Raw genomic sequence first — 54,673 nt, forward strand, 5'->3', positions numbered from 1 at the left:
GCGAGCCTGACCCTCTCCAGTCCGGAGGACTGGCGCGAGGTCTACGGCATCCCGATCTACGCCTTCCTGTGCATCATCCTCGCCGTCGGCGTCGGCGTGCTGGTGCGGCAGTCCGCCGCCGCGATCTCGTTGATCGTGCTGTGGCCGCTGCTCATCGAGGGCCTGCTCGGTGCGTTCGGCAGCTTCGGCCGCAATGTCACCCCGTTCCTGCCGTTCGCGAACGCGAACCACTTCTTCAGCACGGCCCCGTCCACCGCCAACTGGCACTGGGGGCCCTGGGCGAGCTTGCTCTACTTCGCCACTTTCGTCGCGATCGTCTTCGGCGCGGCCCTGATTTCGGCGAACCAGCGCGACGCATAGCTACCCGAGTCGCTTTCCCTCGCCACTCGGGTAGGGGAGCGCCGACCTTGTCGGGAGGTCCGGCGCTCCGTCCACCGTCTGCCACTGCCCGGCGGACGGTGCGGCGATCGGCCTGGTGCGAATCTTTGCGCTGGGCCGATCGCCTTGTGTACGGCGCGTGTGAACATCCCGGAAACTATGCCGCCTGCCGCTTCCGAGACCCATTCTCGGCCGAGTAGCCTCGATTCAGCAACCAGCTCGTTATCCATCGCGGGGCCCGACGACGTGCTCGCTGACGTTCACCGCGGAGGTGAGAGATGGCGATGATTGCTAACCGGCCGACGCCGGATCGGCTGAGATACTCTCGGGGCGTGAGCGAAACTCCTTCCGGCGGCGCCGAGTCGGCGCCAGGCCCGGAGGCTGATGGCGACATACCGCCCGAAATGGTCATTCCGTTGGAGCCGGCCGACGAGTTCGACTCTTCCCGCTCTTCCGGCGGATCGCGGCGTGGCCAGCTGTCCGCCCTGATGAACGCCGCCAATCAGCGGGCCGACCTGATCGGTGTGCTGCGCAAGGCCCGTGAGCAGCTGCCCGGCGATCCTGCTTTCGGTGACCCCCTGTCGGTTTCCGGTCCTGGCGGTGCGCGGGCGGTCGCGCGGGCGGCCGACAAACTGGTGGGCGACGCCCCCAGCGCAGCCAGGGAAATAGGCTTCGGCGCCTTGCAGGTCTGGCAGGCGATGCTGGAGCGCGTGGGTCGCGGCAAAGGTAGCCAAGAGATAACTGTGATGTTCACCGATCTGGTGGCGTTCTCCCGGTGGTCGCTGTCGGCGGGTGACGAGGCCACCCTCGAACTGCTGCGCGAGGTTGCCAAGGCCATCGAGCCGCCGATCGGCGAGCGCGGCGGCCAGGTGGTCAAGCGCATGGGCGACGGCGTGATGGCGGTCTTTCCCTCGGCGGACCGGGCCGTGCGTGCCGCGGTGACCGCTAAGCGCAATCTTGCCGACGTGCAGGTCCGGGGCTATAGCCCGCGGATGCGAATCGGTTTGCACACCGGTTCTCCGCGCGAGATCGGCGGCGACTGGCTAGGTGTGGACGTGACGATCGCGGCCCGGGTGATGGAGGCGGGCGGCAACGGGCACACCATGCTGTCCGAAGCGACGCTGCAAGCACTGCGGCCCGAGACGCTGGACGATCTCGGTCTCGCGGTCAAGCCGTATCGCCGCAGCTTCTTCGCGGCGCCGCTCAATGGCGTTCCGGACGACCTGCGGATCTTCCGCCTGTCCAGGAACTAACCGAGCCACCACGCCAGGGCGCCACCCGCCGCGAGAACTGCGCAGACGGCCAGCGCGATGGACAGTGGACGGGCGGTCTTCCAAGTGGTGTAGGCGCCACCGGCGAGGAACCCGGCCAGGGCGAACAGAACGATCACGGTGACGTCGCTGGGCACCGTGCTCATCTTGCTCCATGTGGACAGGTCACCCCGTCGCGGGTGGTGCGGACGCCGGGAGGTGGTTCAGTGTGCAATTAACAAGCACGCATGCTTGCTTTTTTCCGGCCCGAGTGTGATGCTGGTCGCGGAACGCGGATTCCACGGATGCGGCATGCGGCCCATCCTGACGGTCCGCCGCACAGGAGGCATTCCCGCTGATGAGTATGCTGGCCGCCGACCCGGACGTGCTCCGGATCGGCAACTGTTCCGGCTTCTACGGTGATCGGCTCGGTGCCATGCGCGAGATGCTCGAAGGCGGGCAGCTCGATGTGCTCACCGGCGACTATCTCGCCGAGCTGACCATGCTGATCCTCGGCCGCGACCGGATGAAGGACCCGAGCCTCGGCTACGCGAAGACCTTCGTCAAGCAGATCGAGGACTGCCTCGGGCTCGCGCTGGAACGCAAGGTGCGCATCGTCGCGAACGCGGGCGGCCTCAACCCGGCCGGTCTCGCGGAGAAACTGCGCAAGGTCGCCGCCGATCTCGGACTGGACGCGAAGATCGCGCACGTCGAGGGCGACGACTTGGTCGCGCGCGCCGGTGACCTCGGTTTCGGGGCACCGCTCACCGCCAACGCCTACCTCGGCGCGTGGGGCATCGTGGAATGCCTGAACGCGGGCGCGGACATCGTCGTCACCGGACGGGTCACCGACGCGTCGGTCATAGTCGGCCCGGCCGCCGCGCACTTCGGTTGGGGCCGAACCGATTACGACCAGCTGGCGGGCGCGGTGGTGGCCGGGCACGTCATCGAGTGCGGCACCCAGGCCACCGGCGGCAACTATGCCTTCTTCACCGAACTCGCCGACCTGGGCAGGCCGGGCTTCCCCATCGCCGAAATCCGCGCCGACGGAAGCAGCGTGATCACCAAGCACCAAGGCACGGGCGGCGCGGTCACCGTAGACACGGTCGAAGCGCAGTTGATGTACGAGATCCAGGGCGCCCGCTACGCCGGACCCGACGTGACCTCCCGCCTGGACACCATCCGGCTCGACCAAGACGGCCCGGACCGGGTGCTGATCAGCGGCGTCACCGGCGAGGCCCCGCCGCCCCGGCTCAAGGTCTCGCTGAACACCCTCGGCGGTTTCCGCAACGAGATGGAGTTCGTGCTCACCGGTTTGGACATCGAGGCGAAGGCCGAACTGGCGCGACGTCAGCTGGAATCCTGGCTGCCGACCCGTCCCGCGGAGCTGACCTGGACGCTGGCCCGCCTGGACCGGCCGGACGCCGCGACCGAAGAGCAGGCGAGTGCGCTGCTGCGCTGCGTTGTCCGCGACCCCGATCCGAACAAGGTCGGCCGCGCGTTCTCCAACGTGGCGGTGGAGCTGGCATTGGCCAGCTATCCGGGATGCAGCTTTACGACCCTGCCGGGCAACGGGTCTCCGTACGGCGTGTTCACCCCCGGGTTCGTCGACGCCGCTGAGGTGCCACACACGGCGGTGCTTCCGGACGGCACCCGTGTCGATATCGCGCCGTCCACCGACACAGCCGAACTCGCCGAGATCGCCGAGCCGCCCGCGCCCGAGCCGCTGTCTGCCGGGGCGACCCGCCGTGTTCCGCTGGGCACGATCGCCCTGGCGCGGAGCGGGGACAAAGGCGGAGACGCGAACGTCGGTGTGTGGGTGCGCACCGACGAGCAATGGCGCTGGCTGGTGCACACACTCACCGTGGCGCGCGTCAAAGAGCTGCTTCCGGAGGCGGCTCCGCTCACCGTCACCCGGCACGTCCTGCCCAACCTGCGGGCCCTGAACTTCATCATCGAAGGCCTGCTCGGTCGAGGGGTGGCCTACCATGCCCGCTTCGACCCGCAGGCCAAGGGACTCGGCGAATGGCTGCGGTCCCGTCACCTCGACATTCCCGTGGAGCTATTCGCATGACCGGTCAGGCCCGGAGGCAGCAGCTCGCGTCACCACGCAGGGCCCCCGGTCATGCGAGAAAGGACACCGCATGGCCAAACCCTGGGACACGCCGGAACGACGCGAATTGCGTTCCACGGTCCGTGGATTCGTGGAACGCGAGATTCTGCCGTACCTGGACGGATGGGAGCGCGCCGGAGAGATCCCGCGCGGATTGCACGAGAAGGCGGGGGCGCTCGGCCTGCTCGGCGTGCAGTTCCCGGAATCCGCGGGCGGTTCCGGTGGCGACGGCGTGGACGCGATGATCGTCTGCGAGGAGATGCACCAGTCCGGAGCGTCCGGCGGGCTGTTCGCGTCGCTGTTCACCTGCGGTATCTCCGTGCCGCACATCATCGCCTCGGGCAATGCCGAGCAGATCGAGCGCTGGGTGAAGCCGACCCTCGCGGGCGAGAAGATCGGCTCGCTCGCGATCACCGAGCCCGGTGGCGGCTCCGACGTCGGGCACCTCACCACCACCGCCCGCCGCGACGGTGACCACTACATCGTCAACGGCGCCAAGACCTACATCACCTCCGGCGTCCGCGCCGACTTCGTGGTCACCGCGGTGCGCACCGGAGGCCCTGGCGCCGCGGGCATCTCGCTGCTCGTCATCGACAAAGACACGCCGGGCTTCACGGTCAGCCGCAAGCTGGACAAGATGGGCTGGCTCGCCTCCGACACTGCCGAGCTGTCCTACGTGGACGTCCGGGTGCCGGCGGAGAACCTGGTCGGCCCGGAGAACTCCGGCTTCCAGCAGATCGCGGGCGCGTTCGTCAGCGAACGCGTCGGCCTCGCGGTGCAGGCGTATTCGAGCGCGCAGCGCTGCCTGAACCTCACCCTGGAGTGGGTGCGCAACCGCGAGACCTTCGGCCGCCCGCTGATCAGCAGGCAGGCGGTGCAGAACACGGTCACCGAGATGGCGCGGCGCATCGACGTCGCCCGGGTCTACACCCGAGACGTGGTGCAGCGCAGCGCCGAAGGCGAGACCGACCTGATCGCCGAGGTGTGCTTCGCCAAGAACACCGCGGTCGATGCGGGCGAGTGGGTGGCCAACCAGGCCGTCCAGCTCTTCGGTGGCCTTGGCTACATGCGCGAATCCGAGATCGAGCGTCAGTACCGGGACATGCGCATCCTGGGGATCGGCGGCGGAACGACGGAAATACTCACCGGACTGGCGGCGAAGCGATTGGGGTACCAGTCATGACCATCTTGCGAAGCACCCTGGATACCGGGTCGCCCGAGTACGCCGCGGCCGCGGAAGCCATGAGCGCCAAGCTCGTCGAAGTCGAGGCCGAGTTCGCCAAGGCGATCGCGGGCGGCGGGCCGGACAAGCTGGCCCGGCACCGCAAGCGCGGCAAGCTGACCGCCCGCGAGCGCGTCGAACTGCTCGTCGACGAGGACTCGCCGTTCCTGGAGCTGTGCCCGCTGGCGGGCTGGGGCAGCGAATTCCACGTCGGCGCGAGCACCATCGCGGGCATCGGGGTCGTGGAGGGCGTCGAGTGCATGATCGTCGCGCCGGACCCGACCGTGCGCGGCGGCACCTCGAACCCGTGGACGCTGCGCAAGACCCTGCGCATCAACGACATCGTGCGGGAGAACCGGCTCCCGGTGATCTCGCTGGTGGAATCCGGCGGCGCGGATCTGCCCACGCAGAAAGAGGTCTTCGTCCCTGGCGGGCGGATGTTCCGCGATCTCACCCAGGCGTCGGCGGCGGGCATTCCGACCATCGCGCTGGTGTTCGGCAACTCCACCGCGGGCGGCGCCTACATCCCCGGCATGTCCGATCACGTGGTGATGATCAAGGAGCGCTCCAAGGTGTTCCTCGGTGGACCGCCGCTGGTCAAGATGGCCACCGGTGAGGAGTCCGACGACGAATCCCTCGGCGGCGCGGACATGCACGCGCGGATCTCCGGCCTCGCCGACTACTACGCGGTGGACGAGCAGGACGCGATCCGCATCGGCCGTTCCATCGTCAAGCGGCTGAACTGGCGCAAGCACGGGCCCGTGCCGCGGGCCGAAGTGATCGAGCCGCTGTACGACCCCGAGGACCTGCTCGGCATCGTGCCGTCGGACCTGAAGATCCCGTTCGACCCGCGCGAGGTGATCGCGCGCATCGTGGACGGCTCGGATTTCGACGAGTTCAAACCGCTCTACGGCAGCAGCCTGGTCACCGGTTGGGCCGAGCTGCACGGGTATCCGATCGGCATCCTGGCGAACGCGCGCGGCGTGCTGTTCTCCGAGGAGTCGCAGAAGGCCACCCAGTTCATCCAGCTGGCCAACAAGTCCGACACCCCGCTGCTGTTCCTGCACAACACCACCGGCTACATGGTCGGCAAGGAGTACGAGCAGAAAGGCATCATCAAGCACGGCGCGATGATGATCAACGCGGTGTCCAACTCGAAGGTGCCGCATATCTCGGTGCTGATGGGCGCGTCCTACGGCGCGGGCCACTACGGCATGTGCGGCCGGGCCTATGACCCGCGTTTCGTCTTCGCATGGCCCAGTGCGAAATCCGCGGTCATGGGCGGGGCACAGCTGGCGGGCGTCATCTCGATCGTCAGCCGGGCCGCCGCCGAGGCGAAGGGCTTGCCGTTCGACGAGGAGGCCGACGCCGGGATGCGTGCCATGGTCGAGGCGCAGATCGAGGCCGAGTCGCTGGCGATGTTCATGTCCGGGCGGCTCTACGACGACGGTGTCATCGACCCGCGCGATACCCGGACGGTATTGGGAATGTCCTTGTCGGCCATTCACAATGCCCCGATCAAGGGCGCCGAAGGCTTCGGCGTCTTCCGAATGTGAGGCCGAAAATGACAGTATCGCGTAGCGATTCGGTGTGGGGCGGCGGCCGGGCGACGGGTGGGCTCACGAACGTCCTCGTCGCCAACCGCGGCGAAATCGCGCGCCGGGTCTTCGCTACCTGCCGCCGCATGGGATTGAGCACCGTCGCGGTGTACTCCGACGCGGATGCCGCCGCGCCGCACGTCACCGAGGCGGACGCCGCCGTGCGACTGCCCGGCAATACGCCCGCGGAGACCTACCTGCGCGGTGAGCTGATCATCGAGGCCGCGCTCGCCACCGGCGCCGACGCCATCCACCCCGGATACGGATTCCTCTCCGAGAACGCCGAATTCGCCAAAGCGGTGCTCGACGCCGGGCTGGCCTGGATCGGACCACCCGTCGAGGCGATCGAGCAGATGGGCTCGAAGGTCGCCGCGAAGAAGATGATGGACGCCGCCGGTGTCCCCGTGCTCGCGGAGCTGGACCCGGCCGAGGTCACCGAGGACCATCTGCCGGTGCTGATCAAGGCGTCCGCGGGCGGCGGCGGCCGCGGCATGCGGGTGGTGCGCGAGCTCGCCGACTTGGCGCCGCAGATCGACGCCGCCCGCCGGGAGGCGGAATCCGCGTTCGGTGATCCGACGGTGTTCTGCGAGCGTTACCTGGAGACCGGCCGGCACATCGAAGTCCAGGTCATGGCCGACACCCACGGCACGATCTGGGCGGTGGGCGAGCGCGAGTGCTCCATCCAGCGCCGCCACCAGAAGGTGATCGAGGAGGCGCCCTCGCCGCTGGTGGAGCGCACCGAGGGCATGCGGGCGCGGCTGTTCGAGGCGGCCCGTCTGGCGGCGGGCGCGATCGGCTACACCGGCGCGGGCACCGTCGAATTCCTCGCCGACGAGCAGGGCGAGTTCTTCTTTCTGGAGATGAACACCCGGCTGCAAGTGGAGCACCCGGTCACCGAATGCACCACCGGACTGGATCTGGTCCGGTTGCAGCTGGATATCGCCGCTGGTGGCGCCTTGGCCGCCGAACCGCCCGCAATGCACGGGCATTCGATCGAGGTCCGGCTCTATGCCGAGGACCCGGCGCACGACTGGCAGCCGCAGAGCGGAACCGTGCACCGAATCGAGATTCCTTCGGTGTCAGCAGAATTCGATCTGCTCGGCCGCCCCGGCGTCCGCCTCGATACGGGTGTGGTGAACGGTTCGGTGGTCGGCGTGCACTACGACCCGATGCTGGCCAAGGTCATCTCGTACGCTGAAACTCGGAGTGCGGCAGCGCGATTGCTGGCCGCGGCGCTGCACCGGGCGAAGATCCACGGTCTGGTCACCAACCGGGACTTGCTGGTGCGGGTGCTGCGTCATCCGGCGTTCCTGGCCGGTGACACCGACACCGCGTTCTTCGAGACGCACGGCTTGGCCGCCCTCGCCGCGCCGCTGGCGTCGGAATCCTACGAGTCGTTGTCGATCGTGGCCGCCGCACTCGCCGACGCCGCGGCGAACCGCGGCGGCGCGCGCGTGGGCGGTGGGCTGCCCAGCGGATGGCGGAACCTGCCATCGCAGTCGCAGCGCAAGTCGTACGAGAGCCGCACTACCGGGACGCATGAGGTGGGCTACCGATTCAGCCGGGCCGGTGTCACGGTGGACGGTCACGACGGGCTCGGCCTCGTCGAATCGGCACCGGATCACGTCGTGCTGTCGATTCCGGGCGAGCGCGGTCCCGTGCGCAGGCAGTTCGAGGTCGCGCGCTACGGCGACCAGGTCTACGTCGACTCGCCGCTCGGCCCGGTAGCGGTGCGCAGGCTGCCCCGGTTCAGCGATCCGGCCGACCAGGTGGCCACCGGGTCGCTGCTGGCCCCCATGCCGGGCAACGTGATCCGGCTCGGGGCCGCAGCCGGCAGCCACGTCGAACAAGGTCAGCCGATCCTGTGGCTGGAGGCGATGAAGATGGAGCACACCATCGCCGCGCCCACCGCGGGCGTGCTCAGCGCCGTCAACGTCACCGTCGGCCAGCAGGTGGACGTCGGCGCTGTGCTCGCGGTCGTCGAGCCCGCCTCGAACGACGAAACCACCGGAACGCAGGAGCCTCGATGAGACGCGATCGCGCAGTGTTCATCGCGCCGACGGGGTGCGAGAGCGCCCACGAAGTACAGGAGAAGCTATGACTACAGCATCGCGCAGCGATTCGATGAGGGGCGGCGGCCGGGCGACGGGCGGGCGTTTCATCGAAACCGACGAGCAGAAGGCGCTGCGGGCCGCCGTAGCGGCGCTGGCCGCGAAATACAATTACCGCGACTACGTGCTGCCGAAGGCGCGCAACAACGAGCCGCTCGACGAACTGTGGAACGAGGCGGGCAAACTCGGGTTTCTCGGGGTGAACCTGCCGGAGGAATACGGTGGCGGCGGCGCGGGCATGTACGAGCTGTCGCTGGTGATGGAGGAGTTGTCCGCGCAGGGCGCGGGACTGCTGCTCATGGTGGTGTCCCCGGCGATCTGCGGCACCATCATCACCAAGTACGGCACCGACGAGCAGAAGCAGGAATGGCTGCCCAAACTCGCCGACGGCTCCGGCAAAATGGTCTTCGGCATCACCGAGCCGGACGCAGGCTCCAACTCCCACCAGATCACCACCACCGCACGCCGCGACGGCGACGACTGGATCCTCAACGGCCGCAAGATCTTCATCTCGGGGGTGGACCAGGCCGAGGCGGTGCTGATTGTGTCCCGCACCGAGGACCACAAGACCGGCAAGCTGAAGCCCGCCCTGTTCATCGTGCCGACCGACGCCGAAGGCTTCACCAAGACGGCGCAGGAGATGGACATCATCGAGCCGGACCACCAGTACAGCTTGTTCCTCGACGACGTCCGTCTGCCCTCGACCGCACTGGTCGGCAAGGAGGACGCGGCGCTGATGCAGCTGTTCGCCGGTCTGAATCCGGAGCGCATCATGGGCGCCGCCATGGCGATCGGGCTCGGCCGCTACGCCATCGACCGCGCCGTGGAATACGCCAGGGAACGCACGGTGTGGAAGACGCCGATCGGTGCGCACCAGGGTATTTCGCATCCGCTCGCGCAGGTGAAGGTCGAACTGGAACTGGCCAAGCTGATGATGCAGAAGGCCGCGACCCTCTACGACGCCGGCGACGAGATGGGCGCCGCCGAGGCCGCCAACATGGCCAAATACGCGGCGGCGGAGGTCAGCATCAAGGCACTCGACCAGGCCATCCAGACGCACGGCGGCTCCGGCCTGACCAGGGACGTGGGGCTGGCCGCCATGCTGGCCGCCGCGCGGATCGGTCGCATCGCGCCGGTCAGCCGGGAAATGGTGTTGAACTTCGTCGCGCAGCACTCGCTGGGCCTGCCGAAGTCGTACTGAAAGGACACGCATGACCGAGACGGGTCCGTTCGTCCGCTACGAGGTGGGCGGCGGTGTGGCGACGCTCACGCTGGACTCGCCGCACAACCGCAACGCGCTGTCGTCCAGGCTGGTCGCCGAGCTGCTGCGCGGCTTGGACGACGCGGCGGCCGACGACAAGGTGCGCGTCATCGTGCTCGCGCACACCGGCAACACCTTCTGCGCGGGCGCGGATCTCAGTGAGGCGAGCGACGCCGATCCGGCCGTGGCCGCCGACGAGCGCACCCGGGTGATGATCGGCGTGCTGCGCAGGCTGGTGGAGACGCCGAAGCCGGTGATCGCCCGGGTCGACGGCAACGTGCGTGCCGGTGGCATGGGCATCGTGGCCGCCTGCGACATCGTCGTGGCCGGGCCGGGCAGCAGCTTCGCGCTCACCGAGGTGCGGATCGGATTGGCGCCGTTCATGATCTCGCTGACCCTGCTGCCGAGGCTCAGCCCGCGCGCGGCCAGCCGGTACTACCTGACCGGCGAGAAGTTCGGGGCCGCCGCAGCGCAGGAGATCGGTCTGGTCACGGTCACCGCCGAGGACCCGGCGGCCGAGGTGGCGCGGCTGTGCGGGGAGGTGCGCAAGGGGTCGCCGCAGGGGCTCGCCGAGGCCAAGCGGCTGGTCAACGCGGACATCCTCGCTCGGTTCGACTCCTCCGCCGAAGAACTCGCGCGGCGTTCGGCGAGCTTCTTCGGTACCCCCGAAGTGCATGAGGGCATGCTGTCCTTTTTGCAGCGTCGCCCGCCGACCTGGGCAGGATAGCCACCATGGCGACACCCCACGAACCGAAGCAGGATCGCAGCCGAGCCACCCGGCAGCGCCTGCTCGAGGCGACCATCGACTGTCTGGCCGAAATGGGCTGGGCGGCCGCGACGGTCTCCGTGGTCGCCGAGCGCGCCGGGGTGTCCCGTGGCGCGGCCCAGCATCACTTCCCGACCAGGGAGGACCTGATCACCGCCGCGCTGGAGTACATGTTCGACACGCGCAGCGGGCATGCCGTGCAGGAGGCGGCGACGCTGGCGGAGCTGGGCGACGGACCGGCCCGCACCGAGGCGGTGGTGGCGGGGCTGGTCGAGTCCTACACCAGTCCGCTGTTCAAGGCGGCCCTGCAGGTGTGGACGCACGCCGCCGCCGATCCGGCGCTGCGCGAACGCATCGTCCCGCTGGAGGCCCGCTTCGGTCGCGCGTCACACCGCCGCGCCGTCGCCGCCCTCGGCGTGGACGACTCCGACCCGGTTGCCCATCACTTGGTCCAGGCGACCCTGGACATGGCCCGCGGCCTCGGATTGGCCGACGTACTCACCGACGACTCGGCCCGCCGCAAACGAATCGTGCAGCAGTGGGCGGCGACGCTGCACGCCGCCTTGCACGCGCCGCGCTGAGACCATCGCCGTTCGACGGGTATTACTGCACCGCAGCGTCTTCCGGTTGTCGGTCCGAGCAGGGACACTGCACTCATGGTGTGGGTTCCGGTGGCGGCACTGGTGGCGACGGTCGTTGGCGTCTTCGCCGGGTTCTACTACTTCTTGGCCAATCGCCGCCGCAATGTAGTGCGGTTCGATTTCGATTCACGGCGCATGATCTCGGGAGTCCCGGGACCGCAGGCACTGCGGGTCTCCTATGGCGCAGCGGTGATCGGCGACCCACACCTCGTGGTGGCGACGCTCGTCAATCGCGGCCAGAAAGACGTGCGGCCGGATGACTTCGTTCTCGGTACTTCGTTGCCGATCGACGTGAGTACTCCGGTGGTCGCGCTGATTCCGGACGAGGGCGGCACCCGGCTGCCCATCTCCATCACCGCGTTCGGCCTAGAGCTCGCACCCGTTTTGCTGCGCAGGAACCGCAGGTACACCATCACCGCGATCACCGACGGCCCGCCGGCTTTCACGGTGCGTGACGAGGTGGTGGCCGACACCGACATCTCTTGGAAGGAGAGCGACGCCGAGTCGGCGTCCGTACGATTCGGCGTCCGCCTGCTGATCGCGGGCGCGGCGCTCCTGACGCTCAACGTCGTCACTGCGTCCGTGTTCGCCTCGTACTACTCGAAATCCCAAGAGGTGCTGCATGAGCAGCAACGGATGATCGCGGAAATGTACGGCAGGAATATCGCCCTCACCGAGGCCGTTCGCCGACTCCTCGAATCCCAACCACCTCGTTAGCGCGGCGATAAGGCGCCCGCGATGGACGCCGACCGAGCGGCTGTCGGCTCCCGATTCGGGCAGAAGATGGCGACGGCCTCGCTTCCGCCGCCGCGGCGGTAGCGAGGCCGGTCCAAAGGATCAGCTGATCAGCACAATCCCTGCTGCTCGAGCCGCCCGGAATCGATGGCGTAGGACGAGGCTCCGATGGCGGCCCCGATGAGTCCGACGATGATCGCGCCGGGGATCGCGCCGACGAAGAAGACCGGCAGACCCACCAGCGCACCGATCATGGCTCCGACGGCCGCGCCGATTCCCGTGCGGAGTTCGATCGTGTCACCGGGCGGCAGGCACGCCTTGATGTAGGTCACCTGCGGAGGTTCGCTGGTCGCCGCCGCTATCGGTGCGGCGTTGTCCACCGGCGCCGCCGACGCGGTGGAGGCGAATCCCACGGCGAGCGCGGTTGCGACGAGTGCGCTGACCACCGTCACGGCCAGCTTCGTAAAAGCATTCAACTGTTTCCCTGAGTGTTCGCGGTGTACGCGTGACCTGATGGTGGCCGGGGCCCCGGCTCCCGACCCGAAGCCGTCACGTACCGAACATCATCGCTGGCGTTTTGCCGGGTGCCAAGAGCCTGCCGCTGAATGACCCACCGTGGTAACGAACGGCGCCGTTTCGCGGCTAGGTCACACTGGCGAACCCCAGCACTGCGGTGATTGTCCTGATGTCGAATAGGTCCGCCGAGAATGCCTGCCGCCGACGATCACACCGCCAAGACGTCGACCTCGTATTTCTGGCAATACGGATCCCGGGTGACAAGGGTGAGGTTCGCGCATCGTGCTTGGGCGATCAGTATGCGGTCGAAGGGATCCCGGTGGATCAAGGGAAGCCGTCCAGCAATGACCGCATGCTCATGGTCGATCGGTAGCGGAATGAATCCGCTGTCGCAAATGCGTTCGGGCAGGTCGTCCGGCCCCTCGAGCTTGCCGATGGCCTGCTTGATGGCGACCTCCCAGACAGTGGCCGCACTCAGATACACATCCGGATCGTGATCGAGCGAGTTTTTGATCTCGTCGGATAGTGCGGGGTCGTCGGTCAGCCACCACAGCACGACATGGGTGTCCAGCAAGAGGCTCATGGCAACAGGCCGAAGTCGCGGGCGATGGATGCATTGGTCTCCTCGGTGTCCCAATCCGGACCGAGGACCAGTTTTCCGCGCAGTGATCCGCGACCACCGCGATTCGCCCGGCGGACCAGCGGCACCACCTTGGCGACGGGATGGCCTGCGCGGCTGATCACGATCTCCTCGCCGTGCTCCACTCGCTCGATAATCCGCGACAGGTGCGTCTTCGCGTCGTGGATGTTGAATTGCTCAGCTGCGTTCCCCACTGCACACCTCCTTAGCTAAGAGGTTAGTCCACAAGGAGGCCGGAGCCAATGGTCGGCATACAGGGCGTAGTCGAGTGGTGCGGAGACGAGCAGGGCATCGGGGTATCGCGGTGATGCGTCGATCGACCGCGCGCGGCGTCCATCGCGCGGTTCTGCGCATGCCATGCTGGGCGGCGATGCGGCCCGGGTATGCAGGGCGGCGGGGGCCGCATCGCGTGATCTCAGCGGGGGGAGGTCAGGTCGTACAGGGTGACGCCGTCCACCTGCATGGCGGTGAAGTTCTCCTGGACCCACTGCGTGATCTGCGCGCTGGGCGAGGAACTCGAGGAACCCGGCCCGCCACGGCCGCCGCCGACGAAATAGTGGATCTTCCCTTCGGCAACATACTGTTTGAACTGTTCCAGCGTCGGCGACTGGTCGCTGCCGTTGAAGCCGCCGATCGGCATCACGGGGAGTTCGGTGGCCAGTTGCAAGCCCGCGGCGCTGTTGGATCCGATGGCCGCGGCTACCCACGTGTAGTCGCCGCCGTTCTGTTCGAGCAGGGACACGACCTGCGCGCTCGGCTCACCGGCTCCGAGGAGCCCGCCCATTCCGCCGCCATCGGGGCCTGGACCACCGTCTCCGGTCACGCCGCCGGGCATGCCTTGGTTCGGTCCGGTGCTGGGCGTCCGACTACCGGGCGCGGCTTGTGGCCCTGTGCCCGGCATTTGATTGCCCGGCAGCGAAATCCCACCGGGCGTCGCACCCTGCGGACCCGTTCCAGGCATCGGCGCGGACCCGGGCGACCGCCCATCCGGCGCTTGCCGGGCACCGGCGCGGCCATCCGTTGCCAGCCCGACCTGCGGTCGACCGCCCATACCGTTCATGCCCTCGCTCCACGGAGGTCGGTTGCCGTGCATCGCGACGTTCGGCCCGGCCGACGGGATCGAACCGGCGTGCGGGGTGGCGATCGTGTCAACCGCATAGGCCACCGGCCCGGCCAAGCCGGTGAACGCCACCGCCAGCGCCGAGACCATGGCCAGCTTTCGCGGCGCGGGGAAGGCGACGGCGAGTGTCGCGAGTACGCCGACGACCAGTACGGTCCAGCGCAGCCACGGCTGCCATTCGGCGCTGCGGGACAACAGCATCCACGCGGTCGCCGCGGTGAGACCCACCGCGAGCGCCGCCGCCAGCCGTACTGCCAGCCGACGGCGCTCCCGCCACAGCAGCACCACACCCGCGCCGACCAGCGCGGCGACCGCCGGGGCCAACGCCACGGTGTAGTACTGATGGAAGATGCCCGCCATGAAGCTGAACACCAGCCCGGTCACCAGCAGCCATCCGCCCCAGAGGATCAGCGAAGCACGCTGCTGATCGGTCCGAACTCTCTTGCCGCACAAGATGATCCCGACGAAAAGCGCGATGAGTGCCGCGGGGATCAGCCACGCGATCTGGCCGCCCTGGGCAGGTTCGAACAGCCGCGTGATGCCGGTGTCGCCCCACATACCGTTGCCGCCGGGCGGCAGTTCGCCGCCAGGTCCGACGCTGCCGCGTTCGTTGCCGTTGAGCCGTCCCAGCCCGTTGTAGCCGAGGGTCAGCTCCAGGATCGAGTTCTCGTGCGAGCCGCCGATCCACGGACGCGACGAGGCGGGCCACAACTCCACCGCCAGCAGCCACCAACCGGCGGCCAGCACCATCGCGGCGCCCGCCGCGAAGAGTTGCACAATACGTTTGCCGAGCTTCGGCGGACCCGCGATCAGGTAGGTCAGCGCCAATGCCGGCACTACCAGCAGCACCTGCAATTGCTTGGTGAGGAAGCCGAATCCGATCAGCGCGCCGGTCAGCACGAGCCAGCGCCAGCGGCCGTCCTCCACCGCGCGCGTCATCGCCCAAGCCGCGGCGACCATCAAGAACACCAGCAGCGCCTCGGGATTGTTGAACCGGAACATCAGCGCCGCGACGGGGGTCACCGCCAGGGCCGATCCCGCGATCAATCCGGCGGCGGGTCCGAACGGCCTGCGCACCGTAGCCCACACCAGCGCGACGGTGGCCACGCCGAGCAGTACCTCCGGCACCAGGATGCTCCAGCTGTTCAGCCCGAACGCCCGCACGGACAATTCCATCAACCACAGCGAGGCGGGCGGTTTGTCCACGGTGATCGAGTTCGCCGCGTCGGATGATCCGAAGAAGAACGCCTTCCACGACACCGAACCTGCTTGCACCGCAGCGGAATAGAACGAGTTCGCCCACCCGTTCGCGCTCAGATTGCACAGATACGCCACCGTCGTGCCGATCAGCAGTACCGCCAGCGCCGGGTATTCCCAGCGGAGTTCGGACTTCGGCCGCGGTTCGGCCGCGATCGGCGTTGCCGTGAGTGTCGCCGTCACAGGTGGTCTCCTTTACCGTCGAGCGCGATGCGAGCAGGCTCGGCGGCGAGCCGCCGGGGAGTCGTCCGAGGCGATTCGGCGAGCGCAGAGGATGCGGGGCGTTGTTCGCCCGCGCCCGCACCATTGCGGAACACCCATCGCAGACCGACGAACCGCAACAACGTCGCCACTAGGTTCGCCAGTATCAGCACGGAGAGCTCCAGATGCACCGCGGCGCCCGGCGCCCACTGATGCAGCGCCAAAAGCGACCCACTGGTGAGCGCCAACCCGATCCCGAAAATCACCAGACCTTGGAATTGCTGCGCGACGACCCCGGTCGAGCCGCGCACCCCGAAGGTGAACGCCCGGTTGGCCGCGGTGTTGGCCACCGCCGTGATCAGCAGCGCCGCGAAGTTCGCCACCTGCGCACCGGTGACCGGTTGCAGCACGACATACAGCAACAGATAGGCCAGCGTGCTCAGCACGCCGACGATCGCGAACCGCACCAGCTGTCCCACCATGCCCAGAGGCACGCCGGGCACCAGTGGTTCCCGGCCCACTGCTCGGCGCAGTTCCTCCAGTGGCAGCGCGCCGGTGGCCAACGCCCGTCCGAGCCGCCAGATGCCGCGCAGATCTTTGCGCGCGGTGTCGATGATGTCGACCCGGCTGTCCGGGTCGTCGATCCAGTCCACCGGCACCTCGTGGATGCGTAGCCCGACCCGTTCGGCGAGCACCAGCAACTCGGTGTCGAAGAACCACTCCCCGTCGCGGACCAGCGGCAGCAGGCGCCGCGCCACGTCGGCGCGTATCGCCTTGAACCCGCACTGTGCATCCGAGAAGTGCGCTCGCAGTGAGGCTTTCAGTAGCAGGTTGTAGCAGCGCGAGATGATCTCACGCTTCGGCCCGCGCACCACGCGGGAGGCGGAGTCGAGCCGGGTACCGATGGCCAGGTCGGAATGGCCGGTGATCAGCGGTGCGACCAGGGGGAGCAGCGCGTTCAGGTCGGTGGACAGGTCGACGTCCATATAGGCGACCACCTGCGCGTCGGAGCGTTCCCAGACTGCCCGCAGCGCCCTGCCGCGCCCTTTGGCGGCGAGGTGCACTACGCGCACGTCGGACAGATCCTCGGCGAGCAACTGGGCCACCTGGAGCGTGTCGTCGGTGCTCGCGTTGTCGGCGATGGTGATGCGCGCCGGGAACGGGAACCCGTCGCGCAGGTAGGCGTGCAACCTGCGCACGCACACGCCCAGGTCGGTCTCTTCGTTGTAGGCGGGTATCACCACGTCCAGCACGGGCGACCCCGTGGTCTCGGTTCGTTCCGTCGCCGCGACGGTCACAGTCTCGGTCATGCGCACCACAGTCGACGCTGACGCTGGCGCCGAGCTGGGGTCGAGCTGTGAGGTTGCTGGGGGGTGGGGCGCGCTGGTGATGCGCCTCTGGCAGGCCGACATAGCGTACGGTCGACGCGGAAAAGCGAGCGGAGAAGAAGGCGAAGGCCGCGGACGATAGCGGCGCCGACGCCAGGAAGCGCTGAGCGAGGCCGACCACACCGGCCGACGGCCGGGTATCGGTACCGGTGGTAGCGGTAGCATCCGGATTCGTGATGCGCAGCGGCCCGAGAACAGACGAGGTGCCGCGTAAGCGTGTCGACGCTCGCACCGAGCGATGGCGCGAGCACCGGCGGAAGGTCCGCGAGGAGTTCGTCGACGCGGCATTCCGTGCGCTGGACAAGTTCGGCCCCGAAGTCAGCATGGGCGATATCGCCAAGGAGGCCGGCGCGGCGAAGCCGAAGCTGTATCGCCATTTCGAAGACAAGGCCGACCTCTACAACGCGATAGTCGACCGGGTCCGCGACATGCTGTGGGATCGAATAACGGCCAGCTTCGACCTCACCAGCGATTCGGCGGGCGAACTAGTCCGCCGCGGAACGTCCGAATACGTGCTGGTGGTGTCACAGCACCCGAACGTCTTCCGGTTCATCCTGCACAGCCACTTCGCGCAACGATCCGACGACTCCGGCCGTGCGTTGCAATCGGCCAGGCAGTCGGCGAAACGCGCCGCCGAACTGTTCGCTGGGGCATCGGGCGATGAGTCGGTACCGATTGCGAGCGCAGAACTGGTCATCTATTCGATTTTCGGCGCGGTGGCCTCGGCCACCGACTGGTGGCTCGGCGCGAACCGGCTGGAGACACCGACCATGCCGATCGAGCAGTTCGTCGCCTACCTCGCCGAGATCATCTCCGCGCTGGTGGCGGCGAACGCACGGCTGAACGGCATCGTCATCGATGCCGACCGTCCGCTGCACCTTGCCGTTTCCCGTAGGTGACCGTGGCGCCGCCCGGGCGGACGCCGAGGCCGGTTGTCGCACGCACACCGAACGTCGTTGTTCTGATTGCCTTCACCATTGAAGCCACCTGTGCTTGCGACGACCTCAGTATCGCAGCGCCCACCGACAAGAAATGGTGCCGCGCCGTGCGGTGATGCCGGAAGTCGCCGGCTCGCTGAGTGGTTGCCCGGTCACTTCTCGTGCAGCCGCCACAGCGGGGATACCGGCCCGTGGCCCGCGCCGAGATCGTAGGACGCGGCCAGGCAGCGGTAGGTCCACTCCTTGGCGAACTCCACCGCGTCGGGAACCGGATAGCCGTGCGCCAGCGCGCAGGCGATCGCGGCGGCCAGCGTGTCGCCGCCGCCGTGGTCGTTGCCCGTCGCGATGCGCGGCGCGGTGAACTCGAGGAACTGCTCGCCGTCGAACAGCAGGTCGGTGCTGGATTCGGAGGAGCGCAGGTGCCCGCCCTTGACGATCGCCCATCGTGGCCCGAGCTTGTGCAGCGCCTCCGCCGCACGCCGCGCCGAATCCTCGTCGTCGACTTCGATACCCGTGAGCAGCCTGACCTCGTCCAAGTTCGGCGTGACCACGGTCGCGAGCGGAATCAGGGTGTGGCGCAGCGCGTCCAGCGCCTCGATGTGCAGCAGTGGGTCGCCGTGCATCGAGGCCGCGACCGGATCGACGACCAGCGGAATGTGGCCGTCGCGGCCGATACCGACCTCCTGGCACACCGCCGCGACCGCCTCGATGATCGCGGTGGAGGCCAGCATGCCGGTCTTGGCCGCGCCGACGCCGATGTCACCGACGACCGCGCGCACCTGATCGGCCACGATCTGCGGCGGGATCTCGTGGAACCCGCTGACGCCCACCGAGTTCTGCACGGTCACCGCAGCCACCGCCACCAGCGCGTGCACTCCGCACAGCGCCATGGTGCGGGTATCGGCCTGGATTCCGGCCCCTCCGCCGGAATCGGTACCGGCAATGGTGAGCGCCCGGACTGGGGTCTGCCCCTCGGCGGGCAATGGCAGCAGTTTCACGCCACAAACCCTACGGCGGTCCGGCCGCGTCACCACCGGCAACCAGTCGCCGTCGCCGCACACTTCAGCCGGAGCATGTGATCGCGCTGGCCGATGGTCGCAGCCAGGTACTCGGCGCACGATGGGCCCGCGGACCGAGTCTGTCGAGTGATCTGCGTCACGTGATGTCAGGATTTTCGTCGATGCGGTGTCTTGTGTTCGAGCCTCTCAGAGCGAAGGTAAGGACACCATGAGCAACAACACCGATGTGGTCGTGATCGGCGGCGGATATGCCGGTGTGATGGCGGCCAATCGTTTGACGCAGCGCGACGACGTGACGGTGACCGTGATCAATCCGCGCCCGGTCTTCGTCCCGCGGCTGCGTCTGCACCAGTTGGTGGGTGGGACCCATGATGCGGTCGTCGACTTCCAGGAGGTTCTGGCCGAGAGTGTTCGGCTGGTCGTCGACAGCGTGACGCGGATCGACGCGGCCGCGCGCAGCGTGACGCTGGCCGAGGGCGGCACGATCGGATACGACTATCTGATCTACGCGGTGGGCAGCGCCAGCGCCGGGCCCCGGGTGCCGGGTGCGGCCGAGTTCGCTTACCCGGTCGCCACGTTGGAGGCGGCGCAGCGGTTGCGGTCGGTGTTGTGGGACATGCCCGCGCGGGCGGCGGTGACGGTTGTCGGGGGTGGTCCGGCCGGGATCGAGACCGCCGCGGAGCTGGGGGAGCAGGGTCGTGCCGTCACGTTGGTCTGTGGCGGTGTCCTCGGTCCGTACCTGCACCCGCGGGCTCGCCGCACGGCCCGCAGGTATCTCGCCGAGCTGGGGGTGAGCGTCATCGAAGGCCCGGATGCGGTGGTCACGGCGGTAGCACGGGATGCTGTGGTACTCGGTGACGGCCGCAGGTTGGCGAGTCAGGTCACTGTCTGGGCGGTGGGTTTCGGTGTGCCCGATCTGGCCGACCGCAGTGGGCTGCGCACCGACGCCGCCGGGCGTCTGCTCACCGACGAAACATTGACCAGCGTCGATGACGAGCGCATCGTCGCGGCGGGTGACTCGTCGGCTCCGTCGGATCTGCCGTTCCGGATGAGCGCCTACACCGCGTACGGCCTGGGAGCGCACGCTGCCGATACGGTGCTGAACCGGATCGCGGGTGAGCAGCCGGCGCCGATCGATCTGTCGTTCCCCGCGATGTGCCTCAGCTTCGGGCGGGACGCCGGGATCTACCAGCTCGGTCACAAGGACGAGACCGCGATGCGGCTCTACTTCAGCGGGTTCGCGGGCAAGAAGCTCAAGGAGTTCGCCTGCGAAGCCGGCATCAAGCACTTGGCGACCGAGGCGCGTAAGCCCGGCTCGCACTCCTGGTTCAAGGACGGCAAGTACCGTCCGCAGCTGCTGGCGGCCCAGCGCGGCGACGCGCCCGCATCGATCGCCTGAGGCACCGACGCCGTTGTCGCATCGGCCGCCGGTGATCTCGGCGGCACGATGTGCGGCAGTGCCCGAATCGCGGACGCCGCAGCTCATCGTGTGTCATCGGCGAACCGGCGCGGACCCAACGGCCACTGAGAGGAGAGGACTCCGTGAACACAACAGGTGAACCCGACGGGCAACCGCGGGCCGACAGCGCTGCAGCGGGTCGCGACAGCGGCGACCACGCCACCGTCGAGGCGACGGAAACGTTCGTCGCCCACCGCAACCTGCTGTTCACCGTCGCCTACGAGATGCTCGGATCGGCTGCCGACGCCGACGACGTGTTGCAGGAGACCTGGTTGCGCTGGGTCGGAGTCGACGCGGCGCAGGTCGACGATCCCCGCGCCTATCTGGTGCGGATCACCACCCGCCAGGCGCTCAACCGGCTGCGGTCGGTGAAACGCCGCCGAGAGTCATACGTAGGCTCCTGGCTCCCGGAGCCACTGCTCACCACTGCGGATGTGGCCGCCGATGTCGAACTCGCCGAAAGCGTGTCGATGGCGCTGATGCTCGTCCTCGAGACGCTGACCCCGACCGAACGGGCGGTGTTCGTGCTGCGCGAAGCATTCGGATTCGGCTACGACGAGATCGCGGCCGCGGTCGACAAGACCCCCGCCGCCGTGCACCAGATCGCCCACCGCGCCCGCCGCCACGTCGAAGCCCGCCGCCCGCGCCGCATGGTCACCGCGCGCCAGGCCGAGGCGGCTGTCGAGGCGTTCCACCGTGCGCTCGAGACCCGGGACCTGCATGGCCTGCTCGACGTGCTCGCCCCCGACGTCGTAGCGATCAGCGACGGAGGCGGCATCAAGCAGGCCGCGCCGCGGCCGGTCATCGGCGCCGGCAAGGTGGCCCGTTTCATCGTCGGCGGCCTCACCAAGCACAACATCACGCTCACCGTCGAGCCGACCACGGTCAACGGCAGCCCCGCGCTGGCTCTGCACGTCGACGGGGAACTCGACGGCGTCATCGCGATGCATGTCGAGGACACCCACATCACCGGCGTCTACTACGTCCGCAACCCGCAGAAACTGACCCACATCGACTCCGCGACCCCACTCACCTTGCGATGAACACCGGTCACGGCCCCACGCTCGGTCAGCGTCTGCCCCCCGGGGCCGGTGGCCGGCTGCTGCGATCGACCGCCTTCTTCGACGGCCGCGGCGCCACCCACGCCATCATTTCCTGGTGGCCTGGATCGCGCTCGGTGCAGTGCTCTGCCTGGCCGGCAGCCTGCACGCACGCCGGGCCGCCAACACCGCAGCCGGACTTCGGCTGACCCGCACATCACCGGCCGACGCCACGTCAGCACCCCTCAGGAGCTGACCCACGTGGCCGTGGTCAACCGGTCGGTCGCGTTCGTCCACGCCCACCCGCTCGCCGGCACGCGGGCGTCTTGCAGATCCGCCAGCCGGGCATCGTGGCTGTCCTGACGGACTTCTTCGGCATCCTGTGGGATCGCGGCCGCGAACTCGACGACCAGCCGCTCGGGCGTGTCGGCCGGCCGCATCGCCACGGCAACCGGTACCCAGACGCCCACAGTAAATGAAAATCGTTATCATTTATGCCATGGACTCCGATCTGCTTCCCGTCACCGTGCTGTCCGGCTTCCTCGGTGCGGGCAAGACGACGCTGCTCAACCACATCCTCGCCAACCGGGAGGGCCATCGGGTAGCGGTCATCGTCAACGACATGAGCGAGGTGAACATCGACGCCGCGCTGGTCGCGGGACAGGGCCACCTCGACCGCACCGAGGAGAAACTCGTCGAGCTGACCAACGGCTGCATCTGCTGCACGCTGCGTGAGGACCTGATCGAGGCCGTCGCCAGGCTCGCCCGCGAGGGGCGGTTCGACCAACTGGTGATCGAGTCGACCGGTATCTCCGAACCGATGCCGGTGGCCGCGACCTTCGACTGGGAATTCGAAGACGGATTCCGGCTCGGCGATATCGCGCGGCTGGACACCATGGTGACCGTGGTCGACGCTTCGACTTTCCTCGCCGAAGTGGCGCGCGGGCAGGCTCTGGCCGAGCGCAACCTGCAAGCGGGCGACGGTGACGCCCGCACCATCGCCGATCTATTGGTGGACCAGGTGGAATTCGCCGACGTCCTGCTGATCAACAAGACCGACCTGGTCGGCGCCGCGGCGGCGGGCGCGGTGGAAGCGACGGTGCGCAGGCTCAATCCGCGCGCCCGGGTACTGCGCACCAGCAACGGCGTTGTGGATTTGGCGGAAGTGCTGGATACCGGCCGCTACAACCCGTTGGTCGCGGCCGAGGCCGAGGGATGGGCGGAGGAACTCGCCGGTGGGCACACGCCCGAGACCGAGGAGTACGGCATTCGCAGCCTCACCTACACCGCAGACCGCCCGTTCCATCCGCTGCGCTTGTCCGAAGCGTTGGACCAGCTGCGCGGTCTGCTGCGCAGCAAGGGTTTCTGCTGGATCGCGAGCCGGTCGACGCTGGCCGCGGTCTGGTCGCAGGCCGGTCCGAACCTGGTCTTCGAACCCGCCGCGTGGTGGTCGTCGTTGGAGGTACCGCCCGGGCAGGAGATCGTCTTCATCGGGATCAAGCTGGATTGCGACGGGGTGCGCGCACTGCTGGACGCGGCCTTGCTCACCGATGCGGAGTTCGCCGAGGGGCCGGGCGCGTGGGCCGAGTACCCCGACCCGTTCCCGGCTTGGGGCGAACTGCATGAGCACGCCTGAAAGGCATTGCGCTGCACCGAGTGCGGCCCACGTCCGGATTCGGAGGCGTGGGCCGCTTCGTCCTTTTCAGTATGAGCGGCCGCTCCGTGGTCGCGCATGGTGCGCCGTTCTCAGTTGGAGATGCCGGGCGCCTGATGGAGGTAGGTCGTGTCGGTCAGTTGCTCGATCATGAAGTCCGCGATGTCGGCGCGGGCGATCTTCAGAGTGAGGCCACGCTCGTCTGCCGGGAACCCGCGCTGGTAGCTGCCGGTGCGCGGTCCATCGGTGAAGGCGCTCGGCCGCACGATGGTCCAGTCCAGGTCGCTGGCCCGGACGTATTCCTCCTGCAGGACATGGTCGGCGTAGGCCGGACGCAGCAGCAGCCCGAACATGACGTACTTCCACAGGAAGTTCAAGTTGCCCTTGCTGTCGCCGACGCCGAGGGTGGTCTGGCAGATCAACCGTTTGACGCCGGTGCGGTTCATCGCCTCGATGATCGCTTTGGTGCCGCCCGCCCGCACGACGCCCTTGCGGCCGTTGCCGAGCGAGATCAGCACCGCGTCTCGGCCCTCCACCGCACGCTGCACCGAGTTCGTGTCGAGCACGTCGCCTTCCACCACGCGCAGCCGCGCGTGCCGCTGCCCCACGCTCGCCGCGTTGCGGGTGAACGCCGTGACCTCGTGCCCCTCCTGCAGGGCCTGCTCGACGACGACACGTCCGACGGTGCTGGTGGCTCCGAAGACCGCGATTTTCATGGTGTCCATCTCCTTGTTCGAAAGCTGTTGTGCTTTTGCTGAATCCAGTACATCAGCGGGAAACGAGACGAACCATGGCCGTGAGTCTCGATGACATAAGAGACTGTCTCGAGCGAGGAAATGGGCAGCCTCAGCCGAGACGGGCGAAGAACCGCCGGATGTCACTTGGAAGTCACCCTTGAACATGGCCAATCCGATCGGGACGGTGGTCGGGCCCGCCGGCTGATCGGTGGCGTGAGCGTCCTCGTAGTAGAACCGGATGGATGACGCGGCGGTGCCGGTCAACCAGTAGATTGCCACATTGCCGATCACGAACTCCTCGTCCAAGCTCTCGCCCATCAGCTGTGCGTTCCAGCCGAGCAACCCCACCGGAGAGTCGGCCAGCGCGTATGCCAGCGTCTGCGGCTGCTGGCTGTGCAGAGTGTTGAACGCCATCTTGTTGTCGTGGAACCACTGCAGGTGGTGCAGCGCCGCCATGTCCTCATGCGAGATTCCCTCGAACTCCGCCGGGTCTCCGGACGGGAACGAGTAGAGCTGCGTCACATGCACGCCGATCATCCGGTCGGGTGCGATCTTGGCCATCTCCGGCGCGACCATCGAGCCGGCGTCATTGCCGATCGTGCCGTAGCGCTGGTAGCCGAGCCGGTTCATCAGCTCGACCCACGCCTTCGCCGTCCGGTAGCGGTTCCAGCCGGTCCTGCGCGTGGGGCCGGAGAACCCGAAGCCGGGCAGCGAGGGGATGACCAGGTGGAAGGCGGGAGCATCGGCCGACTCCGGTGCGGTCAGCGGCGCGATGACGTCCAGGAATTCCAGGACGGTGCCCGGCCAGCCATGGGTGAGGATCACCGGGACGGCATCCGGCCGTGCGGACTCGATATGCAGGAAGTGGATGTCTTCGCCGTCGATCTCGGTGGTGAACTGCGGGTAGGCGTTGAGCCTCGTTTCCAGCGCCCGCCAGTCGAACCGCTGCGCCCAGTACTCGGCGAGGGCTCGAACGCGGTCTCCCGGAACGCCGTAGGCATCGCCGACGCCGGGCAGCTCGCTCGGCCACAGGGCGCGGCGGAGTCGGTCGGCCAGGTCGTCGAGCTGGGCTTGCGGGACGTCGATCCGGAAGGGCTTGATGGCGGTCATGATTGCTCCTCTTGCATCGGAATTGTGCACAGCGCGGCCCGCACCGATCGGGTGCAGGCCGCGGCCTCGGGACGAATGGTCAGCGGTACTTCGCGAAGAACTCCGTGATTTCCTGCGCCATGAGTGCGGGCGCCACATGGTGCAGGTAGTGGGTGAAGACGTCGTGCGTCCGCCACGACACGATGTTGTGGTCGCGCTCGGCGAAGCGCCGGATACCGTGGAAATCGCCGGTGGAGCCCGAGAGCGCGAGCGGCACCGTGGTCGGTGTGGTGGGACGCTCGGCCTTGTCCTTCTCGAAGTAGTGCCGGATCGCCGAACCCGCGGTGCCGGTCAGCCAGTGGATCGCGATGTTGGTGAGCACGAAGTCGTCGTCCAGATCCGGGCCGAGCAGCTGGCCGTTCCAGCCGACCAGTCCGGCGGGCGAGTCCATGATCGCGTGCGCCAGCGTCTGCGGCTGCTGGGATTGCAGCACGTTGAAGCCCATCTTGTTCTTGACGAACCAGTCCAAGGTGGCCAGCGCCTGCTGCTCGTCCTCGGTGAGGTCGGCCAGCTCGGCCGGATCGCCGGACGGGAACGAGTACACCTGCGCGACATGCACGCCCACCACGTTGTCCGGCGCGATCCGGCCGAGCTCCGGCGAGATCGAGGCCCCGCCGTCGTTGCCCACCGCGCCGTAGCGGGTGTAGCCCAGTCGTCGCATCAACTCCGCCCAGGCGCGAGCGATCCGGGTGTCGTTCCAGCCCGCCTCGGTGGTGGGGCCGGAGAATCCATACCCCGGCACGGACGGGATCACCAGATCGAATCCGGCCGCGGTGAGCGGCTCGATCAGGCCGACGAACTCGACGAAGGTGCCCGGCCAGCCGTGCGTGAGGACCAGCGGAAAGGCGTTGTCCTGCTCGGCTTTCACGTGCAGGAAGTGGATGTTCTGGTCATCGATCTCGGTGGTGAACTGCGGGTAGGCGTTGAGCGACGCCTCGACCGCGCGCCAGTCGAATCCATCGCGCCAGTAGTCGACCAGGTGGCGGACGCGCTCCACGCTCACCCCGTAGGTGTCGCCCGATCCGGGGACCTGCTCGGCCCAGCGGGTGCGGGCCAGCCGATCGCGCAGGTCCTCCAGGTCGGCCTGGTCGACGTCGATGCGGAAGGGGGTGATCGCGGTCATGTCGTGCTCCTATTTGAAACGGAATGCTCTGTTCTGTTTGAACAGTATCAGAACGGACCATTCCGTTTCAAGTGCTACCCTGGATTCATGCCGAAGACATCCGACGCCCCAGCTCAGAAGGGTCTGCCCGGCCGCAAGGCCCAGGCGGCCCGCAACGACGGCCTGATCCTGGAGGCCGCCCGTGCGGTGTTCCTCGCCGACGCCTCGGCCCCGATCTCCGCCGTTGCCGACCGCGCCGGCGTGGGGATCAGCGCGCTGTACCGGCGCTACCCGAGCAAGGAAGCGTTGCTGCGCACGCTCTGTCACGACGGACTGCGCCGGTACAACGCGGAAGCAGATGCGGCGCTGGAGGATTCGGATGGCTGGCACGGCCTGGTCGGCTTCCTGGAGCGCGTGGTCGACGCGGACGTGCACTCGCTCACCGTGCATCTGGCGGGCACTTTCACCCCGGACGAATCCATCCTGCCGGACGTCCAGCACTCCGGCCAGGTAACCGAGGAGCTCGTGCGCCGCGCCTACGCCACCGGCAAACTACGTCCAGACGTCACCCCGCAGGATCTAGGGCTGATCCTGGAGTCCTGCGCGGCCATCGCGCTGCCGAGCCGGGAACGCACTGTCCAGCTACGCCGTCGCGTGCTCGCCATGCTGGTCGCCGGGCTCAGCGCGGACGGTGACCTGCCCGGCCCGCCTCCCGCGCCGGACGAGTTCGCCTGGCGCTGGACGCGGCGATGAATTTCGCCGCCTGAGGCGGTCTGCATTGGTACGAATACCGCTGTCCGCCCCCGAAAGGATGCACCTTGAACTGGACACTCGAAGTTGTGATCGTGCCCGTGTCGGATATCGACCGAGCCAAAGAGTTCTACGCGGAAAAGCTGGGCTTCGCCGTCGACCACGACACCAAAATCGGCGACGGCGTCCGCATCGTGCAGCTCACCCCGCCCGGTTCGGGCTGCTCTATCGTCATCGGCGCGGGCGCCGTGCCGGACATGACGCCCGGATCGCAGCAGGGCCTGCAACTGGTGGTCAACGATCTGCTCAGGGCGCACAAGGAATTGGTCTCCCGCGGCGTCGAGGTAACCGAGATCCAGGTCCTCGGCGAGAATCCGACCCCCGTGCCCGACCCGCTGGACAACGTCGGTTTCTTCTTCTTCACCGATCCCGACGGAAACGGCTGGGCCGTCCAGCAGATCTCCACCCGTCCCTGAGTAGTCCGGCGCGGCCAATGGCCGGTCTGGCAAATCAAGTCCTCGCTGTGCCGTTGATCAGCGGATCGATGTGTTGATCAAAGTCATGAGTTCGTCGGCGACGGCAGGGGATGCGGCGATCGTGTCAGGGGAGTCGAGGCTGTGCCGACGGGAGGTCGAGTCGACGACGATAGCGCCCGCTTCGCGGGCGATGACCACTCCAGCGGCCGTATCCCAGGGCTTATTGGACAGCATGACGCAGGCATCGGTCCGACCCTCGGCGACCCACACGAGATCGAGGGCGGCCGATCCGAACATTCGTACGCGCTCGACTGTCGCCGCCAGCGTGGCGGTGAGGGCAATGCGGCGCTTGTTCTCGAGCTCTGCCTCCGCTCCCACCGCGTAATCGCCAATGGAAACGATTGCCCGGCGGAGCGTTTCGGTGCGGCTCGCATTGATCGGCTTGTCGTTGCCATACGCGCCCTGACCGGCGGCAGCGTAATACTCGAGGCCGAGGAATGGTGCACCGATGACTCCGATTACCGGTTCGCCGTCTTCGAGCAGCGCTAGCGAAACGGCGCAGAGCGGCAGTCCATGGATGAAGTTGGATGTTCCGTCAATCGGGTCGAGAACCCACATGAACCGGCCAGTGCCAACGGTCGATCTGTCATCGAATTCCTCACCCAGGAAGCCGAATCCGGGTGTCGACTCGGCCAAATATCGCCTGATGTGGTCTTGAATCCCGCGGTCCAGGTCGGTCACGTAATCGCGGTCGCTCTTGGTGTCGACCGTTCCTCGATCAGCCGTGCTGAGGAGTTCGGCACCTTGTCCAACAGCCGAACGGGCGATCGCGAGTAGTTTGTCTCGACTGGCTGACATATCGACGGAACCTCCCGGGTGCTGCACCACATAGCTTTCGAAGACTTCGGAGAAAGTGTCGAAAGGCCTGGCGAATTGGGCTTTCGAGCGGCCACTATTGGACAGAGCGGCCAACCTCCCCAAGAAGCGCGTGTAGCTTAGCGCTCCGCGCTCATGTCCGGGTTGATGCGGCGCAGCGCTGATGCCAGCCATTCAGTCCGGAGGTGCTCGGCTGGCATCGCGGCCAGCCCGTGTGTCGCTTCCTCGATTGCCTTGGTCGTGTGGCCCATCAGCGCGAGAACGCCGCCATGCTGTACAGCCCCGAATCCAGGGCTCCACCAATACATCGATGCGGGCGGTTCGATGCCATCCGCCGCTTCCGTCGCCGTGTCGGCCATGGCCAGCGCGCGTTGTGCTTCACTCGCCTCCCCCCGAGCGGCCAAAAGCTCAGCTCGCCGCATTCGCCCGTAGGCCCTGATGGTGGGGTGGGCGTCCCGTACGGCCAGCGCGGCGTCTGACAGGGCGATGACTTCGCTGTAATTCCCCGAACTCACAGTCACGTAGCCGAGGAAACCCAAGCTGTGCGCAAGTCGGTCCGGGTCGCGGGACTCCTTCGCCAAGCTCACTGCGGTGCCGAGGCTGCGCCGGGCGGCGGCGTCGGCACCGATCGCGTGTTCCAGCCATCCCCGGTACTGCGTGACCTCGGACGCGAGAGCCGCCGCTTCGGTCCGTGCGGTGCGCGCCTCACGGGCAAAGGCTTCGGTCATGGCGGATATGCCGTGCACCGCCGGAAGTACCGTCACGGCCCCGGCAGCGTCCTCGATTCGGCGCGTAGCCGCCAACACCACCGCCACGTCCGATAGGGCGGCGGAGTCCACGCTGGCTGGCGTTCGCGCCGCCGCCGTCAACCGATCCAGGTCCGCGCCCAGCACCCTTTCGTAGGCGGCGGCGACACCGGCCGGTATCGGGCGCTGGCCGGTCTCGATCAGCGATAAGTATGCCTTGCTGTAGTAGGTCCGCTCGGCCATCGCGCGCAGCGAGATACCTGCCGCCTCGTGAGCGGAACGCAGCAGCGCACCAGGTTCCATGCTTGGCACCATAACGCCGTGTAGACGCGTGTGGACGCGAATCTGTCTCTGTTTCAGGGCGATTCGATCGATGCTCAGTTCCGCCTCGCCGCTGGGTTGTCCCGACCGTTCGTCGGTTCCCCGGCGGCGGGTGCCGCACCAATGGCAGGCGATCAGGAGGGGTGAAGCGGTGGGATTCAACTGGTCGAGAAGACGAGCCGGATGAAACATCGGCGCAAGCGATCATCGACCGCGTGCAGGACGAGTGGCGGGCCGAACGCCGTCGTGAGCGCATCCAGGCTGAACAGCCGATCGAGCACGCCGACAACGGGATGTGGCCCAACGGGTGGCCGCATGAGGCACCTGATCGCCCGCTCAGCGTGCTCGAAGCGCATCGGACCATGCAGCGCCACCGAGGATGCCGAGCCGACATGTGCCCGCGTAAGGCGGCCGCCCGTCAAGTCTTGATCGAGGCCGGGCGCATGGTGCCGGACACGTCTAGATGAGTTATTCCAAGGAACGCGGGTGGATTGCTGCCGGTGGTGATGGTTGTTGGGGCCGGTTCCCCGTGAAAGGTGTTGCCGGGTAGATACCTTCGAGGTCAATGGTGGGCGAGGGCGCCGAAGATCAAGGTTGTGAGCAATGACATCGACACCCTCGCCACCGCACTCTATGTCACGATCGACGACCTGGTGAAGACCCGGCCCGATCTGGCGCCGCGACGTCCGGTGATCGGGTTCGCGCCGCGGTTGACCGATGCAGAGCTGGTGACCTTGGCGGTAATGCAGTCGCTGCTGGGGTTCACCTCCGAGACTCGCTGGCTGCGGTTTGCCCGCACCCACCTGCGGCATATGTTCCGGTACCTGCCGAAACAGCCCGGTTACAACAAGCGGCTGCGCAACGCTGCGAACCTGCTCACCGCGGCGATCCGGGTACTCGCCGCCGATACCAGCTTGTGGACCGATGATGTGTGGGTGGCCGACTCCACCCCGGTCGAATGCGGTCGCTCCCGGGAAACCGTCAAACGCTCGGAACTGGCCGGCTGGGCCGAATACGGGTACTGCGCCTCGCACTCCCGATTCTTCTGGGGGTTACGCCTGCACCTGATCGCCACCCTCGGCGGCCTGCCGGTCGGGTTCGCGCTGACCGGCGCGAAAGCCGACGAACGAGAAACACTGCTGGGCATCCTGGCCGCAGACCCCCGCCTGGCGGGCGACCGGCCCGGGCAGACCGTGATCTGCGACAAGAACGACTTCGGTGCCGGGTTCGAGACCGAGCTGGCCGAGACCGGGCTGCGCCTGCTGCGCTCGGCCCGCAAGGGCGAGGCCGAACGCCCGGGTGCCGCCCTGTTCAAACCGTTGCGCCAGGTCGTCGAGTCGATCAATCAGACCTTCAAGGCCCAGCTCGACCTGGAACGCCATGGTGGGCGCACCATCGCCGGGGTCACTGTCCGTGTCCTGCAACGTATTCTCGCGCTCACTGCCGCCATCTGGCACAACGACCGCATCGACGCCCCGGTCCACCGCTGTCTGACCGCCTACGATCATTGACCACTCGGTTGGGGCAGCCCGCGGCGTGGGCTGCCCCAACCGAGTGGAATAACTCATCTCAGTCTTTGAGAGTGCCCCGCTGAGCGGTGAGCGCGACCCGGGTCAGGAGGTCTCGGAACTGGGCCCGCTGTTCGTCGTTCAACTCCGCGAGCAGCCGTTTTTCGGCGGCCGCGACATCAGTTCGCATGCGCAGCAGTTGCGATCGGCCTTCGTCCGACAGGATCACGTGGCGGGCCCGCCGGTCCTGCGGGTTCGGGCGTCGCGACAGCAGACCCTGCCCCTCCAGGTCGTCGAGAAGGTAGGTCATCACCGTCCGGTCGAGACCGACCTGGCCGGCCAGTTCGAGTTGTGTGGGGGGTTTGTCCCCGGCCTCGGCCAATGCCACAAGCACCAGATAGGCGCGTGGTCCTCCGGGCAGGGTCTCCGAGGCGTCGGCCGCGGCGCGCCGAAGCGCTCCCGAGATCATGCGAATGGCCCAGACCAGGTCGTTGTCCAGGGCGAGGCACTCGGCGCTGCTGTTCGCTCGGCCGCGGGGTTCGGAGGGCATTCGACCACCGTAGCACTTTCCTGCATACTCTCAGATGATCTATCTTGCAGAACATCTTCCCGGCATATTGTCTCGTGGCGTATTCGGCGCCGGTGTCAGGGCGCAATGTTATCCAGATCACTTTTCTTGCAAGCAGATGTTCTGTTGCACATACTATCTGTATTACAGCAGAACTATCGGAGGTACCGGCACCATGAAGCTGTTCCGTCTCGACGCGAGCATCCGTACCGAAGGATCGGTGAGCCGCGCCCTCGCCGACACCGCCGAGCTGGCGTGGCTCGCCCAGCACCCGGGCGGCGTCGTGATCCGGCGTGACCTCGGGCTCCAGCCGCTGCCCGGGGACGCGTGGACGGCGCTCGCCCATGAAGTCGTCAACCCGGCCGCACCGGCCCCGCGCGAGGCGCACGAGCTCCTCGACCGTCTCGGCGCGGAACTGCTCGAGGCCGACGCGTTCCTGTTCGCGGTGCCGATGTACAACTGGAACGTCCCGGAGCAGGTCAAGACCTGGATCGACCTGATCCTGAAGCACCCCCAGGTGGGGGTGCACGGTGACTGGCCGCTCAAAGGCAAGCCGGCGATCCTGACGCTGAGCCGGGGCGGCGGCTACGGCCCCGGCTCCCCGAAGGAGGGCTGGGACTACGCCACGCCCTACCTGCGCAGGATCCTGGCCGACGTCTTCGGCCTCGACCTGCACATCGCCGAGGCGGAGCTGACCCACGCGTTCTGGGACCCGAAGATGGAGTCGCTGCGAGGGCTGGCCGAAGAGTCGATGAAGACGGGCCACGAGCAGGCCGCCGAGCACGGGGTGCGGGTCGCCCAACTGATCGGGGCCTGACCACCCCGGGTCTGTCCCGCAGATCACCGCGAGCCGCGCCCCCGCACCGATCTGCGAGACAGACCCGAGAACAGTCATTCCCAAGGCGTTCCTGAAAGGACTCCACATGGGCGATGGAGCCGCAGTGCGGGAGACGGCCGGTCCGTCGTCGGTCATGCAGAAGGCGTTCGATCTGCTGGACGTGTTCCGTAACGGCCGCGTGCTGACGCTGAGTGAGGTGGCACGCCGCGCCGGTCTGCCGAAGTCGACGGCCTACCGCGTCCTCGGGATGATCGTCCGGGTGGGGGCGGTCGAACACGAGTATTGAGGACGCAACGCGAGGCGACAAACGTCGGCTGAGTCTGCCTCGTCTATCGGGTACCGAGGAACAGTGTTTGCGTGCTGCGGCCCAAGGGACCTTTCTCGTCGTAGAGTGCCGATTCGGCCATGCCTATGCCATGGGGTTGGGGATGGGTGACGGCGTCGAGGCAGACCCATTCGGCTGCTGGCTGGCGGTGCAGGGTCACGGTCAAATCGGTGTTGATGAACAGGTATTTCGACCAATCCAGGACCGCGCTGATGCCGTTGCCGGAATCGGCGGCCGCGAGGGTGCGTTCCAGGGGGCTCGGATCGGTGCCCGCGACGATCGGATGTTTGAGCCTGATCCAGCAGACCGCGGGACCGGGTTCCGTGAAAGAGCCGCTGACGAAGCGGTATTCGATGGCGGTGTGGAAACCGACCGGCTGAGCGGAGGGGAACTCCGCGGGCACTGACGCCTGCTCGGGGCCGGGGCGCAAACCCGTAGGTATAAAGCATTCCGGCACTGGCAATCCTGGCTCGGCCAGCTTGAAGCGCCAGGCATTCGCCCGCATCACCGGCCCGCGATCGGTGGACAGCGTGGCCTCGATCAGTTCGACGCTGCGGCCCGGCCGGGCGACGCGGGCTGTCGCCGTCAGCGGTGCCAGCGGCACCGGGCCGAGGATTTCGACCGCCACGCGTCCGACCTGAAACCCGGGTCGCGGCTCGCATCGCTCGATCACGTGACCGAGCAGCGCGGAGGGCGGCCCCGCGTGCTGCGCGTCCGGCGACCAGGGGCCGCGGGTGAGTTCGGTGGAGAGGAACCGATCCGCGTGCTCCGGATCAGGCAGGTAGAAGGCATCACTCACGACTGCGCCTCGCTGGCGCTCGGCTCTGTAGTTCGCGAAGACGCGCTGTGTCCTTGACTTACGACGGCGCGCTGAGTCCGCAGTTCCGTCGTGCGCGACTGTGCGCTGTGTCCTCGGCTCACTCGCTGACGTTCGCTCATATTGTCCTTCTTTGGGACGACCAGTCGGTTGTGTATCGACTGTAGCCCGCGTCGCGACGGGCTGCGGTCAGGCCCGGCCGAACGCGAGGGCCACGTTGTGACCGCCGAATCCGAACGAGTTGTTCAGCGCGAAGTCGATGCACTGTAGCCGCGGTACGCCCGCGACGATGTCGAGATCGATCGCCGGGTCGCGGTTGTCGAGATTCAGTGTGGGCGGAACGACCTGGTCACGCAGGGTGAGCAGGGTGACCAGGGATTCCAAGGCGCCGACCGCTCCGATCGAATGTCCCAGCGCGGATTTGGGAGCGTAGACCGACGCGTCGGGGACGACGGACGCGATCGCATTGGCTTCCGAGGCATCGCCGATGGACGTCGACGTGGCGTGTGCGTTGACATGCTGGATATCCGAAACCCGCAATCCCGCGGTCTGGATGGCCTTGCGCATGGCTCGCGCGGCGCCGATCCCCTCGGGTTCGGAGGCGACGATGTGATAGGCGTCCGACGTGATGCCCGCGCCGAGTACCCGGCCGTGCACGGTGGCGCCGCGGGCTCGCGCGTGTCGTTCGGACTCGAGCACCAACAGGGCGCCCGCCTCGCCGAAGACGAAGCCGTCGCGGTCCCGGTCGAACGGACGCGAGGCGCGTTCCGGCTGGTCGTTGCGGGTGCTCATGGCGCGCATCATGGCGAAGCTCGCGATGGGCACGGCGTCGATATGGCCTTCCACCCCGCCCGCGACCACCACGTCCGCCTCGCCGGTCGTGATCAGCCGCCAGGCGTGCGCGATGGCCTCGGAACCGGACGAGCAGGCCGAGACCGGCGCGAAAATTCCTGCCCTGGCGCCGATTTCGAGTCCTACGGTGGCGGCGGGCCCGTTCGGCATCACCATGGGCACCGACATCGGCGACACCTTGCGGTACCCGCCGTCGCGCATCGCGTCGACCGCGGAGATGAGTGCGTCGCCGCCGCCGAGTCCGGTGCCGATGGCTACGGCCAGCCGCTCGCCATTCACCTCGGGTGCGCCTGCCGAGCGCCAGACCCGGCGGCCGAGCACCAGTGCCATCTGCTCGACGTAGGAGTGGCGACGCTGCTCGATCCGGGTCAGTTCGGCGCCGGGGTGTGACTTCAGCTTTCCGCCGATGCGGACCGGCAGGTCGTATTCGGCCACGAAATCGTCCTCGAGCACGCCGATCCCGCTGCGTCCCGCCAGCAATTCGGACCAGGTCGTATCCATATCGTCGGCGAGCGAGGTGGTCGCCGCGTATCCGGTGACCACGACCGAATCCCGAGTTTCTGAAGCGATTGTTACAGTCATGATGTCATGAATACCTGTACCAATCGCTACAGTCAACTCATGGCCCGCCCTCTCGACCACGCCAAACGCGCCGAGCTCCTCGCCGCCGTCGTGCGCTACATCGCCGATCACGGCCTCGCGGACCTGTCGCTGCGCCCACTGGCTGCCGAACTCGGCACCAGCTCGCGCATGCTGATCTACTACTTCACGACCAAGGAAGAGTTGCTGGTCCAGGCGCTCGCGACCCAGCGCCCCGACATCGCGGCCCTGTTCGCCGACATCACCGACGTGGCCGAACTCCGGGAACGGCTGTGGGATTTCTGGACAGCCAACACCTCGGGTGCGGGCGTCACGAGCGTCAAGGTGATGCTCCAAGTCCTCGGTGCGGCCTGTGCTCCGCGCAGTCCGTACGCGGACTACGCCACCGCGGCCATCGCCACCTTCATCTCGGCCCTCACCGACTGGTTGCGCCGTCTGGATGTCGCCGACGATCCGGAAGTGGTAGCCACCCTGCTGGTCTCGGGCCTACGCGGCATACTCCAGGATCGATTGATCACCGGTGAGGTGGAGCGGACCGATCGTGCCGCCCGGCGTCTGATCGACCAGATGCTCCGCTAGCGGGCAGTCCCTGTCCGGAATCTCCGAGCACCCTTTCGTGCACGCATGTTCCGGCCCAGGTTATTCCGACCGGTTATCGATCATGCTGCGAAGGTCGTTGGCCTGGCCGAGAAGGGTTCTGGTGTGACGTGTCCCTCCGGCGCGTTTTCCCCGGCTCCCGATTGGTCAATCATCTACGCGGCGGAATGTCGGCCCGGCGCGGCGGACGCCCGAAGCGCCTCGGATCGACCATCAGGCAAGCGAACTGCGCCGAGCGCGCATCAGGAGGACAAGTGCGATTCATCAAGGCCGGCACCATCGCCGTGATACTGGCCGCCGCCACCGTGGCCGGAGCGAGCCCGGCGCACGCCGATGAGCCTGCGCCCAGTGGGCCCGACGAAAACGTCTGGATCGACGTCAACGTGCTGGGGTGTTCCTTCGGCGCCGGGCTCGGTGCGGACGTCCTACTGGCTCTCACTGCCGGCAGCGGCTCCAGCGCTCGTGTCTCCTCCGGATTGGCGACCCGCCTCCGGATCGCCGGTTGCCTCCCGTGGACCTGACGATCCACTCGGACGAGAGCCTATCCGGCCACCTCCGACGGTGCCTGGCGTGAATCGAACCGCGCCGCAAGGGTTTCCATAAACCAGTGGTATTTGGTGTTCTGGAAGGCGGCGAGCAGCCATCGGCCGTCCTGCCGTACGGCGATAGTGGTCTGCACCTTGGTATTGCGACGCGTGCGCCGTTGCTTGCCTTTGAGCACCGCGCCCTTGCTGTGGATAACCGCGACATCGGGTGTGAGGAAACGGAGCTGGGTGATCTCTCCGGCCAAACGGGTGCCCTTCAGGTACTTCTCGAACAGCGGGACGTGGGAGGCGGCGATCGCGGTGCGGCCTTTGAAGTGTGAGCCCACCCAGGTGACGTAGTCCGCGTCCGGGGTGAACACCTCGGCGAAGGCTTCGGCATCTCCCTCGGTCCACGCTTCGGTCTGGCGGGTGATCAGCTGACGGATGGCGTCCTCGTCGGTGCGCTGGTCGACGGTCATGGCATCTCCAGTAGAATGAATCGATCAATAACAGCGCAGCGCCACCGACGCGGTGATGATGCACCAGGCGGTGGCCGATCGACTCGGCCTGCACGTGACCGACCTGCGCTGCCTGAACCTGCTGCGCCTCGGCGGCCCGGCCACCGCGGGGGAACTCGCGACGCAGACCGGCCTGACCACCGGCGCGATCACCAGAATGATCGACCGGCTGCTGACGTCCGGTTATGTCCGCCGCGAGCACGACGAGCAGGACCGGCGGCGGGTCATCGTGAGCGTGATCCAGGAACGAATCGATGAGATCGCCCCGCATTACGAGATCTTGGCGCGGGAATTCGGGGCGGCAATGGCGGATTACACCGCCGAGCAGATGGAACTCGTGCTGGAAGTGTTCAACCGGCTGCACGAGACGTCGTTGCGGGTGACCGCGCTGCTACGCGCGGGGGAGTAGGGTGCGCGGTTCACGGGAAGTTCGTCGTCCCGCGTGGACGACGGTGATGAATCGGGTCAGGTCCTCGATGAGGGTGGAGGCCGAGTCGGCCGTGTTGTCCTGATGTAGCCAATCGGTGACCAGTTCGAAGACGCCGCCGATGGTGGCGAGCGCCAACGCCAGGCGTCCGCGCTGCTCGTCCCGGTTTGTCGCGTTCCCCTCCGACCACTGCTGGTCCAGGAATCCCGCCGCCCAGCGTCGATTGCTCCGGCGTTGCCGCTCGACGGCGGGCGAGATGCCACCCGCTTCGCCGAAGGTCACCTTGCCCAGCCGCGGATCGTCCGTGATGGCGTGCACGAAGGCGCGGACGATCGCCTCCACGCGATGTGGCCACGTCGCGTCTGCGGCCCCGGCCGCGACGTCGGCGACGCGTTGCTGGATCTGTGCGGTCACTTGCTCGAGCAATGCGATGTAGCACGCTTCCTTGCTGTCGAAATGATCGTAGAAGCCCTTGGTTCCGACGTAGGCGCGCTGGCAGATCTGCTCGATCGATGTTCCCGAAAAACCTTGCTCGGCAAACAGTTCGGTGGCGGCGTCGAGCAGTTGGCTACGCCGCTGGGCGCTGCGCTGCTCGGCGTCGAGGCCACGGATCCGGCGCCGGGACCCGGTAGCGGCAGGCCGCGCGGCGGAGGTGCTGCGGGTCATGTCTCGACGATAGCCGGGGACCAGCCGCCGCGTCCGCCGCGCCCGTGCTTGAGAGCGGCGTACCCGGGTACCGCCGCTACATGAGCGGCTCGATCTCCGACATCGGACCGGCCGGCCCCGCGGAGATCACGACCGCACCCGGAGAAGACGAAGGAGCGAGGTCATGACCGACCGCCCGGACGTTCGTCACCGCAGGCCCGACGGCGTCGACGACGCCACCGTCGCCGCCACCGGAAAGCTCTCCGAAGCGCTGGAGACCGCCGAGTGCGCCCGCGGCCACCTGTACGCCTTCCACCAGCTGACCGGCCGTGCCGACCTGATGCTCGACCTCGCGGTAGACCTGTTTCGCGCGGCGGGTCACCTCCAGATCGCCGACCGGATATCCACCGAGTTGATCGGCCGCAACGTCCTCGCGGGACGCTGGACATTCCAGGTCGTCGAGGAATACGACGACGGATACTTCGACCTGTTCCGCAGCATCGAACGCGCGGTCCGGGACGAACTTCTCGAGGGCCGCCGACACATCTACGAGGCGGAGATGAAGGAAGCCCGCCGCACCCACGGGTTGCCGGACCACTCCGCCACACCGGAATCGACCGACAGCAACTGACCTGTCGCGGGGCCGCGCCGGCAATTCCAACAAGAACTCTTGTTGGTAACTTGTCATCACGTTGTAATCGCTGTCACGTCGATGAGGGAAGGACGTGTCGGTGATCAATGGAGATCTGGCCCGCCGCGGGGTGCGCGTGCTGGCGACGGCGATCGTGACGGTGGTTGCGGGCTGCGTTCTGCTCGCGGGAGGTGCACCGGCTACGGCAGTGCCGCTGCCGCACACGGATTCGTTCTATCAGCCGCCGGAGGGGTTCGAGTCCCGCGAGCCGGGCGATATTCTCCGCGCCCGGGAGGTGCGGCTAGCGGTGCTCACCGTGCTGCCGCTGAACGTTCGGTCCTGGCAGTTGCTGTATCGGACCACCGATCTGTTCGGGCGCCCGGCCGCGGCGGTGACCACGGTGCTGTTGCCTGTGGGCGCGGATCCGAGTCGGTCTCGCCCGCTCGTCTCGCTGCAGTTCTACTACGACAGCGCGAGCCCCGATTGCGCCCCGTCGTTCGTGCTGCGCCAGGGCGCGGGGCTGCGTGGTGCCGAAGGCATCCACTCGCAGAGCGAACTGATCGCGGTCGCCGCGCTGCTCAGCCAGGGTTGGGCGGTCTCCATCCCGGACTACGAGGGCCTGGAGGGCCACCTCGCGGTGGCCGAGGAGCCCGGCTATATGACCCTCGACGGCATTCGCGCCGCAGAACGCTTCGAGCCGTTGGGCCTGGACGGCGCGAACACACCGGTCGCGCTGTGGGGCTACTCCGGCGGCGGGATGGCCTCGGGCTGGGCGGCGGAGATGCAGCCGGCTTACGCCCCCGAACTGAACGTCAATGGCATCGCGCTCGGCGCGCCGACCTCGGACGTCGTCTCCCTGCTGCACGTCAACGGGTCGATGTTTTCCAGTCTCATCGGCATCGGCATCGGCATCGGCATCTCGTCGCTGCGCAAGGCCTACCCGAAATTCCGCGAGGCGTCCGATCGCTACCTGACGCCCGAAGGCCGGGCGCTGATGGATCGCACTGCCGCGCAATGCCTTCCGCGTAACGCACTGACCCAGATGTTCCTCGACTACCAGCGCATGCTGACGATTCCGATCGCGGATTTCCTCGCCATACCGGAGATCAAGGAGGTCTTCGACGCGACGGTGCTCGGCCGGAACATCCCCACCGCACCGATCTTCCTCGACCACGGCGTCTGGGACGAGGCGGTGCCGATCTGGACCAACGACCTTCTGGCACAGCGGTATTGCGCGGGCGGCGCTTCGGTGGTCTACCAACGCGACCACCTCAGCGAGCACCTGAGCTTGCCGTCACTCGGCATGGCGGACACCTTCAACTGGTTGAAGGCACGGCTCGCGCCCAGCGCACCCGGCCAGATCGGCTGCCGCACCGAGAACGTGGTGTCCATGCTCGCCGACGCCGACGCGCTGCTGTCCCAGATCGAGATCAACCTCAATGCGACTTTCGGCGCGCTCGGATTCCCGATCGGGCCTCGGGAGCGCTGAGGAGAGATCCGCCGGACGAGTCGGACAGCGGGGAGCCGCTGCCCGTCGGCCTCCTTCTCGGACCGTCTACCTCGGAGTTCGCCCTGTCCTGTCGAATCCCCCGGCACGCGCGCAGCCCGGCCGGGTATGGTCGGGCGGGAAATTCCACCACCAACGGGGGCTCGCACCAGCGGGCTGAGAGGACGGCTAGCCGAGAGGCGTCAGGGCCGTCGACCGTATGAACCTGACCGGGTAATGCCGGCGTAGGGAGGAAGAATGGCATCCACGGCTGCGTCCGACGGTAGTTCGGCGCCTGTCGACAGCGTCACCACCGGCCCCATCGAGGGCAGCGTCAAGCACTATCTCGAGGTCGGCGACCTGCGCATCCCGGTGCGCCGGATCAACCTGACCAACGGTGAGCACTTCGACGTCTACGACACGTCGGGTCCGTACACCGACGACACGGCGACCATCGATCTGGAAGCCGGTCTACCGAAATTGCGCGATACCTGGACCAAGCCCACGGTAGAGGGTCCGCGTACCCAGCTCGCCTGGGCCCGCCAGGGCATCGTCACGCCGGAGATGCGCTTCATCGCCGCGCGCGAAGGTGTTTCGCCGGAGCTGGTGCGCGACGAGGTTGCGGCGGGCCGCGCGGTGATCCCGGCCAACCACAAGCACCCGGAGCTCGAGCCGACCATCATCGGCAAGAAATTCCTGGTCAAGATCAACGCGAATATCGGCAACTCGGCCGTCTCCTCCTCGATCGCCGAGGAAGTCGAGAAGATGGTGTGGGCGACCCGCTGGGGTGCCGACACGATCATGGACCTGTCCACCGGCAAGAACATCCACGAGACGCGCGAGTGGATTCTGCGCAACTCCCCGGTTCCGGTCGGCACCGTGCCGATCTATCAGGCACTGGAGAAGGTCAACGGCGATCCGACCCAGCTGACCTGGGAGATCTACCGCGACACCGTGCTCGAGCAGTGTGAGCAGGGTGTGGACTACATGACCGTGCACGCGGGCGTGCTGCTGCGCTACGTGCCGCTGACCGCCAAGCGCGTCACCGGTATCGTCTCGCGCGGCGGGTCGATCATGGCCGCGTGGTGCCTGGCGCATCATCAGGAATCGTTCCTGTACACGCACTTCGAGGAGCTCTGCGAGATCCTCGCGCGCTACGACGTCACCTTCTCCCTCGGCGACGGACTGCGGCCCGGCTCCATCGCCGACGCCAACGACGAGGCGCAGTTCGCCGAGCTGCGCACTCTCGGCGAACTGACCAAGATCGCGAAATCGCATGGCGTGCAGGTGATGATCGAAGGCCCCGGCCACGTGCCGATGCACAAGATCGTGGAGAACGTGCGGCTCGAGGAGGAGCTGTGCGAGGAGGCGCCGTTCTACACCCTCGGCCCGCTCGCCACCGATATCGCGCCCGCCTACGACCACATCACCTCGGCCATCGGCGCCGCGATCATCGCGCAGGCAGGCACCGCCATGCTCTGCTATGTCACGCCGAAGGAACACCTCGGGCTGCCCAACCGCGACGACGTGAAGGTGGGCGTGATCACCTACAAGATCGCCGCACACGCCGCCGACCTCGCCAAGGGACACCCGCACGCACAGGACCGGGACAACGAATTGTCCAAGGCGCGCTTCGAATTCCGGTGGCGTGACCAATTCGCACTGTCGCTGGACCCGGACACCGCACGTGAATACCACGACGAGACCCTGCCCGCCGAGCCCGCCAAGACCGCGCACTTCTGCTCCATGTGCGGCCCGAAGTTCTGCTCCATGCGGATCTCCGCCGACGTGCGCGAATACGCCGCCAAGCAGGGCATGAGCGAGACCGAGGCGCTGTCCGCAGGCATGGCGGAGAAGTCCGCCGAGTTCGCCAATAGCGGCAACGCGGTCTACCTGCCCGTCGTCTCGTAACGATCGCCCGCTGCCCGCCGAACTTCGGCGGGCGGCGGTGTCATCGACGCCGCATCCCGCAGGGCATGCGTGGCTATGTCACGTCGCGATCATCGACGGCGGAGGCCGTGAAGCCGGTCGCCCCAATAATCACCACGCACGGCTTGCCGATCTTGTCCATCTCGTAGAGCGATTCGTACAGGTGGGTCGACATCAACGTCATCCACCACTCCCACGGAGATTGCTCCTGGCGGCCGGGATCCTCGGCAATGCTTCGGTAATACTCGAGCAGCGCGTCTTCGGTGAACCTGATCGGCACGGCCGGACGTATCGACGAGCCGCCTCGACCGGTGATCCACAAATCGCCTCGAGAATCGGAGGTGATCTCCAAGTTCCAGTCGCGTCCGGCATCGATCACCGAGCCGACCAGATCCGACACCAATGGGTCAGGCACATCCCCCTCCTGGGAACGCCGTGGGTGAACTTCCTCGCGGTAGCGACCCGCCGATGGGCCGACCAGACGCCCCGGAGTGGGGGCGTCCTCTGCTCCGGTCAAAATCTGTCCGACAGGTCAGCAGTCGCGCAACTTGTCCATAGCCGCAGTGATCATGGCCCGCGCGTCCTGCCCGTGGACGGCTTGGTCCTTGAGTCGATGGAATGCTTTCTCGTACAGGGCTATCTCGCTGGGCTGGGTGATCGTCAGCTCAGCGGAGATGGTCTCGACCTGCACCATGCGGATATCGAACATGATGAAGTTGTTCACCGGGGTGCGGTAATCGGCCTCCATCGGCAGGATGCTCAGCACGACGCGAGGCAGAGACATCGCGGTGAGCAGCCGGTCGAGCTGTTCTAGCATCACGTCCGCAGTGCCGACGAGGGTGTGGAGAACCTGTTCCGCGATGATGAAGTAGAAGCGGTGATTACCGCGGTACAGCACTTGCTGACGTTCCAGGCGTGCGCGCAGGCTCGACTCGATGTCGCTTTCTGGCTCGTCGTAGAAGTTGAGCACCATACGGAGAATCGCCTCAGCGTAGGGCGGGGTCTGCAACAGGCCAGGCACAACGACGGGCTCGTACCACCGCATGAGAGTTGTCTTGGCCTCGACTGCTATGGATTGCTTCTGCCTATGCGGCAAGCGCATCCGACGCCATTCGAGGTAAGCGGTCTCGACGTTGCGCAGGTTGGCGATGAGGTCGGGTACCTGATCGGCTGCGTCGGTGTGGGTACACCAGACACGAACATCATCGTCGGTCGGTACTTGCTTGCCATACTCGATCTTCGAGACTTTTGAAGGGGGCCAACCGGCAAGCTTGGAGAGTTGCCTACCGGTTAACCCTGCATCCTTGCGGAGGTTGCGCAGGCGCTCACCGAACGCCTCGCGGGCCTCTTTCGCGGTAGTGGTCACGCCTTGACGTATTCAGCGTGGGAGACGGCCTCGTCCCACACCTGATTCCATGCTGCTCGCGCGTGTTCGACTACGACTGGATCGTGGGTGATCGCCCAGCCGGCATAACGTCCTGATGGCTCGAAGACGGTGAACGCCAGCACGCGATCATCGAGGAGCCAGAAGTCATCCGTGGTCAGCTCGGCGGGGTCGATCAGGTGGCGGGGCAGGTATCGCACATCTTCGCCCGCGGCGATGTTGCGATGTGCAACCACCATGCTCCACCGCACGTAGTCGGTGTGTGGCTCGGTGACGACGCGCGCACGCCGCACAACCCGTCCAGTGCTCGTGACTTCGTGGATCAGGCTGTCCCAGTCGTCGCACCAAGCGTAGTCGTCCGGTTCCCCGGCAAGGAACTTACGGAACGGCTCGGCTTCCTCCGGCGTGCTGTACGAGTCTTGCAGTTCCAGGTGATAGGCGCTGTGCTCGCAGGCGCGGAGAAGGTTATCGATTTCCTCACCTTGTAGGAATTGCATCGGGCCGGATCTCCTGTGCTATAGGAATTTCTACACTGGTCTCGTGGTCGGGTGTCTTCATCTGAGCGAGTGCACCGGGGTCCGTGACAGGGTTGCCGCTGAGTATGAACGTCCCGTGTCCGGTGTCGTGCAGAAGGGACCCGAGGCACGTCCCGGGCTCGAGGAATGCGAGCAATCGGTGTGGGATCTCCACCTGGTCATCGTGTCCGGGCACCCTCCAGCCTTGCACGACGTAAGTCCCTCTGTCTGGGAGGAACAGCGTCGGACTGTGCTAAGACGTCGATTCCGGGGGTACCAATTCCGGGGTCAGCGCGTGCGGGCGGGGCGGATTCGGCCGGTGACCTCGCCCAATCCGATCCGTGCCGCCTGAGGGCCCGGAGCCGATGCGGTGATCGTGACCTCGTCGCCGTCTTCCAGGAAGGTGCGCTTCTGGTCGTTCAGCAGGACCGGCTCCGTTCCGCCCCAGGACAATTCGATGAAGGAGCCGCGCTGGTTAGGGGCGGGGCCGGAGATGGTGCCGGAGGCGTACAGGTCGCCGGGGCGGGTGGACGCGCCGTTCGCGGTGAGATGGGCCAGCATCTGCGCTGGTGACCAGTACATCCGGGCGTAGGGCGGATACGCGACCGGTTGGCCGTTCCATGTCACGGTGAGGTCGATGTCCAGGCCCCAGTCCTGCGTTCCGCGCAGGTAGGGCAGCGGCGTGGGCGATTGTTCGGGCAGAGGTGTCCGCGCGGATTCCAGGGCGGCCAGTGGGGTGATCCATGGCGAGATCGAGGTCGCGAACGACTTGCCGAGGAACGGGCCGAGCGGCTGGTACTCCCACGCCTGGATGTCGCGGGCTGACCAGTCGTTGACCAGCGCGGCGCCGAAGACTCGGTCCGCGAACTGGTCGATCTCGACCGGCGTGCCGAGGTCCGAGCCGAGGCCGATCACGAATCCGAGCTCCGCTTCGATGTCCAGGCGCCGGGAAGGGCCGAAATCCGGTGCGCCCGAATCAGTTCTGCGCTGACCACACGGCCGAGTCACTTCGGTGCCGGAGACCACCACGGTGCCCGCTCTGCCGTGGTATCCGACCGGCAGGTGACGCCAATTGGGCAGCAGCGGCTCGGCGTCCGGCCGGAACAGGCGGCCGAGGTTCGTCGCGTGATCGATGCTGGCGTAAAAGTCCACGTAGTCGCCGATCTGCACTGGCAGCCGCAGCGCCACGTCGCCAACAGGATGTACTGCGGCAGACTCGATCTCACTGTCCACCAGCTGCCGGATCTGTTCGCGTACTTCGCGCCAGCGGGCTGGCCCCTGCGCCAGAAAACCATTCAGATCGGGACTCGCGAACACCGAATCGGCGAGGGCCACAGCCAGATCGATCACCTGATCGCCGTACCGCACACCCACCCGGAAGTCCTGCCCGGTCGGTGCGAACACGCCATAGGGCAGATTGTCCGGACCGAACAGGGATTCGGCGGGTACCTCGACCCTGGTCCTCACGCGGGACCCCGCCCGGACCAGGTCCACGCGTAGGTCGGGTCCTCGCAGGCCAGCGCGCCTTCGCCGAGTTCCAGCGGCCGGAAGGTGTCCACCATGACGGCCAGCTCGTCGAAGAACTCGATGCCGATGCTGTTCTCGTAGGCGCCGGGCTGCGGTCCGTGTGCGTAGCCGCCGGGGTGCACCGATACCGAGCCTTGCGTGATCCCGGATCCCTTACGCGCCTCGTAGTTCCCGCCACAGTAGAACATGATCTCGTCGGAGTCGACGTTGGAGTGGTAGTACGGCACCGGGATCGAGAGTGGGTGGTAGTCCACCTTGCGCGGGACGAAATTGCAGATGACGAAGTTGCCGCCCTCGAATGCCTGATGGACCGGTGGCGGCTGGTGGATGCGCCCGGTGATCGGCTCGAAGTCGGCGATGTTGAAGGTGAACGGGTAGAGGCAACCGTCCCAGCCGACGACGTCGAACGGGTGAGTGGCGTAGACCATGCGCGTGCCGACGACCTGCCCGCCAGGCCGGTGCTTGACCAGCACCTCCACGTCGGTGCCGGTCGCGGTGATGGTCTCGGTCGGTCCGTGCAGGTCGCGTTCGCAGTACGGGGCGTGTTCGAGCAGCTGGCCGAACTTGGACAAGTAGCGCTTGGGCGGCGTGATGTGGCCGGTCGCCTCGATCACGTATGCGCGTAACGGTTCCGGTCCGGTGGGGAGCCAGCGGTGGGTCGTGGCCCGCGGGATGAGCACCTGGTCGCCCTGACGCGCCGGCAGCGGACCGAACACGGTCTCGACCATCGCGGCGCCGGACTCCACGTACACCAACTCGTCGCCGATGGCGTTGCGGTACAGCGGCGACCTGCTCTTGGCGGCCACATACGAGATGCGCACGTCCGCGTTGGCGAGCAGCAGCCGCCGCCCGGTGACCGGATCGGTCTCGGCCGGGGTGTCACCGGGAAACAGCGCATGCAAGCGTAGATGCCGGTGGCGCAGTGGATGATTCGGCGTCGTAATCTGATCGCGCAGCTCCCACACCGTCGAATCGACGAGCGCGGGCGGCAGGCCGCGGTGATAAAGCAGCGAGGAGTCGCCGGAGAAGCCCTCCTCGCCCATCAGCTCCTCGTAGTAGAGCCGGCCCTGCTCATCGCGATGCTGGGTGTGCCGCTTCGGCGGTACCGCACCCACGTGCCGATAGAACGCCATGACCGTTCCTCCGCCAGCCGGTGGTCGGATAGTTGATCACCATCGTAGTGATCGCGGCTGGTAGGCGGAGCGGAAACGCGACCCGGCCGCGCCAACTTTGCCGGACATCCGGCCGCTGACACGTCGAATTGCCGAGCGGCGCCCGCCTTCGTCGAAGAAATGTCAGCTGACTGTTCAGGCGTTGCGCAGCGCCCGGTAGACCGCGGCGCCGACGAACGCACCGAGATCCTCCGGCGTCCATCCGCCCTGGTCCGCGAGCAGCGCGCGCACCGCCGCTTCCCCCGCGGATACCCACTGCTCCACCAGCACGGGCAGCTTGCGCTCGGCGTCCTCGGTACCCCAGGCGCGGAGGGTCGGACGCAACAACTTCGCGCAGCGCTCCACGACGAGCGCGCGGCCGCGACCGAACGAATTGGCTACGGCGGGATCGGGATTGCCGTATACCAGCCGCCACGCGTCGGGCCGCTCCGCGGCTTTCGTCAACAGTCTGCGGAATCCCGCGACGAAGACGGTCTCGTCGGCGTCCACATCGTATGGCGTCACCACCTCGAGCACGCCGCTGACCAAGTAGCCCTCCTCCCGCTGGATCAGCGCCTCGATCAGCTCGACGCGATCGGCGAAGCAGGCGTACACCACCGGTCTGGTCACGTTCATGCGCTCGGCGATGGCGGCCATGGTGACCGCGGCGATGCCGTTCTCCACGGCGATGGCGAGCGCGGTATCGAGTACCTGCGGGCGGCGCCGTTGCGGGCCCAGATGCTGCGCCCGCTGCCGCTGCCTGGCGCCCGGATCGCCGCCCATGCCGCTCGCCCTAGAAGTTCCGGTCGCCCGATTCCCACTGGTCCGGCGCGGGAAGGGCGGTTGCGACGGCCGGGTCACGCGTGCCGCGGGGGGTCGGTGAATTCGGCGATCACCGGAGCGTGATCGCTGGCGCCCTTGCCCTTTCGCGCCTCCCGGTCGACCATCGCGTCGGTGACAGTGGCGGCCAGCGCCGGGGACGCGAGGATGAAATCGATGCGCATCCCCTCTTTACGCGGGAAACGCAGCTGGGTGTAGTCCCAGTAGGTGTAGACGCCGGGGCCGGGCGCGAACGGACGCATGACGTCCGCGTACCCGGCCTCGACGACGGCGTGGAAGGCGTCGCGTTCCGGCTGCGAGGTGTGCGTCTTGTCGGCGAAGTACTCCACGGACCACACATCGTCGTCGGTCGGCGCGATGTTCCAGTCGCCCATCAGCGCGATCTTCGCCTGCGGGTCCTCGGCCAGCCAGCGCGCGCCGTTGTCGCGCAGCGCGGCAAGCCATTCCAGCTTGTAGGCGTAGTGCGGATCATGCGGTGTGCGCCCGTTGGGCACGTACAGGCTCCAGACCCGCACGCCGCCGCAGGTGGCTCCGATCGCGCGGGACTCGACCACCGGCGCACTGATCAGTGATGCACCCGCGTCCTTGTCGAAACCCGGCTGGTTCGGGAAGGCGAGCTCGACGTCGGTGAGGCCGACCCGGGAGACGATCGCCACTCCGTTCCACTGGTTGATGCCCAGATGGGCCACCTCGTAGCCGAGCTCGTCGAAGCGCTCGTAGGGGAACTGGTCGTCCCGGCACTTGGTCTCCTGGATGGCCAGCACGTCGATGTCCTGGCGGTCCAGCCAGTCCGCGACACGATCGAGCCGGGAGCGGATCGAATTGACGTTCCAGGTGGCGAGACGCACGAAGCCTTCCTTCACGAGTGGTGACAGGTCTGTTCTACCGCAGGCCGCCGGGTTCGGCGAGAGGCGCGGGCGCCGCGTATCGGTAGGCGTGGTGCTCGACGAAGCCCAGTTCGCGGTACATCGCGCGGGCGGCCTCGTTGGTGGCCTCCACCTGCAGGTACGCGTGCGTCGCGCCGCGGTCGCTGCCCCAGCGCAACAGCTCGGCGCAGACCAGGGTGCCGAGCCCGCGCCTGCGGTGGGCGGCGGCGACCGCCACGCAGGTGAGGCCGACCCAGCGCCGTCCGTCCGGCGCGGTGGTGAGCGCGCCGCGGCCGATCGCGAGGGGATGCGGCAGGCCGAGCGAGGCGAAGCCGAGTTCGCCGTCGTGGACCGCGGTCAGCACCTCGGGAACCGGTATGGGAGCCGAAAGCTCTTGCCCGGCAGGGTCTTCTCCGCTGTAGCGGTGCATCACCAGCCAGTCGTCATTCGGTTTCGGCGCGACGCGCACCATCGGAGGACCCTGCGGCAGAACGAAATTGTCTATATCGATGGCCAGTATGAGCGTCTCCCGCCAGCTGTGCCAGCCGGGCGGCAGCGGGGCGAGCCGATCGGGCAGCGCGAGTTGCAGCGGCAGGCCGCGCTCGGTGTACCACTCGCCGATCCGGTGCAGCGTCTCCGCGGAAACGACGGCCGGACGCTCGGAACTGCCCAGCGGCACAGCGGAATTCGCGCGGCCGGTGTAGCCGTGGCCCGCACGCGCCAGCCAGCCGTCGATCCAGGCGTGCTCGACGCCGGGCCAAGCGTAGGCGGCGGCTACCTCCAGTGCGCGGATCTCCTTGGTGCGAATAGGCCGCGGGCCGATGGCTTTCAACGCGACCACCCGGTCCGGCGCCACCGACACGACTTGGCCGTCGGCACCACGCACGGTCGGCGGGTCCAGCGAGACGAGCTCGCCGATCACATCGGTGAGCGGTTGCGGATAGCCCGCGGGCAGCTGATAACGCAGCACCACGCGGCGGCCGAGCGGGATATCGGGCAGACCGGCGCCGGGGTCAGTCGTCATGCCCGAACGGGTCGGGGTCGGTACCGGGCAGCCAGCTCAATCCCGGTGTGCCCCAACCGTTCCGCTTGATCGCCTTCTTCGCCGCCCGTGCGTTGCGGCCGACCAGCACGTCCACATAGAGAAACCCGTCCAGATGGCCGACTTCGTGCTGGAGCATGCGGGCGAAGAATCCCTTGCCCTCCACCTCGACCGCGTTGCCGTGCTCATCGGTGCCGGTCACCTTGGCCCATTCGGCGCGGCCGGTGGGGAACTGCTCGCCGGGCACCGACAGACAGCCTTCTTCGTCGTCGTCCGGGTCGGGCATGGTCTCCGGGATCTCCGAGGTCTCCAGCACCGGGTTGATCACCGCTCCGCGGCGGCGGGTCGCGGTGCCGTCCGCGCCGAGATCCGGGCAGTCGTAGACGAACAGGCGCAGCCCCACACCGACCTGGTTGGCCGCGAGTCCGACGCCGTGCGCCGCGTCCAGCGTGTCGTACATGTCCGCGATGAGTGGAGCCAATTCCCCCGGCGATTGGGTGACCCGCTCGGTCGGATTGTGCAGAACCGGGTCGCCGACGATCACGATCGGGAGGATTGCCATGCGCCAATTATTGCCGTGCGTTCCTCGTCACAACGCCTCGGGTGCCGGAACCGCGACGCGCCGGCTACCGGCAGGTAGCGAACACGCCGCGCCGCGGCCCGGGCGTTTCACGGCGCGCGTGGTTGAATGATCCGCGACCTACAAGCACCATTTTCGTCTGGTGGTTACTCGGCGAGGGAGCGAGATGGACGGCGCAGCGGCACGGAATCTTTCCGAGATCCAGGACGGCCCTTCCGCGAGCGGCGAGGTCACCGCGGAGTCGGCGCATGCCGAGCAGGCCGACGGCAACGGTCTGAGCCGGCGCGAACTCGACATCCTCGCCTTCGAGCGGCAGTGGTGGAAGTACGCGGGAGCGAAGGAAGAAGCGATCCGCGAGCTGTTCGGCATGTCGCCGACCCGCTACTACCAGGTGCTCAACGCCCTTGTCGACCGGCACGAGGCGCTGGCGGCGGATCCGATGCTGGTGAAGCGGCTGCGCAGGCTGCGCGCGAGCAGACAGAAGGCGCGGGCGGCGCGGCGACTCGGTTTCCAGGTCTGACCCGGCGATGCGGGCCTGGACCCACCCCGTGCGACTAGGCTCGCGAGGGTGAGCTACCCGAATCCCACCTCCGGTGGGCCACCGTTGCGCGCCCTGGCGATGGTGCTGATCGCGTTGGCCATCGTCTTCGCAGGTCTCGGCGCGATGTCGCTGTCGAATTCCGACGCCGACACCGACTCCTCGGGACCGAGCCAGCCGGAGACCTCCACTGCCACCGCGGCACCTCAGGTCCCGGCGGGCACCACGGCGCCCAAGGCGCAGGCCTCGGCCGCTTCCTCGACCGCCGCGTCGACCAGCACGTCCGCGGCGTCGACCAGCGGCACGGCGGCCCGTTCGGTGCCGGTACGCGTGCTGAACAACAGCATGGTGGCCGGGCTCGCGGCCAAGACGGCGAACCAGCTCTCGTCGAACGGGTGGACGATCGCGGAAACCGGCAACTATCCGGGATCCAACATCGCGAAAACGACCGTTTATTACGGCAATTCGCCCGGTGACAAGGAGGCGGCCCAGGCCATCGCGGACGAGCTCGACGCGGCCGTCGCACCGAAGTCGAGCGCGATCGGGGATTCGGCGCCCGGTGTAACTGTCATCGTCACGGGTAACTGACGGGTGTAGCCGCCGTTCGCGTGCGTCGGACGGAGGAAGAAAGCCGGGCGGCCCGGTCGGGGGCGCGAAACGGCGGGCGTGGCATCATTCTGTCCGGTAACGAACGTGTCCACCCAGCTTTACTCGTAAACTCGGTACTCGTAAAGGAGTTCCCCGATGGCCCCGTCCACTACTCGACGCCCGTCCTGGCGGACTGCGACCCCGCTGCTCGCGGTCGCGGTCTTCGGCCTCGCCGCCTGCACGAACAGCCAGGAGTCGAGTGACGTCAAGGGGACCACCCCGCCGGTGTGGACCGGTTCCCCGGCTCCGGCGGGGCAGCAGGCCACCGAGCACGGCACGCCGCACACCGACCCCGGGGTGAACGTGGAGCTGAAGGACCCGTCGGGGGCCTCGGTCGGCACCGCGAACTTCGCCAAGGACGGCGATCATCTCCAGGTCACCGTGGAGGCGCACGGGCTGCGCCCCGGCTTCCATGGCCTGCACGTGCACTCGGTGGGCAAGTGCGAGCCCAACTCCGTCGCGCCGACCGGCGGACCGGCGGGTGACTTCCTCTCGGCCGGCGGCCATCTGCAGGTCGGCAGCGCCAACGCGCACCCGGCCAGCGGTGACCTGACCTCGCTGGAGGTGCGCTCGGACGGCGCCGCGAAGCTGGTCACCACCACCGACTCGATCACGGTGGACGAGATCAAGGGCAAGGCCCTGATCATCCACGCCGACGCCGACAACTTCGGCAACATCCCCAACCGCTATGTCCGCGCCGACGGCGTCGCGGGCCCCGACGAGACGACGCTGGCGACCGGCGACGCGGGTGGTCGTGTCGCCTGTGGCGTCATCCAGTAGAACGGTGTCATATGGCCGGGGCAGGAATCGAACACGTTCCCTTCGGTGGCTCGCCCCGGCCCACCATCGGGGTCGAATGGGAGATCGCCTTGGTCGACAAGGTGACCCGCGACCTGTCGAATACCGCGGCGGCGGTCTTCGACTCGGTCGGTGACCTGCGCGCCCACGACGGCACGCCGCAGGTGACCAAGGAACTGCTGCGCAACACCGTGGAGATCGTCACGGGCGTGCACGACACCGTCGGCGCGGCGGTGGAAGACCTGAGCGGCACCATGAACACAGTCCGGCGCGCGGCCGACCCGCTCGGCGTCGACCTGTTCTGCGCGGGTACCCATCCGTTCGCCCAGTGGTCGGCGCAGCAGCTGACCCGCTCGGAACACTACGACGAGCTGATCGAGCGCACCCAGTGGTGGGGCCGCCAGATGATGATCTGGGGCGTGCATGTGCACGTCGGAGTGTCCCACCGCGACAAGGTCTTTCCGATTCTGAACTCGCTGCTGGTGTCCTACCCGCATCTGCTCGCGCTGTCCGCGTCCTCGCCGATGTGGTCCGGTTCGGACACCGGCTACGCCAGCAACCGGACGCTGATGTTCCAGCAGTTGCCGACCGCGGGTCTGCCGTTCCAGTTCGAAAACTGGACGCAATTCGAGCATTTCGTGCACGACCAGCTCAAGACCGGTGTGTTCACGCAGCTCGGCGGCATGCACTGGGATATCCGCCCGGCGCCGAAGTGGGGCACGATCGAGGTGCGGGTGTGCGACGGGATCTCCACGCGCGCCGAATTGGCCGCGATGGCCGCGCTCATCCACTGTCTGATCGTCGACCTGGATCGGCGCGTCGTGGAGGGCCAGGCCATGCCCACCCTTCCGCCGTGGCATGTGCAGGAGAACAAGTGGCGGGCCGCGCGATACGGGCTGGACGCGATCATCATCACCGACGCCGACAGCAATGAGCGGTTGGTTACCGACGACCTCGACGACGTGCTGAACCGGCTCGAGCCGACGGCGGCGCGGATCGGCTGCGCGGATGAGCTCGCGCTGGTCGCCGAGATCCCGAAGCGGGGCGCCTCGTATCAGCGGCAGCGCCGGGTTGCCGCGGCGTCGCAGGGCGATTTGGTCGCGGTGGTGGATGCGCTGGTCAAGGAGCTGAACCAGTAGCGAAGCGCCGCAGGTGAGTCGGTTGCTGTTCAGCTGGCCAGGGGGATGCCGTTCACCCCCTGTTTACTATGGTTGTCGTGCTTGTCGAAGACCCGGGTGTCAGAGTAGGTAGCGCGGTAGTGCGCAGTCGCGAGCCGCGGCCCCGGGCCTGGGTCGTGGCCGCGGTGGCCGCGGTGCCCGTCTTGCTGATCGCGTTGCAGGTCATCGCCATTCGACAGGGCTTCGAAGGACCGCTGGAGAGCCTGTGGCGGGATTATGTCGGCACGCCCAAGTCCATGTCGGTTCCGTGGGCGGGGTTGATCCTTGCCCTGGTAGGTATTTCGGTCCGGCGCAGGCTGGTCGCGGTCGGTGTCGCGGTGGCCATCGATGTGGTGTGGGCAGGCGCCCGGTTGCTGGCCGGGGAGCCGTTCGCGATCGGCAACGGCCCGGTCATCGTGCTCACCGCATTGGCGTTGCTGGCCTGGCTGCGCTGGACCGGCGCCGAGCGGCGCGACGCACTGCGTGCGGCCGCGCTCGGCGCGCTGCTCATCCTGGCCACCAAAGTCGGCGACGTATGGCTGCACGTCACCGTCATCGGCAGGCCGACAGTGCTGGACGAGTACGTGATCCTGGCCGACCACGCGCTGGGTGATCCGTCCTGGGTACTCGGCCGCGCGATCGACGCGATGGGGCCGGTGGTCTACGCGGTGCTGCACTGGGTCTACATCGAGCTGCCGGTGGCGGCGATCGTCGTCGCCGTGTGGCAGCTGCGCCGGGTGGTGTCGTCGGGCCGTTGGCCGTCGCATTACCTGGTGCGCACATTCCTCGCCTTGGGGCTGGTCGGCCCGCTGGTGTACGTGCTGTTCCCGGTCGTGGGGCCGATGTTCGCGTACGGGCCGGACGGCGATGGATTGCAGCTGGGCAACTATTGGCCGGGTGTCGTGCCGCCGATCGACCGGAATCCGATGCCGTTGCCGTTCGACGCGGCGATCCCGCGCAACTGCATGCCGTCCATGCATACGGCCTGGGCGCTGTCGGTCTTCCTGCACACCCGCCGCGACCTCGACGGCGCGCCCGCGCCGGGCTGGCTGCGCTGGGGCGGTGCGTTCTGGCTGCTGGCCACCCTGGCGGCCACCTTGGGCTTCGGCTACCACTACGGCGTCGACCTGGTGGCGGGTGCGGTGCTGTGCCTCACGGTGGAGTCCACGCTGCGCGAGCCGGAGCGCGGCTGGGGGTGGTTCCGGATCCGGCTCGTCGCCGGCGGCGTGGCGGTGCTGGCCGCGTTGCTGCTGTCCTACCGGTATCTGGCCGTGCCGATGGCCGAGTACCCGGTGCTCGCCGGCACCGTCGTGCTCGGGCTGCTGGCCGGACTGGCCGCGGCGTTCCACGCGACGTGGTTCGCGAGCGTGCGGGAGCCGCAGCAGGCGCGGCGGGAGGTCGAGCACGCCGCGCTCTGAGCACGGTTGCCCGGCTCCTCCGACGCTAGTCGATGTCGTCGTCGCGCATCTCGTTGACGCGCAGCAGTCCGTCGCGGTGGCGCTGCTCGCGGTAGGCGGTGCGGCCGATGAGGTGGGCGATCACCGGTGCGGTGAGCAGCGTGAACAGCCCGACCAGCGCCAGCGCCCAGACGTCGCCGTGCCCGCGCAGCTGGATCGCGGCGCCCGCGAGCACCAGGATCAGCCCGATCACCTGCGGTTTGGTCGCGGCATGCATCCGGGTCAGGGTGTCCGGGAAGCGCACGAGTCCGATCGCGGCGGTCAGCGCGAGTGTCGAGCCGAACAGGATCAGGAAGCCCGCGAGCACGTGCCAGAGGTTCATGTGTCGTCCCGCACCCGGAACCGGGACACCGCGGCCGAGCCGAGGAACCCCACCAGCGCCAGCGCGACGATCGCCGGGATCGGCGTGGTATCGACGCTGTAGGCCGCCCAGACGGCCAG

General features: G+C 67.5%; 59 protein-coding genes and 1 riboswitch (2 of these 60 cut by a window edge). Of the genes, 30 read left to right on the plus strand and 29 right to left on the minus strand.

Annotation, left to right across the window (positions count from 1 at the left end; translation table 11 throughout):
* Together AB0M45_RS01315 and AB0M45_RS01320 are read left to right on the plus strand one after the other, a co-directional pair.
* On the plus strand, positions 1 to 360 hold the 3' end of the coding sequence (locus AB0M45_RS01315) for an ABC transporter permease (RefSeq protein WP_364321343.1). Its footprint begins 402 nt before the window's first position; the window shows 360 of its 762 coding nt (coding positions 403–762); its start codon lies off the left edge, out of view; the stop codon is at positions 358 to 360.
* A gap of 428 nt (positions 361 to 788) precedes the next feature.
* Complete coding sequence (locus AB0M45_RS01320; protein WP_364321768.1) at positions 789 to 1,631, plus strand: adenylate/guanylate cyclase domain-containing protein; 843 nt, start codon at positions 789 to 791, stop codon at positions 1,629 to 1,631.
* Here the strand turns inward: AB0M45_RS01320 and AB0M45_RS01325 are convergent.
* On the minus strand, positions 1,628 to 1,795 hold the full coding sequence (locus tag AB0M45_RS01325) for a hypothetical protein (RefSeq protein WP_364321346.1): 168 nt from the start codon (positions 1,793 to 1,795) through the stop codon (positions 1,628 to 1,630). The two genes, AB0M45_RS01320 and AB0M45_RS01325, sit on opposite strands and share 4 nt — an antisense overlap.
* Positions 1,796 to 1,986: 191 nt before the next feature.
* Here AB0M45_RS01325 and AB0M45_RS01330 point away from each other — a divergent pair, with 191 nt between their 5' ends.
* The 8 genes from AB0M45_RS01330 (at position 1,987) to AB0M45_RS01365 (ending at position 12,057) form a co-directional block, all read left to right on the plus strand.
* A complete protein-coding gene (locus AB0M45_RS01330; protein ID WP_364321349.1) occupies positions 1,987 to 3,702 on the plus strand; it encodes an acyclic terpene utilization AtuA family protein in 1,716 nt (571 codons plus the stop codon).
* 70 nt (positions 3,703 to 3,772) lie between these two features.
* Positions 3,773 to 4,924, plus strand: a complete 1,152-nt coding sequence (locus AB0M45_RS01335; protein ID WP_364321352.1) for an acyl-CoA dehydrogenase family protein — start codon at positions 3,773 to 3,775, stop codon at positions 4,922 to 4,924.
* Complete coding sequence (locus tag AB0M45_RS01340) at positions 4,921 to 6,519, plus strand: carboxyl transferase domain-containing protein (protein ID WP_364321356.1); 1,599 nt, start codon at positions 4,921 to 4,923, stop codon at positions 6,517 to 6,519. Before AB0M45_RS01335 ends, AB0M45_RS01340 begins: the two co-directional genes overlap by 4 nt.
* An 8-nt stretch (positions 6,520 to 6,527) precedes the next feature.
* Positions 6,528 to 8,591, plus strand: coding sequence for a biotin carboxylase N-terminal domain-containing protein (locus AB0M45_RS01345; RefSeq protein WP_364321359.1), 2,064 nt, complete (start codon positions 6,528 to 6,530; stop codon positions 8,589 to 8,591).
* A 94-nt stretch (positions 8,592 to 8,685) separates the two neighbouring features.
* Positions 8,686 to 9,873, plus strand: coding sequence for an acyl-CoA dehydrogenase family protein (locus AB0M45_RS01350; RefSeq protein WP_364321771.1), 1,188 nt, complete (start codon positions 8,686 to 8,688; stop codon positions 9,871 to 9,873).
* Positions 9,874 to 9,883: 10 nt separating this feature from the next.
* Positions 9,884 to 10,660 (plus strand): enoyl-CoA hydratase family protein, encoded by a 777-nt coding sequence (locus AB0M45_RS01355; protein ID WP_364321362.1) that lies wholly within the window; start codon positions 9,884 to 9,886, stop codon positions 10,658 to 10,660.
* 5 nt (positions 10,661 to 10,665) lie between these two features.
* On the plus strand, positions 10,666 to 11,280 hold the full coding sequence (locus AB0M45_RS01360; protein WP_364321365.1) for a TetR/AcrR family transcriptional regulator: 615 nt from the start codon (positions 10,666 to 10,668) through the stop codon (positions 11,278 to 11,280).
* Between the two features lie 75 nt (positions 11,281 to 11,355).
* On the plus strand, positions 11,356 to 12,057 hold the full coding sequence (locus AB0M45_RS01365) for a hypothetical protein (protein ID WP_364321368.1): 702 nt from the start codon (positions 11,356 to 11,358) through the stop codon (positions 12,055 to 12,057).
* Between the two features lie 128 nt (positions 12,058 to 12,185).
* On the opposite strand, the gene AB0M45_RS01370 is transcribed toward AB0M45_RS01365, so the two are convergent.
* From AB0M45_RS01370 to AB0M45_RS01390, 5 genes are all read right to left on the minus strand, one after another.
* Positions 12,186 to 12,551, minus strand: coding sequence for a hypothetical protein (locus tag AB0M45_RS01370; RefSeq protein ID WP_364321371.1), 366 nt, complete (start codon positions 12,549 to 12,551; stop codon positions 12,186 to 12,188).
* Positions 12,552 to 12,799: 248 nt separating this feature from the next.
* Entirely contained in the window at positions 12,800 to 13,174 is a 375-nt protein-coding gene (locus AB0M45_RS01375) for a type II toxin-antitoxin system VapC family toxin (RefSeq protein WP_364321374.1), read from the minus strand.
* A complete protein-coding gene (locus AB0M45_RS01380; RefSeq protein ID WP_364321377.1) occupies positions 13,171 to 13,425 on the minus strand; it encodes a type II toxin-antitoxin system prevent-host-death family antitoxin in 255 nt (84 codons plus the stop codon). Before AB0M45_RS01380 ends, AB0M45_RS01375 begins: the two co-directional genes overlap by 4 nt.
* A 221-nt stretch (positions 13,426 to 13,646) precedes the next feature.
* Positions 13,647 to 15,791, minus strand: coding sequence for a glycosyltransferase family 39 protein (locus AB0M45_RS01385; protein ID WP_364321380.1), 2,145 nt, complete (start codon positions 15,789 to 15,791; stop codon positions 13,647 to 13,649).
* On the minus strand, positions 15,788 to 17,119 hold the full coding sequence (locus AB0M45_RS01390) for a bifunctional glycosyltransferase family 2/GtrA family protein (protein ID WP_364321383.1): 1,332 nt from the start codon (positions 17,117 to 17,119) through the stop codon (positions 15,788 to 15,790). The genes AB0M45_RS01385 and AB0M45_RS01390 overlap by 4 nt, the downstream gene beginning before the upstream one ends.
* Before the next feature lie 254 nt (positions 17,120 to 17,373).
* On the opposite strand from AB0M45_RS01390, the gene AB0M45_RS01395 reads away from it, so the two are divergent.
* A complete protein-coding gene (locus tag AB0M45_RS01395) occupies positions 17,374 to 18,096 on the plus strand; it encodes a TetR/AcrR family transcriptional regulator (RefSeq protein ID WP_364321774.1) in 723 nt (240 codons plus the stop codon).
* A 191-nt stretch (positions 18,097 to 18,287) separates the two neighbouring features.
* On the opposite strand, the gene thiD is transcribed toward AB0M45_RS01395, so the two are convergent.
* Positions 18,288 to 19,133, minus strand: coding sequence for a bifunctional hydroxymethylpyrimidine kinase/phosphomethylpyrimidine kinase (gene thiD, locus AB0M45_RS01400; protein ID WP_364321387.1), 846 nt, complete (start codon positions 19,131 to 19,133; stop codon positions 18,288 to 18,290).
* A 229-nt stretch (positions 19,134 to 19,362) separates the two neighbouring features.
* On the opposite strand from thiD, the gene AB0M45_RS01405 reads away from it, so the two are divergent.
* Positions 19,363 to 20,553: an FAD-dependent oxidoreductase gene (locus AB0M45_RS01405; protein ID WP_364321390.1), complete on the plus strand. Its 1,191-nt coding sequence runs from the start codon at positions 19,363 to 19,365 to the stop codon at positions 20,551 to 20,553.
* Between the two features lie 143 nt (positions 20,554 to 20,696).
* The gene (locus tag AB0M45_RS01410; protein ID WP_364321393.1) at positions 20,697 to 21,656 is read left to right on the plus strand and encodes an RNA polymerase sigma-70 factor; all 960 of its coding nucleotides are present in this window, start codon (positions 20,697 to 20,699) and stop codon (positions 21,654 to 21,656) included.
* Positions 21,657 to 21,898: 242 nt separating this feature from the next.
* On the opposite strand, the gene AB0M45_RS01415 is transcribed toward AB0M45_RS01410, so the two are convergent.
* Positions 21,899 to 22,123, minus strand: a complete 225-nt coding sequence (locus AB0M45_RS01415) for a hypothetical protein (protein ID WP_364321396.1) — start codon at positions 22,121 to 22,123, stop codon at positions 21,899 to 21,901.
* Between the two features lie 29 nt (positions 22,124 to 22,152).
* Here AB0M45_RS01415 and AB0M45_RS01420 point away from each other — a divergent pair, with 29 nt between their 5' ends.
* Positions 22,153 to 23,289, plus strand: coding sequence for a GTP-binding protein (locus AB0M45_RS01420; protein ID WP_364321399.1), 1,137 nt, complete (start codon positions 22,153 to 22,155; stop codon positions 23,287 to 23,289).
* 110 nt (positions 23,290 to 23,399) lie between these two features.
* Here AB0M45_RS01420 and AB0M45_RS01425 read toward each other — a convergent pair whose 3' ends face one another.
* Together AB0M45_RS01425 and AB0M45_RS01430 are read right to left on the minus strand one after the other, a co-directional pair.
* Positions 23,400 to 25,154, minus strand: a complete 1,755-nt coding sequence (locus AB0M45_RS01425) for an alpha/beta fold hydrolase (RefSeq protein ID WP_364321402.1) — start codon at positions 25,152 to 25,154, stop codon at positions 23,400 to 23,402.
* A 79-nt stretch (positions 25,155 to 25,233) separates the two neighbouring features.
* Positions 25,234 to 26,316: an epoxide hydrolase gene (locus AB0M45_RS01430; RefSeq protein WP_364321405.1), complete on the minus strand. Its 1,083-nt coding sequence runs from the start codon at positions 26,314 to 26,316 to the stop codon at positions 25,234 to 25,236.
* Between the two features lie 87 nt (positions 26,317 to 26,403).
* On the opposite strand from AB0M45_RS01430, the gene AB0M45_RS01435 reads away from it, so the two are divergent.
* Positions 26,404 to 27,048, plus strand: a complete 645-nt coding sequence (locus AB0M45_RS01435; protein WP_364321408.1) for a TetR/AcrR family transcriptional regulator — start codon at positions 26,404 to 26,406, stop codon at positions 27,046 to 27,048.
* 65 nt (positions 27,049 to 27,113) lie between these two features.
* A complete protein-coding gene (locus AB0M45_RS01440; protein WP_364321411.1) occupies positions 27,114 to 27,521 on the plus strand; it encodes a VOC family protein in 408 nt (135 codons plus the stop codon).
* Between the two features lie 57 nt (positions 27,522 to 27,578).
* On the opposite strand, the gene AB0M45_RS01445 is transcribed toward AB0M45_RS01440, so the two are convergent.
* The 3 genes from AB0M45_RS01445 to AB0M45_RS01455 all read right to left on the minus strand — a co-directional run bounded on the left by AB0M45_RS01445 (position 27,579) and on the right by AB0M45_RS01455 (position 29,781).
* Entirely contained in the window at positions 27,579 to 28,493 is a 915-nt protein-coding gene (locus tag AB0M45_RS01445; RefSeq protein ID WP_364321414.1) for an inositol monophosphatase family protein, read from the minus strand.
* 23 nt (positions 28,494 to 28,516) lie between these two features.
* Positions 28,517 to 29,446: a helix-turn-helix transcriptional regulator gene (locus AB0M45_RS01450; protein ID WP_364321417.1), complete on the minus strand. Its 930-nt coding sequence runs from the start codon at positions 29,444 to 29,446 to the stop codon at positions 28,517 to 28,519.
* 176 nt (positions 29,447 to 29,622) lie between these two features.
* Complete coding sequence (locus AB0M45_RS01455; RefSeq protein WP_364321420.1) at positions 29,623 to 29,781, minus strand: hypothetical protein; 159 nt, start codon at positions 29,779 to 29,781, stop codon at positions 29,623 to 29,625.
* A 279-nt stretch (positions 29,782 to 30,060) separates the two neighbouring features.
* Here AB0M45_RS01455 and AB0M45_RS01460 point away from each other — a divergent pair, with 279 nt between their 5' ends.
* Entirely contained in the window at positions 30,061 to 30,975 is a 915-nt protein-coding gene (locus AB0M45_RS01460) for an IS982 family transposase (RefSeq protein WP_364321423.1), read from the plus strand.
* 58 nt (positions 30,976 to 31,033) lie between these two features.
* Here the strand turns inward: AB0M45_RS01460 and AB0M45_RS01465 are convergent, their stop codons facing one another.
* On the minus strand, positions 31,034 to 31,522 hold the full coding sequence (locus AB0M45_RS01465; protein ID WP_364321426.1) for a MarR family transcriptional regulator: 489 nt from the start codon (positions 31,520 to 31,522) through the stop codon (positions 31,034 to 31,036).
* Positions 31,523 to 31,715: 193 nt separating this feature from the next.
* Here AB0M45_RS01465 and AB0M45_RS01470 point away from each other — a divergent pair, with 193 nt between their 5' ends.
* Both AB0M45_RS01470 and AB0M45_RS01475 read left to right on the plus strand, forming a co-directional pair.
* On the plus strand, positions 31,716 to 32,357 hold the full coding sequence (locus tag AB0M45_RS01470; protein WP_364321429.1) for an NAD(P)H-dependent oxidoreductase: 642 nt from the start codon (positions 31,716 to 31,718) through the stop codon (positions 32,355 to 32,357).
* Positions 32,358 to 32,463: 106 nt separating this feature from the next.
* Positions 32,464 to 32,664, plus strand: a complete 201-nt coding sequence (locus tag AB0M45_RS01475; RefSeq protein WP_364321432.1) for a helix-turn-helix domain-containing protein — start codon at positions 32,464 to 32,466, stop codon at positions 32,662 to 32,664.
* A gap of 43 nt (positions 32,665 to 32,707) precedes the next feature.
* Here AB0M45_RS01475 and AB0M45_RS01480 read toward each other — a convergent pair whose 3' ends face one another.
* Both AB0M45_RS01480 and AB0M45_RS01485 read right to left on the minus strand, forming a co-directional pair.
* Positions 32,708 to 33,502, minus strand: a complete 795-nt coding sequence (locus AB0M45_RS01480) for a thioesterase family protein (RefSeq protein WP_364321435.1) — start codon at positions 33,500 to 33,502, stop codon at positions 32,708 to 32,710.
* Positions 33,503 to 33,709: 207 nt separating this feature from the next.
* Positions 33,710 to 34,954, minus strand: a complete 1,245-nt coding sequence (locus AB0M45_RS01485) for a KasA/KasB family beta-ketoacyl-ACP synthase (protein ID WP_364321438.1) — start codon at positions 34,952 to 34,954, stop codon at positions 33,710 to 33,712.
* A gap of 39 nt (positions 34,955 to 34,993) precedes the next feature.
* Here AB0M45_RS01485 and AB0M45_RS01490 point away from each other — a divergent pair, with 39 nt between their 5' ends.
* Positions 34,994 to 35,551 (plus strand): TetR/AcrR family transcriptional regulator, encoded by a 558-nt coding sequence (locus AB0M45_RS01490; RefSeq protein ID WP_364321441.1) that lies wholly within the window; start codon positions 34,994 to 34,996, stop codon positions 35,549 to 35,551.
* A 272-nt stretch (positions 35,552 to 35,823) separates the two neighbouring features.
* The gene (locus AB0M45_RS01495) at positions 35,824 to 36,090 is read left to right on the plus strand and encodes a hypothetical protein (protein ID WP_364321444.1); all 267 of its coding nucleotides are present in this window, start codon (positions 35,824 to 35,826) and stop codon (positions 36,088 to 36,090) included.
* Between the two features lie 20 nt (positions 36,091 to 36,110).
* Here AB0M45_RS01495 and AB0M45_RS01500 read toward each other — a convergent pair whose 3' ends face one another.
* Positions 36,111 to 36,572, minus strand: coding sequence for an SgcJ/EcaC family oxidoreductase (locus tag AB0M45_RS01500; protein ID WP_364321447.1), 462 nt, complete (start codon positions 36,570 to 36,572; stop codon positions 36,111 to 36,113).
* Positions 36,573 to 36,627: 55 nt separating this feature from the next.
* Between AB0M45_RS01500 and AB0M45_RS01505 the strand changes: the two genes are divergently transcribed.
* On the plus strand, positions 36,628 to 37,020 hold the full coding sequence (locus AB0M45_RS01505; RefSeq protein WP_364321450.1) for a MarR family transcriptional regulator: 393 nt from the start codon (positions 36,628 to 36,630) through the stop codon (positions 37,018 to 37,020).
* Here the strand turns inward: AB0M45_RS01505 and AB0M45_RS01510 are convergent.
* Positions 37,003 to 37,704, minus strand: a complete 702-nt coding sequence (locus AB0M45_RS01510; RefSeq protein ID WP_364321453.1) for a TetR/AcrR family transcriptional regulator — start codon at positions 37,702 to 37,704, stop codon at positions 37,003 to 37,005. The two genes, AB0M45_RS01505 and AB0M45_RS01510, sit on opposite strands and share 18 nt — an antisense overlap.
* A gap of 163 nt (positions 37,705 to 37,867) precedes the next feature.
* Here AB0M45_RS01510 and AB0M45_RS01515 point away from each other — a divergent pair, with 163 nt between their 5' ends.
* The 3 genes from AB0M45_RS01515 to thiC all read left to right on the plus strand — a co-directional run bounded on the left by AB0M45_RS01515 (position 37,868) and on the right by thiC (position 41,711).
* Positions 37,868 to 38,314, plus strand: coding sequence for a hypothetical protein (locus AB0M45_RS01515; protein ID WP_364321456.1), 447 nt, complete (start codon positions 37,868 to 37,870; stop codon positions 38,312 to 38,314).
* 100 nt (positions 38,315 to 38,414) lie between these two features.
* Positions 38,415 to 39,803, plus strand: a complete 1,389-nt coding sequence (locus AB0M45_RS01520; RefSeq protein ID WP_364321459.1) for a lipase family protein — start codon at positions 38,415 to 38,417, stop codon at positions 39,801 to 39,803.
* A 143-nt stretch (positions 39,804 to 39,946) separates the two neighbouring features.
* Positions 39,947 to 40,069: riboswitch (TPP riboswitch) on the plus strand.
* Positions 40,059 to 41,711, plus strand: coding sequence for a phosphomethylpyrimidine synthase ThiC (gene thiC / locus AB0M45_RS01525; RefSeq protein WP_364321462.1), 1,653 nt, complete (start codon positions 40,059 to 40,061; stop codon positions 41,709 to 41,711). It overlaps the preceding riboswitch by 11 nt.
* A gap of 73 nt (positions 41,712 to 41,784) precedes the next feature.
* Here the strand turns inward: thiC and AB0M45_RS01530 are convergent, their stop codons facing one another.
* The 9 genes from AB0M45_RS01530 to AB0M45_RS01570 all read right to left on the minus strand — a co-directional run bounded on the left by AB0M45_RS01530 (position 41,785) and on the right by AB0M45_RS01570 (position 49,616).
* Positions 41,785 to 42,144 carry a hypothetical protein gene (locus tag AB0M45_RS01530; protein WP_364321465.1) on the minus strand — a complete coding sequence of 120 codons (360 nt, stop codon included), beginning with the start codon at positions 42,142 to 42,144 and terminating at the stop codon, positions 41,785 to 41,787.
* A 117-nt stretch (positions 42,145 to 42,261) separates the two neighbouring features.
* A complete protein-coding gene (locus AB0M45_RS01535; protein WP_364321468.1) occupies positions 42,262 to 43,095 on the minus strand; it encodes a helix-turn-helix transcriptional regulator in 834 nt (277 codons plus the stop codon).
* Entirely contained in the window at positions 43,092 to 43,610 is a 519-nt protein-coding gene (locus AB0M45_RS01540; protein ID WP_364321471.1) for a DUF6879 family protein, read from the minus strand. The genes AB0M45_RS01535 and AB0M45_RS01540 overlap by 4 nt, the downstream gene beginning before the upstream one ends.
* A 306-nt stretch (positions 43,611 to 43,916) precedes the next feature.
* The gene (gene fahA, locus AB0M45_RS01545; protein WP_364321474.1) at positions 43,917 to 45,095 is read right to left on the minus strand and encodes a fumarylacetoacetase; all 1,179 of its coding nucleotides are present in this window, start codon (positions 45,093 to 45,095) and stop codon (positions 43,917 to 43,919) included.
* The gene (locus tag AB0M45_RS01550) at positions 45,092 to 46,288 is read right to left on the minus strand and encodes a homogentisate 1,2-dioxygenase (RefSeq protein ID WP_364321477.1); all 1,197 of its coding nucleotides are present in this window, start codon (positions 46,286 to 46,288) and stop codon (positions 45,092 to 45,094) included. Before AB0M45_RS01550 ends, fahA begins: the two co-directional genes overlap by 4 nt.
* Positions 46,289 to 46,462: 174 nt before the next feature.
* Positions 46,463 to 47,089, minus strand: coding sequence for a TetR/AcrR family transcriptional regulator (locus AB0M45_RS01555; protein ID WP_364321480.1), 627 nt, complete (start codon positions 47,087 to 47,089; stop codon positions 46,463 to 46,465).
* 74 nt (positions 47,090 to 47,163) lie between these two features.
* A complete protein-coding gene (locus tag AB0M45_RS01560) occupies positions 47,164 to 47,994 on the minus strand; it encodes an exodeoxyribonuclease III (RefSeq protein ID WP_364321483.1) in 831 nt (276 codons plus the stop codon).
* Between the two features lie 34 nt (positions 47,995 to 48,028).
* Positions 48,029 to 49,036, minus strand: coding sequence for a GNAT family N-acetyltransferase (locus AB0M45_RS01565; protein ID WP_364321486.1), 1,008 nt, complete (start codon positions 49,034 to 49,036; stop codon positions 48,029 to 48,031).
* Positions 49,026 to 49,616 (minus strand): peptide deformylase, encoded by a 591-nt coding sequence (locus AB0M45_RS01570; RefSeq protein ID WP_364321489.1) that lies wholly within the window; start codon positions 49,614 to 49,616, stop codon positions 49,026 to 49,028. Before AB0M45_RS01570 ends, AB0M45_RS01565 begins: the two co-directional genes overlap by 11 nt.
* A gap of 184 nt (positions 49,617 to 49,800) precedes the next feature.
* Between AB0M45_RS01570 and AB0M45_RS01575 the strand changes: the two genes are divergently transcribed.
* The 5 genes from AB0M45_RS01575 to AB0M45_RS01595 all read left to right on the plus strand — a co-directional run bounded on the left by AB0M45_RS01575 (position 49,801) and on the right by AB0M45_RS01595 (position 54,193).
* Positions 49,801 to 50,154, plus strand: coding sequence for a DUF3263 domain-containing protein (locus AB0M45_RS01575; RefSeq protein WP_364321492.1), 354 nt, complete (start codon positions 49,801 to 49,803; stop codon positions 50,152 to 50,154).
* A gap of 48 nt (positions 50,155 to 50,202) precedes the next feature.
* Entirely contained in the window at positions 50,203 to 50,760 is a 558-nt protein-coding gene (locus AB0M45_RS01580; protein ID WP_364321495.1) for a LytR C-terminal domain-containing protein, read from the plus strand.
* Between the two features lie 156 nt (positions 50,761 to 50,916).
* Positions 50,917 to 51,600, plus strand: coding sequence for a superoxide dismutase family protein (locus AB0M45_RS01585; RefSeq protein WP_364321498.1), 684 nt, complete (start codon positions 50,917 to 50,919; stop codon positions 51,598 to 51,600).
* 11 nt (positions 51,601 to 51,611) lie between these two features.
* Positions 51,612 to 52,757 carry a glutamate--cysteine ligase gene (locus AB0M45_RS01590; protein WP_364321501.1) on the plus strand — a complete coding sequence of 382 codons (1,146 nt, stop codon included), beginning with the start codon at positions 51,612 to 51,614 and terminating at the stop codon, positions 52,755 to 52,757.
* A gap of 68 nt (positions 52,758 to 52,825) precedes the next feature.
* Positions 52,826 to 54,193 (plus strand): DUF5933 domain-containing protein, encoded by a 1,368-nt coding sequence (locus AB0M45_RS01595; protein WP_364321504.1) that lies wholly within the window; start codon positions 52,826 to 52,828, stop codon positions 54,191 to 54,193.
* Positions 54,194 to 54,218: 25 nt separating this feature from the next.
* Here the strand turns inward: AB0M45_RS01595 and mnhG are convergent, their stop codons facing one another.
* Both mnhG and AB0M45_RS01605 read right to left on the minus strand, forming a co-directional pair.
* Complete coding sequence (gene mnhG / locus AB0M45_RS01600) at positions 54,219 to 54,554, minus strand: monovalent cation/H(+) antiporter subunit G (RefSeq protein ID WP_364321507.1); 336 nt, start codon at positions 54,552 to 54,554, stop codon at positions 54,219 to 54,221.
* Positions 54,551 to 54,673, minus strand: partial view of a monovalent cation/H+ antiporter complex subunit F gene (locus AB0M45_RS01605; RefSeq protein ID WP_364321511.1) — the final stretch only. Its footprint extends 138 nt past the window's final position; the window shows 123 of its 261 coding nt (coding positions 139–261); its start codon lies off the right edge, out of view — the gene reads right to left on this strand; the stop codon is at positions 54,551 to 54,553. The genes mnhG and AB0M45_RS01605 overlap by 4 nt, the downstream gene beginning before the upstream one ends.

Origin of the sequence: Nocardia sp. NPDC051787 (assembly GCF_040681325.1) — a bacterium.
Lineage (GTDB): Bacteria > Actinomycetota > Actinomycetes > Mycobacteriales > Mycobacteriaceae > Nocardia.

What these genes read in the sequence shown, in the direction of transcription:
- AB0M45_RS01325 (WP_364321346.1), bottom strand. Translation starts at nt 1,795, where the DNA reads ATGAGCACGGTGCCCAGCGACGTCACCGTGATCGTTCTGTTCGCCCTG.
- AB0M45_RS01330 (WP_364321349.1), top strand. Translation starts at nt 1,987, where the DNA reads ATGAGTATGCTGGCCGCCGACCCGGACGTGCTCCGGATCGGCAACTGT.
- AB0M45_RS01335 (WP_364321352.1), top strand. Translation starts at nt 3,773, where the DNA reads ATGGCCAAACCCTGGGACACGCCGGAACGACGCGAATTGCGTTCCACG.
- AB0M45_RS01340 (WP_364321356.1), top strand. Translation starts at nt 4,921, where the DNA reads ATGACCATCTTGCGAAGCACCCTGGATACCGGGTCGCCCGAGTACGCC.
- AB0M45_RS01345 (WP_364321359.1), top strand. Translation starts at nt 6,528, where the DNA reads ATGACAGTATCGCGTAGCGATTCGGTGTGGGGCGGCGGCCGGGCGACG.
- AB0M45_RS01350 (WP_364321771.1), top strand. Translation starts at nt 8,686, where the DNA reads ATGAGGGGCGGCGGCCGGGCGACGGGCGGGCGTTTCATCGAAACCGAC.
- AB0M45_RS01355 (WP_364321362.1), top strand. Translation starts at nt 9,884, where the DNA reads ATGACCGAGACGGGTCCGTTCGTCCGCTACGAGGTGGGCGGCGGTGTG.
- AB0M45_RS01360 (WP_364321365.1), top strand. Translation starts at nt 10,666, where the DNA reads ATGGCGACACCCCACGAACCGAAGCAGGATCGCAGCCGAGCCACCCGG.
- AB0M45_RS01365 (WP_364321368.1), top strand. Translation starts at nt 11,356, where the DNA reads ATGGTGTGGGTTCCGGTGGCGGCACTGGTGGCGACGGTCGTTGGCGTC.
- AB0M45_RS01375 (WP_364321374.1), bottom strand. Translation starts at nt 13,174, where the DNA reads ATGAGCCTCTTGCTGGACACCCATGTCGTGCTGTGGTGGCTGACCGAC.
- AB0M45_RS01390 (WP_364321383.1), bottom strand. Translation starts at nt 17,119, where the DNA reads ATGACCGAGACTGTGACCGTCGCGGCGACGGAACGAACCGAGACCACG.
- AB0M45_RS01395 (WP_364321774.1), top strand. Translation starts at nt 17,374, where the DNA reads ATGCGCAGCGGCCCGAGAACAGACGAGGTGCCGCGTAAGCGTGTCGAC.
- AB0M45_RS01405 (WP_364321390.1), top strand. Translation starts at nt 19,363, where the DNA reads ATGAGCAACAACACCGATGTGGTCGTGATCGGCGGCGGATATGCCGGT.
- AB0M45_RS01420 (WP_364321399.1), top strand. Translation starts at nt 22,153, where the DNA reads ATGGACTCCGATCTGCTTCCCGTCACCGTGCTGTCCGGCTTCCTCGGT.
- AB0M45_RS01425 (WP_364321402.1), bottom strand. Translation starts at nt 25,154, where the DNA reads ATGACCGCCATCAAGCCCTTCCGGATCGACGTCCCGCAAGCCCAGCTC.
- AB0M45_RS01430 (WP_364321405.1), bottom strand. Translation starts at nt 26,316, where the DNA reads ATGACCGCGATCACCCCCTTCCGCATCGACGTCGACCAGGCCGACCTG.
- AB0M45_RS01435 (WP_364321408.1), top strand. Translation starts at nt 26,404, where the DNA reads ATGCCGAAGACATCCGACGCCCCAGCTCAGAAGGGTCTGCCCGGCCGC.
- AB0M45_RS01450 (WP_364321417.1), bottom strand. Translation starts at nt 29,446, where the DNA reads ATGGAACCTGGTGCGCTGCTGCGTTCCGCTCACGAGGCGGCAGGTATC.
- AB0M45_RS01455 (WP_364321420.1), bottom strand. Translation starts at nt 29,781, where the DNA reads ATGCGGCCACCCGTTGGGCCACATCCCGTTGTCGGCGTGCTCGATCGG.
- AB0M45_RS01465 (WP_364321426.1), bottom strand. Translation starts at nt 31,522, where the DNA reads ATGCCCTCCGAACCCCGCGGCCGAGCGAACAGCAGCGCCGAGTGCCTC.
- AB0M45_RS01470 (WP_364321429.1), top strand. Translation starts at nt 31,716, where the DNA reads ATGAAGCTGTTCCGTCTCGACGCGAGCATCCGTACCGAAGGATCGGTG.
- AB0M45_RS01475 (WP_364321432.1), top strand. Translation starts at nt 32,464, where the DNA reads ATGGGCGATGGAGCCGCAGTGCGGGAGACGGCCGGTCCGTCGTCGGTC.
- AB0M45_RS01485 (WP_364321438.1), bottom strand. Translation starts at nt 34,954, where the DNA reads ATGACTGTAACAATCGCTTCAGAAACTCGGGATTCGGTCGTGGTCACC.
- AB0M45_RS01490 (WP_364321441.1), top strand. Translation starts at nt 34,994, where the DNA reads ATGGCCCGCCCTCTCGACCACGCCAAACGCGCCGAGCTCCTCGCCGCC.
- AB0M45_RS01500 (WP_364321447.1), bottom strand. Translation starts at nt 36,572, where the DNA reads ATGACCGTCGACCAGCGCACCGACGAGGACGCCATCCGTCAGCTGATC.
- AB0M45_RS01505 (WP_364321450.1), top strand. Translation starts at nt 36,628, where the DNA reads ATGATGCACCAGGCGGTGGCCGATCGACTCGGCCTGCACGTGACCGAC.
- AB0M45_RS01510 (WP_364321453.1), bottom strand. Translation starts at nt 37,704, where the DNA reads ATGACCCGCAGCACCTCCGCCGCGCGGCCTGCCGCTACCGGGTCCCGG.
- AB0M45_RS01515 (WP_364321456.1), top strand. Translation starts at nt 37,868, where the DNA reads ATGACCGACCGCCCGGACGTTCGTCACCGCAGGCCCGACGGCGTCGAC.
- thiC (WP_364321462.1), top strand. Translation starts at nt 40,059, where the DNA reads ATGGCATCCACGGCTGCGTCCGACGGTAGTTCGGCGCCTGTCGACAGC.
- AB0M45_RS01540 (WP_364321471.1), bottom strand. Translation starts at nt 43,610, where the DNA reads ATGCAATTCCTACAAGGTGAGGAAATCGATAACCTTCTCCGCGCCTGC.
- AB0M45_RS01550 (WP_364321477.1), bottom strand. Translation starts at nt 46,288, where the DNA reads ATGGCGTTCTATCGGCACGTGGGTGCGGTACCGCCGAAGCGGCACACC.
- AB0M45_RS01555 (WP_364321480.1), bottom strand. Translation starts at nt 47,089, where the DNA reads ATGGGCGGCGATCCGGGCGCCAGGCAGCGGCAGCGGGCGCAGCATCTG.
- AB0M45_RS01565 (WP_364321486.1), bottom strand. Translation starts at nt 49,036, where the DNA reads ATGACGACTGACCCCGGCGCCGGTCTGCCCGATATCCCGCTCGGCCGC.
- AB0M45_RS01570 (WP_364321489.1), bottom strand. Translation starts at nt 49,616, where the DNA reads ATGGCAATCCTCCCGATCGTGATCGTCGGCGACCCGGTTCTGCACAAT.
- AB0M45_RS01575 (WP_364321492.1), top strand. Translation starts at nt 49,801, where the DNA reads ATGGACGGCGCAGCGGCACGGAATCTTTCCGAGATCCAGGACGGCCCT.
- AB0M45_RS01585 (WP_364321498.1), top strand. Translation starts at nt 50,917, where the DNA reads ATGGCCCCGTCCACTACTCGACGCCCGTCCTGGCGGACTGCGACCCCG.
- AB0M45_RS01590 (WP_364321501.1), top strand. Translation starts at nt 51,612, where the DNA reads ATGGCCGGGGCAGGAATCGAACACGTTCCCTTCGGTGGCTCGCCCCGG.
- AB0M45_RS01595 (WP_364321504.1), top strand. Translation starts at nt 52,826, where the DNA reads ATGGTTGTCGTGCTTGTCGAAGACCCGGGTGTCAGAGTAGGTAGCGCG.
- mnhG (WP_364321507.1), bottom strand. Translation starts at nt 54,554, where the DNA reads ATGAACCTCTGGCACGTGCTCGCGGGCTTCCTGATCCTGTTCGGCTCG.